Below are 56,059 nucleotides of genomic sequence, written 5' to 3' on the forward strand. Positions count from 1 at the left end.
CGGTGTGAAGACGGATGCAAAGCGCGTCGATTTCGATCCATTCCCGTGGCAGTCCTTTGCAGTGTGGATGCTGACGCAGATGAAGCGCTGGGGCCAGATCAAGGGCGATGTCGACTACAAGGCGGTCGCCGAGCAGGTCTATCTCGCCACCGATACTGCCAGGGTGATGACCGAGATGGGGCTGGCGCCGCCAGCCGCCTCGTACAAATCGTTTTCGGTGATGGGCAAGAGCTTCGATCCCGCCAAGCCCGATGACTACCTTGCGAGCTTCAAGATCAGGAAGTCATCGTGAGGGCGATTGCCGGTTTCTTTTTGCCTCGCCCCGCCTGCGGGGAGAGGCCGACGCACGAAGTGCGGCGGGTGAGGGGGACTCTCCGCGTTCTGCGCTCGTGGAGATTCCGCCTCATCCCGACCTTCTCCCCGCACGCGGGGAGAAGGAGATGAGCCTCCGTCTCCGCGCGGCGATCGTCTCGATCGCGCTGCTTGCCGCCTTCCTGGGCATCTGGCACCTCGCGACCCGCAGCACCGGCGCAACAGCCAATATGAGCCCGGAATACGCCAGGCTGATGGGGCTCACGGCAACGCAGGGCAAGTCGGCGATGCCAGGGCCGGCGGATGTCGGCGCGAAATTGTGGGAGCATTTGAAGCGGCCGTTCTATGACAATGGACCGAACGACAAGGGCCTCGGCATTCAGCTCGCCTATTCGATCGCCCGCGTCGGCACCGGCTATCTGATCGCGGTCATCGTCGCCATTCCGCTTGGCTTCTTGATTGGCATGTCGCCGCTGATCAGCCGGGCGATCGACCCGTTCATCCAGGTGCTGAAGCCGATCTCGCCGCTCGCCTGGATGCCGCTTGCGCTCTACACGATCAAGGACTCCTCGATCTCGGCGATCTTCGTCATCTTCATCTGCTCCGTGTGGCCAATGCTGCTCAACACGGCATTCGGCGTGGCGAGCGTGCGCAAGGAATGGATCAACGTCGCGCGCACGCTGGAGGTCGGCACCCTCAGGCGCGCCTTCACCGTGATCCTGCCCGCAGCGGCGCCGACCATTCTGACGGGCATGCGCATCTCGATCGGCATCGCCTGGCTCGTGATCGTTGCGGCCGAAATGCTGGTCGGCGGCACCGGCATTGGCTACTTCGTCTGGAATGAGTGGAATAACCTCTCGATCACCAATGTCATCATCGCGATCCTGCTGATCGGGATCGTCGGCATGCTGCTCGACCAGATCCTTGCGCGCGTCACGCGCATGGTGACGTTTCCGGAGTAGGGACGGTGACCGACAAGTTCATCTCGATCGAAGGCATCGCCCGCCGCTATCCCGGCGCCAACGGCGATGCCACGACGGTGTTCGAGAATCTCTGGCTGTCGATGGCGCGCGGCGAATTCGGCTGCGTGATCGGCCACTCCGGTTGCGGCAAGACCACCGTGCTGAACATCCTTGCCGGCCTCGACGAGCCGAGCGCGGGGACGGTGATCGTCGACGGGCAGGCGATCGAGGGCACGAGCCTCGACCGTGCCGTGATCTTCCAGAGCCACGCGCTGCTGCCATGGCGCACAGTGCTCGGCAATGTCGCCTACGCGGTGAGCTCGAAATGGCGCAAATGGGATCGCGCCCGGGTGAAGACGCACGCACAAAAATTCATCGATCTCGTCGGGCTTTCCGGGTCCGAGCACAAGCATCCGTCCGAGCTGTCCGGCGGCATGAAGCAGCGTGTCGGCATCGCCCGTGCGCTGTCGATCATGCCGAAGATCATGCTGATGGACGAGCCGTTTTCGGCGCTCGACGCGCTGACCCGCGGCACGCTGCAGGACGAAGTGCGGCGCATCTGCCTGGAAACCGGGCAAACGACCTTCATGATCACCCATGACGTCGACGAGGCGATCTTCCTTGCCGACAGGATCTTCCTGATGACCAATGGCCCGGGCGCGAGGCTGGCGGAGATCGTCGAAAATCCTCTGCCGAAGGACCGCGGCCGCATCGATCTGCATCGTCATCCCTACTACTATGCGCTGCGAAACCACATCGTCGATTTTCTGGTCAGCCGCAGCAAAAGCTTTGCGACGGACGTGCCCGATCACGATGCGCGCCATGTACCCACCGTGCGGCCGGGCGTCGGCGACCCCGTCATCGTCTCGCCGCCACGTGTCGTCGAACCCAATGCCGCGCAAAGCGCTGCGCGTTGAGAACCCAGCAGGAGGAAACCTCATGAAACGTGAAGATCTCACCGAGAAGCTGCTCGACATCAAGCGCGAGAAAGGCTGGAGCTGGAAGCACGTCTGCGAGAAGATCGGCGGCTATTCCGAAGTGCTGATCGTCGGTGCGATCCTCGGCCAGATGAAATTGACCAAACCGCAGGCTGCGAATGCCGGCGAGCTGTTCGGCCTATCGAAGGCCGAGGTCGCGATGCTGAACGAGGTGCCGATGCGCGGCACCGGCACGCCGATGCCGCCGACCGATCCCTTGATCTACCGCTTCTACGAGATGGTGATGGTCAACGGGCCGGCCTGGAAGGCGCTGATCGAGGAGGAATTCGGCGACGGCATTATGTCGGCGATCGACTTTGACATGGCGATTGATCGCGTCGCCAATCCCAAGGGCGACCGTGTCAAGATCACGATGTCCGGCAAGTTCCTGCCCTACAAATATTACGGCGCCAGCGGCAACGTGCCGGAATATGGATTCAAGGAGGAGTAGCCTTGGCGGTTGACGCCCGATGAAACGGCAGGTCGCCTCTGGCTTTCGGCGAATTGCCGGTCCGGCGTGAACTCAAGATTTTCGCGGCGAAGGCAAGGCGACCCGTCAGAGATCCTTCCACGAAGAGAACGTTGCCGCCTGGCCGCGCACGATTCCATCCGCGTCCATGAGCTGCCAGACGATGCCGTCTTCTATCCAGAAGCGACGTCCCGATTTTGCGATCCTCTGGCCGCGATAGCCCGCCATGAAGCCATTGCGCGTGACCTCGTCCAGCGCGCGCTGACGCTCTGTTCGGTCCGGAGCTTCCGCAGAGAGGCGCGAGGGCAGACAGGTGAATTCATCCCAGGTGTACTCGAAACAGGCCTGCGCTGCGTTGTTCGCATAGATAAAGTGCGGATCCGGGTCCGTGTTATGGGCCAAAACCACGAATGGCGCTGCATTGTAAAGCCACGCGGCTCCCTGTCCGTTGGAGACCAGCGGCCGTCCGACCAGACGAGCATAGTTGCCGGTGAGCAAATCGAAGAAAGCAGAATCCGTACGCAAATCGCCGGAATCGAAGGAGGTCATTGTTGCACCTTTCGTCGCGAAGCACGCCCCGCAGTTCATTTGCTTCCGCGGACGCAATTCCTCGGACACGAGTATCATCCGTCTTCGTGTGTCGTTGATCACAACTCAGAGATGCATGCTCGCAACCTGGGTCTTAGCGCAGCGCTGGTCGCGGCGTCCGCACTCAGCGCGGCGATCGATTGGCCATCAAAGGTTTTTCAAGCGTGGATTGGGGCCAAGGTCCTGCTCCGGATCGAGCGGCAGTTCGATCAACAGAGAGGGCGTGTCCGTCTGATAGCATCGCGTCATGATGTCATCGAGATTGTCGAGATCAGGCTGGACCTGCGCGTAATCCCATCCAAAGCCAGCCGCAATAGCCTCGTAATTGAGGCCCTCCAGGCCGTCATGATAGCGCTCGACCGGATATTCCTTCAGGATCTTGGTAAGTCCATTTCGTACGATTCCGTACATACGGTTGTTCAGGACGAACAGGTTCAAATGGAGATTCTTGGCTTCCGCCAGATAGCCGGCAAAAAGGCGGAAGCATCCGTCTCCGGAAAAGATGAAGACGGTCTTGTCCGGTGCTCCAAGCCTGGCTCCTACGCCAAGGCCGAAAGAACCACCCATAGCGGAGCCACGGTAGAGACTGAAAAAGGGGCAGTCCGGATTCGGGCGCTGCGTGATGTATTGACGATCCTTGTAAGACATACAGACATCGTCAAAACCGATGCTATTTTTGCGCCAGAGAGTGTCGATACGTCGGTAAAATGCCGCCAAATCCAGAAAGCCCGGACGGGCAGCGTCAATCGGCCGCGTGTTCAGATCGGCAGGAGCTGGGGGAAATCGCCGAGTTGCCGGAGGATGGCGTGAGATCGCCAAGGTTAGCTTGCCGAGCATTGCCTCAAGCGGACCGTTCACTTCAAAACAGGCGCCGTCGATCAGGTGCCGGCACGATCCTTCCAAAACGCCGTAATGGCTGTCGTCGTTGCTCAGAAGCCATGCTTCCCCGCAGAAGATCGGAGAGAGGCCCGTCGTGTACTCGTCAAAATCTGCGCCCAATCCGATCAGGACGGTCTGTTCGTCCAGCGCACTCCACACGGCATCCGCAGCGCCGTTGCCGCCAAATCCAAGATAGCCGTAGAGGTAGGGGTTCTCACGTTCGACGGCGTTTGCGCCGTTGATACTGTAGACGACGGCGGCACCAAGCGTAGTGGCCAGTTCTGTAACCAATTTCCTGCTTGTCGTGGTTGTTGGCATCGCGGAGCCCACCAGCATGACCACTTTCCGCCCTGACAATCGATCCAGCGGCCACGGGATGTCGACCTCAGGACGAGGAAAGGAGCGAGATGCTGGGACGATCCAGCGTGCCTCTCCTGGAATGCGGGCGAGAGACGGGTCCAGAACCAGGACTGCCGGGCGGCCCTGCGCAAGCTTGGCGATAGCGCGCTCTATCTGCGGCACCATGGTATCGAACTTATCCAGCACAAAGACGCCGTCCGGCAGTTCGGCCTCGAGTTGTGCAAGCGTATTCATCCCATGAGCGGTGCTGTCCTGAAGCGGAGCAAATCCGCCGGCGGACCCGGCAGAAAGCGGGACAATGTACAACGCGGGGATGTTGTGCAGTTTGGCGTCTGTCATTCCGCATCCCAGAAGCTTGGTTGCAGCTCCCGTCGTGGCTGCCGCAGCGGCGACTGCGCCAGTGGCCAGGTAATAGCCGAGCGGCAAAAAGCCGGCCGCGTATTCTCCGACATTGAAGAAAGAGAGAGCCGCTCCGTTGCGAAGCTTGTGATAAGGCTCCATTGCTTTCGTGAAGTGAATAATGCCGCCGCCCGTCACGCCTGCGCAGATTGAGATCCCATAGCCTCTTAATATTTCCGTGATGACGTCATACGGATCTGTCGAGATTTTGTTGATTGCGTTCATCACTAAAGATCCCAAGGCTGCGGATTGATGGATGGCATCGCGACGCAATCCACGACGCGTCGGACGGGCCCATAGATTCGTGTCGACGCGAAGTCCGACAGCCAGTCGTGTAATACCACTTATGTTACGTAATGATGTCGGATGAAACCGTGGATTGTTCTTGTTACTTCACATCTTTCTTCGAACTTTCCCGCCTGCTGGAGATTCTTTCGCAATCAAATCAGGATAGTCGAGGCCGCACGCCGCGCAGGCGTTGAGCGGCGAACCCGAAAAGCCGCCCGCTGGCGCGCTTGGATCCTGGAGCCTGCGGAGGGCGGCTAGATTCTCGGCGGGGGCCACGCGGCAGCGGGGCTCTCGTGCTGCTCACGCTGTTGCTGGATTCCGTTCTGACAGGTACAGACGCCTTCGTATCCTCGGCCTTGGCTGTCACATTGCTCGGCTAGCGTCGCCTGGACCGGCACGCTCCTTGCGAACAATTCGCATGGTGATGGAGCGGCTGCCGAACCCGAAGGGCGATCGCGTCGAGATCAGGATGTCGGGCACGTTCCTGCCCTACATTATTACAGCCCCACTGCAACGTGCCGGAATACGGATTCAACGAGAAATGTCTTGCCGGTTAACGCCCGATGAAGTGGCGGATCAGTTTTTCTCTTTGACGGTTTGCGTTTATGCAATCTGAAGTAGTTATGGATCGGCTCGTCAATTACTCAATATGGGTCTGTCATGACAATTTCCACGCGCCTTCTTTCGACAGCAACGGGTTTGCTGCTTCTCATGTCGTCCGCTTTCGCCCAACAGCGTATCATTGTCGAGCAGGCGAGCGGTTCTCCGCGTCAGGAAGGCTCGGTGCGCGTCCAAAGCACGGTCAATCTCTTCATGGCGGGAACAACCGGCGAAGGCGAAGAGGCGCAGAAGCTGCGTGATCGTGCGCGCCGCCTGGTCTACGACATGGCGGCGCGCGAATGCGATCTGCTGCGCGATGTTTTGGCCAAGGACTGCCGGCTAGAGTCCGTGAACAGCAACATTGGTCGGCAGTACGGTCAACAGCAACAGGAAGGCTTCACCGTCAACGGAACGATGAACCTTCAGGTTACGTTGAAGTAGGCGCGAAGGCTCACGGCCCCGCTTTCACCTGCGCTGCGGCTAGTGCCATCAGCTCTTCCATCTTGGCGCGGATATCGCGTTCCGTGACGGCCTGTCCCTTGGCCGTGAGATCCTTCAGCACCTTGTGCAGGACGTCGTTGCCGGCGGCTGCCTCAAAGTTGGCGGCCACCACCTCCTTGGCGTAGGCATTGGCGGCATCGCCGGTGAGTCCGAGCTTCTCCGCAGCCCACAGGCCAAGCAGCTTGTTTCGACGGGCTTCGGCCTTGAATTTCTGCTCCTCGTCGAGGGCGAACTTCTTCTCGAAACCTTCCTCGCGCTTGTCGAAAGTGGTCATGGTCTGAAGTTCCAGTGGTTTGCTGATGGACGTGCCGCCACGTTGCGACAGCCCTGATGCCCGCCTAAATAAGGGGGGTGAATCGGCAAGACAACGAGCCGTTAAGTCGCAGGCAAAACAGCCGGATTCGGGCTTAGAGCTTTGGCCGGTATAATTACGGCCAGACCGGCCGGATCGATTGTGCTGGATAGGCCAATCGGATAGGTTGCCTGCAGGCTCGGTTCTTGTTCTGTTTCCGATTGGCGTACGCAAGTTCCCGGCCTCCGCGGCAGCTCCGTCGTGGGTCGCAACCCAAGTCATCCGGAGCACACCAAATTCATGGATTTCAACAAAACACGGTACATCCCAATGAGCCGTCGACGCCGTATCTATGAGGGCAAGGCCAAGGTCCTGTACGAGGGCCCGGAGCCGGGAACCCTGATCCAGCACTTCAAGGACGACGCGACCGCGTTCAATGCCAAGAAACACCAGGTGATCGAGGGCAAGGGCGTCCTCAACAACCGGATTTCGGAGTACCTGTTTCAGCACCTCAACGACATCGGGGTGCCGACCCACTTCATCCGCCGTCTCAACATGCGCGAGCAACTGATTCGCGAGGTCGAGATTGTGCCGCTGGAGGTGGTGGTGCGGAACGTTGCCGCCGGCTCGCTGTCGCAGCGCCTCGGCATCGAGGAGGGCACCCAGCTGCCGCGCTCGATCATCGAATTCTACTACAAGAACGACCAGCTCAACGACCCCATGGTGTCGGAGGAGCACATCACGGCCTTCGGCTGGGCGACGCCGCAGGAGATCGACGACATCATGGCGCTCGCCATCCGTGTCAATGACTTCCTGACGGGCCTTTTCCTCGGCATCGGCATCCGCCTCGTCGATTTCAAGATGGAATGCGGCCGGCTGTTCGAGAACGAGATGATGCGAATCATCGTCGCCGACGAGATCTCGCCGGATTCCTGCCGGCTCTGGGACATCAAGTCGAACGAGAAGCTCGACAAGGACCGCTTCCGCCGGGACCTCGGCGGGTTGCTCGAGGCCTATACCGAGGTCGCCAAGCGTCTCGGCATTCTCATGGAAAACGAGCGGCCGGCCGGGACCGGCCCCGTGCTGGTGAAGAGCTAGAGCATGATCCCGACCCGAAGGGCCGCGTTAGCCCAAAGTGGGCACCGGTTTCGGGAACAGATCATACTCAAGCTTTAGGAGAGCAATTGTGAAGGCACGTGTGACCGTTACCTTGAAATCGGGCATTCTCGATCCGCAGGGCAAGGCAATCGAGGGAGCGCTGAAATCGCTCGGTGTCGATGGCGTCGCCAGCGTCCGCCAAGGCAAGGTGTTCGACATCGAGATGGCCGGCGCCGACAAGGCCAAGGCCGAGGCCGCGCTCAAGGCGGCGGCAGACAAGCTGCTCGCCAATACCGTGATCGAAAACTACCGGGTCGAACTCCTCTAGGCCGCCATCCATGAAATCAGCCGTCCTCGTCTTTCCCGGCATCAACCGCGAGCGCGACATGGCGCGCGCGCTCAGGCTCGCTTCGGGCAAGGACGCTGCAATGGTCTGGCACGCCGAGACCTCGCTGCCTGAGGGTACCGATCTCGTGGTTGTCCCCGGCGGCTTCTCCTACGGCGACTATCTGCGCTGCGGCGCGATCGCGGCGCGGGCGCCGGTGATGGATGCGGTGCGCGACTTCGCGGCGAAAGGCGGCCTCGTGCTCGGCGTCTGCAACGGCTTTCAGATCCTCTGCGAGTCCGGTCTTTTGCCGGGGGTGCTGATGCGAAATGCCCGGCTGAAATTCGTCTGCCGGGACGTGCATATGCGCGTCGAACGATCGGATACGCCGTTCACCCGCGGCTACAACGCCGGTCAGGTAATCCGCGTGCCGGTCGCGCATGGCGAGGGCAATTACGAGGCCGATGACGAGACGCTGAAGCGGCTCGAAGGCGAGGGACGCGTGCTCTATCGCTACTGCTCGCCGGAGGGCGTGGTCGACGAGGCCTCCAACGTCAACGGCGCCGCCAATTCGATCGCCGGCATCGTCAACGAGCGCGGCAATGTGCTCGGCATGATGCCGCACCCGGAAAACCACGTCGAAGAGATCATGGGCTGCACCGACGGTCGCGGCCTGTTTGCAGGACTCGCGCAGCACCTGGAAAAAGCGGCGTGATCACGATTGTTGCGAGGCTGTTGGCCGCGCTTGCGGCCCTGTCGCTCGCGTCTGTTGCCCACGCCCAGGATTTTCCGAAGCGTCCGATCACCATGATCGTGCCGTTCGCGGCGGGCGGCACGTCAGACGTGATCGCGCGGGCGGTCGCCGACCAGATGAGCCCGGCGCTCGGCCAGCCGATCGTGATCGAGAATGTGGCGGGCGCTGGCGGTTCGACCGCGCTGACGCGTGCCGCGCGCGCCGAGCCTGACGGTTACACGATCGCGATCGGCAATGCCGGCACCAGCGCGGCCGCCTACACGATCTACCCGAAGCTGCCGTTCACGCCCGACTCGTTCGCGCCGATCGCGATGGTCGCCAAGACCTTCGGTATCGTTGCCTTGCGCAAGGATTTTCCGGCCAAGGACCTCAAGGAATTCATCGACTATGCAAAGAAGAATCCCGGCAAGGTCAATCTCGGCCATGCCGGCGTCGGCTCCTCGAATTACCTGATCTGCAAGAGCTTCGTTCATGCCGCGGGCGTCGACGTAACGCTGGTCGGCTATCGTGGCGCGGCACCCGCGCTCACCGACGCGATCGGCGGTCAGATCGACGGCGTCTGCGATGCCGCAGCCTCGGTGTCTCAGGCGGTGAGCGACAAACTCGTGAAGGGGATTGTGGTCGGCTCGACGGTGCGGCTGTCGACACTGCCCGATTTGCCGACCTCGGCGGAGGCAGGCCTTCCCGATTTCGAGGCGCAGGGCTGGAACGGGCTGTTCGCGCCCAAGGGTACGCCGCCCGAGACCATCGCGAAGCTGAATGCGGCTGCGCGCAGCTCGGTTGCAAGCGACGTCGTGAAGAAGCGCTTCGTCGACCTGTCGACGGTTGCGCCCGACGCAGGCGAGATGACGCCCGAAGTGCTGCAGCAGCTCGTGACCCGCGACGTCGAGAAATACAAGAAGCTGCTCGCGGACGATCAGAAGTAGGGCGTATCAGCCTGAACACCGTCTTCGCGACCCGCAACGAATGAGGCCGGCCGCCTTACGCTCCTGTCTCCGCCGGGCCCTTCCGTTTCACCCGCTTGATGGTGCCGGAGAAGGTGAACAGCATGCGAGCGCCCGAGCGCAGCGTGCCGCGCAGGAAGATCAGCGAGCCGCCGCCGCGCGTCACCTCGCCGTCGCATTCCACCAGCTCGCCCTCGCGGGCCGCGTCGAGGAATTCGCAGGAGAATCCCACCGTGACGCCGGGGCCCTGCATCTCGGGCGCGGCGATCGCGAACAGGCAATAGTCCGCAAACGTCATGAAGCAGCCGCCATGGACGTTGCCGGAGCCGTTGAGGTGCTTCTTGCCGACCCGGAACGCACAGGTGATCCGGCCGTTCTCGTCCATCTGGTGATAGAACGGCCCGGCATGGGTCTCGAAATTGTCGCGGCTCCAGGTGCGCCAGCCGGCGAATTCGCCCTCGGTTTCAACATGAAGGTCAGGGCGGCGGTTGAATGCAGTTTTGGAAAGGTCGTTCACGAAATGGGGGGCCTTCAATCCGGGGTTTCGGTTCTTAAATCCGATCCATGCGCGCAGTGCAAATCCTGTTGCCCCATGCCTGCCGCCGCAAAGCTCTGGACAGCATAAAATACCGCCCTAAAAGGCCTTTTCGCCCCCGTTCGATCTACCTAATAAGGGACCCATGAACGAGCCCCAGATCACTCCCGAACTCGTCGCCGCCCACGGGCTGAAGCCGGACGAGTATGAGCGCATCCTCAAGCTGATCGGACGGGTGCCGACCTTCACGGAGCTCGGGATCTTCTCGGCGATGTGGAACGAGCATTGCTCGTACAAGTCCTCCCGCATCCATCTGCGCGGACTGCCGACCAAGGCGCCCTGGGTGATCCAGGGCCCGGGAGAAAACGCCGGCGTCATCGATATCGGCGACGGGCAGGCGGTGGTGTTCAAGATGGAGAGCCACAATCACCCGAGCTACATCGAACCCTATCAGGGCGCGACCACCGGCGTCGGCGGCATCCTGCGCGACGTCTTCACCATGGGTGCGCGGCCGATCGCCTGCCTCAATGCATTGAGTTTTGGCGCACCCGAGCATCCCAAGACCCGCCATCTCGTCTCCGGCGTGGTCGCGGGCGTGGGCGGCTATGGCAATTCGTTCGGCGTGCCGACAGTCGGCGGACAGGTCCGTTTCCACACCCGCTATGACGGCAACATCCTGGTCAATGCGATGGCGGTTGGCCTCGCCGACGCCGACAAGATTTTCTATGCGGCGGCCTCCGGCGTGAACATGCCGATCGTCTATCTCGGCTCCAAGACCGGCCGCGACGGCATCCACGGCGCCTCGATGGCCTCGGCCGAGTTCGACGATGCCTCGGAGGAGAAGCGCCCGACCGTGCAGGTCGGCGATCCCTTCGCCGAGAAGCTGCTGCTCGAAGCCTGCCTCGAGATCATGGAAGCTGATTGCGTGATCGCGATCCAGGACATGGGCGCGGCGGGGCTGACCTGCTCGGCGGTCGAGATGGGCGCCAAGGGCGATCTCGGCATCGAGCTCGACCTCAACGCAGTGCCGACCCGCGAGACCGGCATGAGCGCCTACGAGATGATGCTCTCGGAGAGCCAGGAGCGCATGCTCATGGTGCTCAAGCCCGAGAAGGAAAAGCAGGCCGAGGCGATCTTCCGCAAATGGGGGCTCGATTTCGCGATCGTGGGCTACACGACGCCGACCATGCGTTTCGTGGTCAAGCATGGCGGCGACGTGATGGCCGATCTGCCAATCAAGGAGCTCGGCGACGAGGCACCGGTCTATGACCGTCCGCATGTCGCATCCAACGGGCAGCCCGTGATCCACGCGCGCGACGTCACGGCGCCGATCGGCGTTTCGCAGGCGCTGGAGAAGCTGATCGGCACGCCCGAGCTTTGCTCCAAGCGCTGGGTCTGGGAGCAATACGACCACGTCATCCTCGGCAATACCGTGCAGCGCCCCGGAGGCGATGCCGCCGTGGTCCGCGTGCAGGATGGCCCGAAGGGACTTGCGCTCACCGTTGACGTCACGCCGCGCTATTGCGAGGCCGATCCGTTCGAGGGCGGCAAGCAGGCGGTAGTGGAGGCATGGCGCAACATCACCGCGGTCGGCGGCCGGCCGCTCGCGATCACCGACAATCTCAACTTCGGCAATCCGGAAAGACCGGAGATCATGGGCCAGTTCGTCGGCTGCCTGAAGGGCATTTCGGAAGCCTGCCGCGCGCTGGATTTCCCGGTCGTCTCCGGCAACGTCTCGCTCTACAACGAAACCAACGGTCGCGGCATCCTGCCGACACCGTCGATCGGCGGCGTCGGCGTGCTCGACGATTTCACCAGGTCGGCGACGCTGGCTTTCAAGGCCGCGGGCGAGGCGATCCTGCTGGTCGGCGACACCCATGGCTGGCTCGGTCAGTCGGTTTACCTGCGCGACGTCTGCGGCCGCGAGGAGGGCGCGCCGCCGCCGGTCGATCTCGCAGCCGAGAAGCGCAATGGCGACGTCGTCCGCGGCATGATCCACGCCGGCACAGCGACCGCAGTGCACGACGTCTCCGACGGCGGCCTTTTGATTGCACTTGCCGAGATGGCAATCGCGGGCGGCATCGGCGCGCAGCTTCTCGCGGCCCCAAGCTCGATCGTGCCGCATGCCTACTGGTTCGGCGAGGACCAGGCCCGCTACATCGTCACGGTGCCGGCGGCGGAAGCCGGCCTCGTGCTCGCCAAGATGAAGGGCGCGGGCGTGCCCTGCACCCGCATCGGCACCACGGGCGGTAACGCAATCGCGCTCGCGGGTGAGGAGCCGGTTTCGGTCACAACGCTCGAGGCGGCGTTCGAAGCCTGGCTGCCGGCCTATATGAGCGGCAAGGCGGCCTGAATTGCGCGGTCACGACGGGATCTAAAACAAAACATGATCCGGAAAAGCGTGTAGCGGCTGCCGCAGCCGGCCGCGCATTCGCGCGATCCGCCGGCTCGTCATGACGGTGTGCTACAGCACCCGCGTCGCCCCCGGAATTTTGCGCAATGCCGCCGTCGCGGCCCAGCTCAACAGCACCGTCGGCACGAACGCGATCATCGCCTTGGCGATCGCGGGCAGGTCGTCGTCAAACAGCCAGTATTGCAGCCACAGCACGATCGGATAGTGCACCAGGAACATGCCATAGGCATCCGCCTGCATCGGATCGAGCGGGCTCCAGCCTGACTGCCTGAATCTCAGGAAGTACGCCAGGATCAGAAACATGATGGCCATGCTGAAGAGAGCGAAGCAGAAGCCGTAAAGTCCTTCGTACCAGTCCGGCAGGTGCGGCGGATTCCCAAGTATTTCACGCTTGATGTAGATCAGCACCCACATCAGGCAGTACGGAATGACAGCCAGGATCAGCCAACCCAGGCCATTCTTTGCCAGCTGGCCGTCCACCGCCAACAGTCCGCGATCCAAACTCCTGGCGCCAATGCCGGCGCCGAAAAAGAAATAGCTGGCGTAGAGCAGCACGCGGCCGTGCTGGACCGAGAACGGCCCGAATTCGAACCAGCTGGCCGCTCCGAAGTGAATCCGGCCGGGAATGTAGAACGCGGCGGTGACAGCAAACATCACCGCAAAGAATTGGGCCGGTCGGTCGTGACCATGCAGCGACAGACGATTGATCGCATCGAGGAGGTCGGGCTTCAGCCGATAAAGCAGGCATGCGACGATGTCGAAGCCGAGCAAGACCCAAAGAAACCAGATCGGCCCGCTCGGCCAGGGCCCAACCGTGACGGTTTTCCACCAGAACTCGGCAAAGCTCAGATCTTGATCTTGGCGCAGCGAGATTGCGTAATAGGCGATCGGAATGATCGTGAGCGCGCAGATCACGAATGGAATGCCAAGCCGAATGAAGCGATCGCGCAGATAGTTCAGAGGTCCCTTCCGCGCAATGCCCGACCACGCGAACAGTCCCGACAGGAAGAAGAACATCGCCATGAAGAAGCTGTCGGTGGCGAGCACGATCATGTCAAAGCCGATCCATGACGTCGGATCGGTATGCCCGAAATAGGTGTAGGGGATTACGGCGTGGTGCAGCAGCACAATCAGAGTCAGGAACGTGCGCGCACGGTCGAGCGCAGCATTGCGTGCCTTGACCCTCGGCGCTGCATGAGCGTCTGGGGCCGCGACGGTGTGAGAAATCGATGACATTGGTTACCCCCGGCAGGGCGGTTGGCCCTGATGTTGCACCCGGAACCTGATTCAGCAAAGACCCAATCGGTATGTCCTTGTCGCAGCCTTGGAGTTTTTCTGGCCCTCAGGCTCGCGCGTCCGCTGTAGCGCCTTGGAACTGGCACCATGCCCGAATGTTATCGAGGCGTGGCGGGCGGCGGCGCTTTGGCGCGGCACTGAGGAGCAAGTAATGACGATTCTGAAATGGGCGCTGATCTTCCTTGTTGTCTCGATCATCGCGGGCTTGCTTGGCTTCACGGGGATATCGGCGGCGTCCGCCGACATCGCGCGCTTTCTGTTCTACGTCTTCGTCGTGATCTTCCTGGTGCTCCTGATCCTCGGGCTCACGTTATTCAGAGCATAGCGACCAAGTATCGTCATTCCGGGGCGTCAGCACAATCCCATTGCGCACGGTGGGGTCCTGACGTTCAGGTGCGCAAGCGCGCGCCACAACCGACGCGTCGCGCGGGCTTGACCTTCGACTACCCCACTTCCTCGATCTTCACCTTGTCCGGATAGAAGGCGAGGTGGCCGGTCAGTTCGGCCATGGCCGGGAAGGGCGTCTCGTAGGTCCAAATCGCGTTGTCCAACGTCTTGCCATTCGCCTTGACGCTGAAATAGTTCGCGTCCCCCTTATAGGGACAGTGTGTGGTTCGCTCGGTGCGGTCGAGCAGCGCCATGTTGGCGTCCTCGCGCGGGACATATTGCACCGGCGGATATTTCGCCTCCTTCAAGGTCAGCGCGCGGGTGGTTTCGGCGATCACGACGCCGTCGGCGGTGACGCGTACGCGCTTGGGGTTGGGCGTGATCGTCATCGGGTGGTCCGGGCCGGGTTGCTTCATGATTCTATGCCCTTTTTGGTCATTCGGTTGACGCGCCTGTGACCGTTCGATGCAGGTTTCAATCGACCGGAATGGGAATATAGTATGTCGCGGGATGGCCTAGAAGAGCGCAGCCGCTATTTTAGCGTCGCGGCCGCGCGAGTCGGCCTCGAGTCGATGACCTGATGGAGGTATACTGGGATGCCGATGGACGCCCGTGATATCGAATCGATGATCAAGGCGGCTATTCCGGACGCCGAGGTGACGATCCGCGATCTGGCCGGCGACGGCGACCACTACGCGGCGACCGTGATCTCGGAGTCTTTCCGCGGCAAGTCTCGCGTGCAGCAGCACCAGATCGTCTACCAATCGCTCAAGGGACAGATGGGCGGCCTCCTGCACGCTTTGGCCCTGCAGACCGGCGTGCCGGGGGGCTAGACGGAGGCCGGCGGGGCGCAGGGGCCGCATTGATGGTGGACAATCCGCACGGCGCGATGTTTCGCGTCATCGTGCCGAACCAGCACAGCCGTGTCACCAATGCCGAGCTGTTCTTCGATCTTGTCTTCGTCTTTGGGGTTACACAGCTTTCACACACGCTGCTCCACGATTTCACCCCACTCGGTGCGGTGCAGGTCACGCTGCTGTTTCTCGCGGTCTGGTGGGTGTGGGTCTATACGACCTGGGTCACCAACTGGCTCAACCCGGAACTGACTCCGGTCCGCATCCTGCTGTTCCTGCTCATGCTGGGCGGGCTCGTGCTGTCGACGTCGATCCCGACCGCTTTCGAGGGACGCGGGCTGTGGTTTGCCATCGCCTACGCGGCCATGCAGGTCGGCCGCACCCTGTTCTGGCTTTTGGCAACGCCGGCTCACCGAACGGCTGTGCGCCACAACGCAATCCGGATCCTGACGTGGTTGTCCAGCTCGGCAGTGTTCTGGATTTTGGGCGGCTTCGCCGAAGGGGAAACGCGGCTGTGGCTGTGGGTCGTGGCGCTGACGATCGAATATGTCGCGCCGGCAGCGCGGTTCTGGACGCCGAAGCTCGGGTTTTCCTCGATTGAAGCCTGGTCCGTCGAGGGCGGCCATATGGCCGAGCGTTGCTCCTTGTTCGTCATCATCGCGCTCGGTGAAGCCATTGTCGTGGACGGCGCGACTTTTGCCGAACTGACCTGGACAGGCGAGAACGTGGCCGCTTTTGTGTCGGCGTTGGCCGCCAGCATCGCGATGTGGTGGATTTATTTCCACAAGGGCGCCGAGGCCGGCGCGGAAATGATCTCGAGATCGGCCGAGTCAGGGCGCGTGGCGCGGCTGGCCTACACCTATCTCCACATGCCGATCGTGGGTGGCATCATCCTGACCGCTGTTGCCGACGAACTGGTCCTCAAGCACCCGACTGGCCATTCCGATATCAAGATAATTGTGAGCGCGGTTGGCGGTCCGTTGCTGTTCCTGATCGGAACGATCCTGTTCAAGTACGCGATCCGCAACTTCCTGCAGCTCTCGCATGGCGTCGGCATCATCGCGCTGGCGGTGGCAGCTTACTTCGCGCACGATATGTCGCCGCTCATGCTCTCGATTCTCACCAGCGCGATCATGATCGTGGTCGCGGCGTGGGAATCGATCTCGCTGCGCTCGCCGGCGGAAGAATAGTCCGGATCATCAGCCGGACGCCGCCAGCGCGTGCACGGAAAACATCCGTGCCGCATCGGTCCAGGATTCGCGCACGGCCCAGCCTGCGCTGCGGGCGAGCGTGGTGAAGCGCTCGAGGCTGTATTTGTAGCTGTTCTCGGTATGGATGCTCTCGCCGGGGCGGAACGAGAATGTGTTGTCGAGGATGCGCACGGTCTGGGCTTTGCGGCTGATCAGGTGCATCTCGACGCGGTGGCGATCGCGATTGTAGATCGAGCGGTGCTTGAAGGCGGACAGATCGAAATTGCCGCCGAGCTCGCGGTTGATGCGAACGAGCACGTTGAGATTGAAGCGCGCGGTGACTCCAGCCGCATCGTTATAGGCGTCGTAGAGAACGCGCTCGTCCTTCTCGAGATCGACACCGATGATCATCTGCGCACCGCGGCCGAGGATCCTGCGGGCGCTGCGCAGAAACGCACCCGCCTCCTGGGGCTCGAAATTGCCGAGCGTCGAACCGGGAAAGAATCCGACTTTCGGCATGCTGGCCACGGCCTCCGGAAGGGCAAACGGTGTGGTGAAGTCGGCCGCGACGGGATAGATGCCGAGCGCGGGGAAATCCTTGCGCAGAGCGGCCGCCTGCGCGTTGAGGAAATCGCCCGATATGTCGACCGGGACATAGGCGCCGAAGTCGCAATGCTCGAGCAACAAGCGCACCTTGGTGGTGGCGCCTGCGCCGAACTCGACCAGCGCCGCGCCGTCAGGGATGATTGAGGCGATCTCGCCGCCGCGGTCGCGCAGGATGCCGAGCTCGGTGCGCGTTGGGTAATATTCCGGCAGCACCGTGATCTGCTCGAACAGCTCGGAGCCCGCGGCATCGTAGAAATATTTCGGCGACAGCCGTTTCGGGTGGCGGGCGAGATCGCCGATCACGTCGTCGGCGAAGATCGAGGTTGCTTCGTCGAATGGATATGCTTTGGCCAAAGCGGCGGCATGCACATTCATGGTACTCTCCTGAACGCGCTTACCGGCGCGCTATAGATGTCAACAGGGATCGGTCAGGCGTAGTCTGCGAGGCGTAACCCCGTGAATTGCCAGCGATGGTGCGGGTAGAAGAAGTTGCGGTAGGTAACGCGGCTGTGACCTGCCGGCGTCGCCAGCGACGAGCCGCGCAGCACGAACTGGTTGACCATGAACTTGCCGTTGTATTCGCCGAGCGCGCCTTCGATCGCGCGATAGCCGGGATAGGGCGAATAGGAGCTGCGGGTCCATTGCCAGACAATGCCGTAGGCGTCGTTGAGCTGGCCCGCGCGGGCGGCGACCTCCCATTCCATTTCGGTCGGCAGGTGCTTGCCGGCCCAGCGGGCGAAGGCGTCCGCTTCGTAGTAGCTGACATGACAGACCGGCGCCGCCGGATCGATCGGCTGCAGGCCACCGAGCGTCATCATCATCCACTCGCCGTCGATCTCGCGCCAATGGCCGGGTGCCTGCCAGCCCTCGTTGCTCACAGTGGCGAAGCCATCCATCAGCCACAGCGTTGCGGTCGAATAGCCGCCGTCCGTCATGAAGGCGGACCACTCGGCGTTGGTGACGAGATTCCGGGCAAGCTTGACCGGGCCGACAAGGGCGCGGTGCGCGGGCCTCTCATTGTCGAAATGGAAGCCGTCGTCAGCATGACCCACGGTGTGGATGCCTTCGTTCAGCGTGAGCCATTCCGCAGGTCCGCGCTTCGAGGCCGGGAAACGCCAGGCAGGATCGTAGGCAGGCGGGATTGGATTCTGCGCGAACGCATGCAGGATATCGGTGAACATCAGCTCCTGATGCTGCTGCTCGTGATTGAGGCCGACCTCGATCAGCGGCACAAGTTGACGAAGCTTTGCCTCTCCGGCTGTCTCGAAAAACTTGACGACCTTTGTGTCGACGTGTCGGCGATAGGCGGTCACTTCATCGGCGCCTGGTCGGGTCAGATGGCCGCGCTGGTGGCGGGCGTGCCGCGGGCCGGCGCTGACGTAATAGGAATTGAAGAGATAGGCGTAGTCGGGATGAAATGGCTTATAGCCGTCGACATGCTCGCCAAGCAGAAACTGCTCGAAGAACCAGGTGGTGTGGGCGCGATGCCATTTGGCGGGGCTCGCATCGGGCATCGACTGAATCAACTGGTCTTCGGGCGACAACGGCGCGGTGCGCCGCTCGGTCTCGCCGCGGACGGCGAGATAGGCGTCAACCAGCCGCTGGGCCAGGGAGCCGGACTCGGAAAGCAGTGACGGGGAGGCGGCGGAAAGGGCAGCCGCGGCAGATGGTGGTGTCGTCACGATCATCTCCGGTTCTTCAAGGAAACGTTGCTTCAGCGGACTGGTTCCCGGCAGAGGGTTCGTCCTAGATAGGAGTTCCCTTTCAGGAAAAAAGCCCTCTCGGGAGCGGATCCTGGCGCCGTAAATGGGTAACCGGTCCGGCTGGCCGAGGCCGCTGTCCAGCATCCGCCGCATGCCAGATTTCCGCCATTTTGCTTTGGATGCACAATGGTTTCGGCTACATATATGTGGCGTCACGGGTTAAACGGGGCGGTCCGGCCCGTAAGCCTTGGTAGCACCGCCCACGAGGAAGAGAATATGAGCATTGAGCAATTCATCGACAACGAAGTGAAGTCGAACGACGTCGTGCTGTTCATGAAGGGCACGCCGCAGTTTCCGCAGTGTGGCTTTTCTGGTCAGGTCGTCCAGATCCTCGATCACATCGGTGTCGGCTATAAGGGCCTCAACGTTCTCGAATCGGCCGAACTGCGCAACGGCATCAAGGTCTATTCGAACTGGCCGACCATTCCGCAACTTTACGTGAAGGGCGAGTTTGTCGGCGGTTGCGACATCATCCGTGAGATGTTCCAGGCCGGCGAATTGCAGCAGCTGTTTTCCGACAAGGGCATCCCGGTCGACGCGGCGGTCTGATCTTGACGGCGCGCCAGCTCGGAAAGGCGCGGCTTGAAGCCATCGTTGCCGACATCACGACCATGCGCGTTGACGCGATCGTCAACGCCGCGAATTCGTCGCTCCTGGGTGGAGGCGGCGTCGATGGCGCGATCCATGAGGCGTCCGGACCGGAGCTCTTGGCCGAGTGTCGGGCCCTTGGCGGTTGTCAGACCGGCGACGCCAAGATCACGAGGGGATACCGGCTTCCGGCGGGACACGTAATCCATGCCGTCGGACCGGTCTGGTACGGTGGCGACCGCGGCGAGGACGAGCTGCTTGCGTCCTGCTATCGCCGCAGCCTCGAGCTTTGCACCGGCAACAATCTTGCCTCAATTGCATTTCCGGCCATCTCGACCGGCGTCTATCGGTTTCCGGCCGACCGGGCTGCCAAAATTGCCGTCAAGGCGGTGGTCGACGCACTTGCCCGGGCGCCTGGCGTGAGGCGCGTCATCTTCTGCTGCTTCTCGCCGGCCAGCGGCGAATTGCATCAGTCGGCTCTGGGCGACTTTGGCAGCCCTTGTGCGGAATGACGTGGCCGCTACACTCCCGCCCTGTTTTCCGGGAGAGGTTTGATGAATTTATCTCAATTGTCGCGCGCCATTGCGGTCGGCGCGGTATTGCTGGCGGCGCCGTCGGCGCGCGCCGAGGGCACCTACGAGATTCCGGCCGGCGCCCATTTCAACCAGCAGAAGCTCGCGAAGATCACCGAATTCTTCAAGAATGAGGTGGCGACCGGGAAAATCGCCGGCGCCGACGTCCTGATCCAGCAGCATGGCAAGCCGGTCTATCACGAAACTTTCGGCGTGCAGGACGTGGCGTCCAAGGCGCCAATCACGGATAACACCATCTTTCGCCTGTCTTCGCTGACCAAGGTGATCACCTCTGTCGTGGCGATGCAACTGATCCAGGACGGCAAGATCAAGCTCGACGATCCCGTCTCAAAGTACATTCCCTCCTTCGCAAACGTGAAGGTCGGCGTGGAGAAGAAAGCCGAGGACGGCACCAAGACACTCGAACTGGTGCCGCTGACCCGGCCAATCACCATTCTCGACCTGATGCGTCAGACCTCCGGCATCACCTACGGCTTCTACGGCGACAGTCTGGTGCGCAAGGCCTACAAGGACGCTAATATCTACGCCGGCGAATTCGATCTCGCCGAGTTCGCCGAGCGTATCGCCAAGCTGCCGCTGCACAACCAGCCGGGCGCGCTCTGGCAATACGGGCATTCCACCGACATTCTGGCGCGGATCATGGAGATCGTATCCGGAAAATCATTGCTCGAGATCGAACGGGAAAAGCTGCTCGATCCGCTCGGCATGACCGACACAGGCTTCTTCGTCACCGAACCGGAGAGACTGCAACGGCTCGCTCAGCCGGTGCCGAATGACAGTGATTTTCGTGTCGGCCGCCAATACAGGACCGAGGTTCGCCAGAAGTGGGAATCCGCCAGCGGCGGCATGGTTTCGACCATGAACGACTTCTCGCGCTTTGCGCAGATGCTGCTCAATGGCGGCTCGTTCGAGGGCAAGACCTATCTGACGCCCGAGACGTTCAAGCTGATGACGACCGACCATGTCGGACCGAACTCGGGGGTCGACCGCGACTATTTCTACTTCCCGGGTGACGGTTTCGGCTTCGGACTCGGGTTTGCCGTGCGCACCGATCCGGGCAATGCGAAGCCGCCGCCGCCGGGCGATCTCGGCGAATTGAAATGGGATGGCGCCAGCGGCTGCTATTTGGTGATCGACCGCAAGCAGGACATGTTCTTCATCCTCCTGGAACAGACGCCGAGCGAGCGTCAGCGGGTCCAGCGGACGCTGAAGCAGTTGATCTATGAAGCGATGGAGAATTGACCGGAGCGGGCGCCGCGCATTCGTCACGGCGTTCGTCCTCCTGCTCGGCGTGGTTGGCGCCAAAGCGGGCTCCGGGGAGCGCGCCGCGCGCACATTCTCGCCGGAAGGGCTCGAAAAAGTCTCCGCCTACATCCGGAGCGAGATCGCGGCCGGCAGCATTCCCGGCGCGATTCTCTTGCTGCAACAGCACGGCAAGCCGGTCTATTACGAGATTTTCGGCGTGTGCGACGTCGCGACCCAGTTCTCGATGAGCGCGGACACGATCTTCCGCCTCTACTCGATGTCAAAGCCGATCACCTCGGTCGCCGCGATGATGCTGGTCGAGGAGGGCAAGCTCGCTCTGAACGATCCTGTCTCGAAGTACATTCCGGCTTTTGCCGACATGAAGGTCGGCGTGGAGAAGCGCGGCGACGACGGCAAGGTGACGTTGGCGCTGGAGCCACTCAAGCGACCCGTCACGATCGAGGATCTGCTCCGCCATACCGCCGGGCTGCCTTATGGCTATTCCAGCGGGGGCGCGGTGAACCAACTGTACGCCGACGCTCGTCTCTTCAGCGGCGAACTCACGAATGCCGAATTCGTGGCCAAGATATCCACGCTGCCGCTCGCCGAGCAGCCGGGCACTTTATGGGACTATGGCCATTCCACCGATGTGCTCGGCCGGATTGTCGAGATGATATCGGGGAAATCCCTGCTGCAGTTCGAGAAGGAGCAACTGCTCGACCCGCTCGGGATGAAAGATACCGCGTTCTATGTCGCCGATCGGTCCAAATGGCCGCGCATTGCGGAGCCAATGCCGAAGGACCGCGCGATCAGCCCGGCCACGCAGGTCCGCGATCCGCGGCGGCCGCTGAAATGGGAATCGGGCGGGGGCGGAATGGTCGGCACCATCGGCGACTATGCGCGCTTCGCGCAGATGCTGCTCAACGGCGGCACCTATGAGGGCCGCCGCTATCTGAAGCCGGAAACCATCGCGCTCATGGCGTCGGATCATATCGGTCCCGAGACCGGCGTCGCGCGCGACAAGAACTACTATCCCGGACCAAATTCCGGCTTTGGCCTCGGCTTCGCGGTCCGCACTTCGGTGCCGCCGAACACGTCGTGGCCAACAGGCGAGTATCGCTGGGATGGCGTCGGCGGCACGTTCTTCTTCATCGATCCGAAGGATGATCTGTTCGGAATCTTCATGGTGCAGACGCCGTCGCAACGCGGCCGGATCCAGCTCGAACTGAAGGCGCTGATCTATCAGGCGATGGGGCGCTAGAGTTGCCGGCGCTGATCTCATGCAACGCATCGAGCGTGTCGTAAATGGATTGAGGACCGCTGTCATCGTCGACGGCGATACTCCGATGAAGCTCGCGGACCGGATGAACGAACTCCATGTTCCCGGCGTCAGCATCGCGGTGATTCATGGAGGCGCAATCGAATGGGCGCGGGGCTTTGGCAACGCCGTCATCGGTGGGCCGCCCGTTGGGCCCGAGACACTGTTTCAGGCCGGCTCGATCAGCAAGCCGGTGACGGCGGTTGCGGCGCTGGCCCTCGTTCAGGCCGGGAAGCTCGATCTGGATGCCGATGTCAATCTCGCGCTCAGAAGCTGGAGGATCCCTCGTCATCCATTCTCCCAGTCCAAGGTTACATTGCGAAGACTGCTGAGCCATTCCGCCGGGACGACCGTGTCCGGCTTTGCGGGCTACCAGGCCGGCCAGCCGATCCCGTCGCTAGCCGAGATTCTCGATGGTACACCGCCCGCCAACAGCGCGCCTGTTAGGGTCGAGCACGAGCCCGGCAAGCAAACTCAAAGCTCCGGCGGCGGTTACGCGATCGTCCAGCAACTGCTCATCGACGTGACGGGCCGGCCGTTTCCGGCGCTGCTCGATGACACCGTCCTCGCACCGATCGGAATGACGCGTTCAAGCTTCGCGCAGCCGCTGCCTGCGGATCGGTTGCGGATGGCCGCGATGCCCTACCAGGCGAACGGTGTGCCGGTGCCGGGTGGCCCGCACATCTATCCTGAACTGGCGGCTGCTGGACTGTGGTCGACGCCCACCGACCTCGCTCATCTCTTGCTCGTCGTGTTGGATGCGCTGGCCGGCCGCGCCAATTGCCTTCTGTCCCAATCGATGGCGGCCGGGATGTTCTCCCCCGTTCTGGGAAACGTTGACGTGCTTCCTCCTGGTCTTGGACTGTATGGATTGGGCTGGCTCGTTCGCGGATCGACGCCCAATCGGCAGTTCTGGCACAACGGGGTGAACGACGGCTTCGTCAATACGATGGTGCTTTTCGAGAACGGCGAGGGCGCCGTTGTGATGACGAATGGCTGGGGCGGTCAGGTTCTCGTGGGCGAGATCTTGCGCAGCATTGCGGCCGAGTACTGCTGGCCCGATCGCCAACCCAGGGTCAGGAAGCTCGCCGCCGTAAGTCCGCAGGCGCTGGATCGCCTGCTCGGGACGTATCAGTTCACACCTACATTTTCGATCTGCATCACACGAGAGGGGGATCGCGTGTTCAGCCAGGCGACCGGGCAGGCGCGCAACGAAGTTTTTCCCGAGAGTGATCGCGATTTCTTCTTCAAGGTCGTCGATGCCGTGCTGTCGTTCGACGCCGATAGTCCGACAGCGGCAATGCAATTGAACTTTCGCCAGGATGGGAAGGACCATGTGGCGAAACGGGCTTCGTAGCCTGGCCGAGGTTATGCCGCGCGCAAGATGTCTCTGATATGGCCGATCGCCTCCTCGATCATGTCAGCCGACACGTCGAGATGGGTGCAGGCTCTGATCCGGCCGTCCATCATCGCGAGCATGATGCCGCGCTTGCGCAGTTGGGCGACCATTTTGTCTCCGGGGACGCCGGCGCTATCAGGCTTGAAGAAGACGAGGTTGGTTTCGGGCGACTGCACCTCGACGCCATTGATCTGCGACAGTCCGCGCGCGAGGGCCCGCGCATTGGCGTGATCGTCGGCGAGGCGGTCGACGTGATGATCGAGCGCGTGGATGCAGGCGGCTGCGCAAACTCCGGACTGGCGCATCGAGCCACCAAGCCGCTGCTTCCAGCGCCAGACGTCGTCGATGAAGGCGCGGGTGCCGGCGATCACGCCGCCGATCGGCGCGCCGAGCCCCTTTGAGAAATCGATCCAGGCCGAATCCCACCCTGTTGCCATGGCGCGCGCGGAAGTATTTGACGCGACCGTGGCGTTGAACAGCCGCGCGCCGTCCATGTGGGTGGCGAGGCCGTGGTCCCTGGCGATGGTCACGATCTCGTCGAGATCAGCCTTTTTCCAGATCGTGCCACCGCCGATATTGGCGGTCTGCTCGACGCTCACCAGGACCTGCGGCGGCTGATAGCGCGTGCGTGGATGCAGCGCGGCGCGGAAGGTCGCCGGCGTGAACTGGCCGTCGTCGCCCGGCAGCGGCATGATCTGGAAGCCGCCGAGCGCCGCATGCGCGCCGCCCTCGCGGGCGATGATGTGCGCGGTCGCATGCGCGAGGATCTCGTCACCCGGCCGGCAATAGACCAGCGTCGCGGCGACGTTGCACATCGTGCCCGACGGCATGAACACGGCCGCTTCCTTGCCGAGCAGGTCGGCGACACGGTCGCAGAGCAGGTTGACGGTCGGGTCGTCGCCGACCTGCTCGTCGCCGACCTCCGCTCGCGCCATCGCCTCGCGCATCGCAGGCGTCGGCCGTGTCTGCGTGTCTGATAACAGGTTGATGCGGACGGGCGGGGCGTTGGGATCGGGCCGGGCAGGGGTGTAGTGCATGTGTGTTCTCTCGGTCTGTGCGGCGCGACTTTAGCCAAACAAAAAGGCCCCGGCAAAAGCGGGGCCTTTCGTATTGCGCAACGCTGAAGTGATCAGCGCGAATAGAATTCGACGATCAGGTGCGGCTCCATCTGCACCGGGAACGGCACGTCGCCGAGACCGGGAATGCGCGCGAATTTCGCGGTCATCTTGGAGTGATCGACCTCGAGGAAGTCGGGCACGTCGCGCTCGGCAAGCTGGGCGGCTTCCAGCACCGGCGTCAGCTGCTTGGAGGCTTCCTTGATCTCGATCGTGTCGCCGACCTTGAGGCGGTAGCTGCCGATGTTGACGCGGCGGCCGTTCACCTTGATGTGGCCGTGGTTGATGAACTGACGCGCGGCAAACATCGTGGAAACGAACTTGGCGCGATAGATGACGGTGTCGAGACGGCGCTCCAGCAGGCCGATCAGGTTTTCGCCGGTGTCGCCCTTCATGCGGCCCGCCTCGACATAGATGCCGTGGAACTGGCGCTCGGAAATGTTGGCGTAGTAACCCTTCAGCTTCTGCTTGGCGCGGAGCTGCACGCCGAAGTCGGAGAGCTTGCCCTTGCGGCGCTGGCCGTGCTGGCCGGGACCGTATTCCCTGCGGTTCACGGGACTCTTCGGGCGGCCCCAGATATTCTGGCCCATACGGCGATCGATCTTGTATTTCGCCTCACTGCGCTTTGTCATCGCGGTCCTCTGTAAGAGAGTTGAAGTTTTGAGGAGACGCGCCCTCCTGTGCACCGGCCCATAGGGCTTGTGCCGACAGGTCCGCCACGAAAGCTCGGGACGTACCACGGGTCGCGAAACGCATCGCGGGCCGAAACCGGCCCGCGAGCAAGCGGGTTTCTAAGGAGAAAGTGCTGTTCTGTCAAACAAAACGGCGGGCTTTCTGGTGCCAATTCGTCAAAAACCGGCCGTTTCGGGCCCTTTTGCGGCTTTGCCGTCAAAACCGGGGCTCCGACGTCACCTTCCGGGGGACCCGGGTGCTATGGCGCCGGTTTCGCCAATGGCTCGCCGGCCTTGACCACGTAGACACCGAGCACCTTGAGCGGCTTGTCGCCGGACGCCTTGGCGTCATGCACCGCGCCTTCGGGGATCTGGTAGGATTCGCCCGCCTTCAGCTTCTGAGGCGGCTTGCCTTCGATCAGGAGTTCGAGCTCGCCTTCGAGCACGTATCCGGTCTCGGCGCCGGGATGGATGTGACGGCCCGCCGCTCCGCCCACGGGCACCTCGGCAATCGCGGTGACGGTGTTGTAGCCCGCCGGAAAATCAACCTTCTGCAGCGGAGTCCGCTTGATGCCGCTCTGTTGCGCAAAGGCGATGCCGGCGCCGGCAAACGCAACCAACGTCAGTCCGAGTATGAATTTCTTGAGCATATGTTTTTCTCCCTGTCGCAAAACCCTAGCAGCGCCGCCCCGACCGGAAAAGCTGCAAACGCCGGTTTGTCACTGTCGCCCGCAAGACGCGTTTCCCGCAAACTTGACGCCACGCGGCCTGGCTCGGGGCGTCGGAGGTGCGGCGAACGCGCGACCCAATTGTCGAGGATACTAGCCGCGAGAAAGTCCGAGGTTGCAGTCGCGAGCGACGAGGCGTGTCGCGCGCAATATCCGCCATGTCCCCACAGATCAGCCGCAGACCCGCACCCGGCGGACCCGCCAGCTATGGCCGTCCCAGAAACGCTGTGTCACCCATTCACAACTGCCAAAATCGTCATATGGCCCGGGACCCGCTCCGTAAGGGGCGGGCCAATAGCGGTCCGGCGCAGCGCCTGGGGCGACGCCACGCTGTGCGCTTGCGGGCGTAGCAGTGAGCGAACCGGCAATCGTTGTGACCACGACGATGGCAGCAAATGTCTCATTCATTCTGGGCGCTCCTGTGAGTGCATTGCCTGCAGCTTACACGGGGCATTTCGGTCATCCTGGTCCCAAGCCAGCACAAGCGTATCGGGTGCAATCTTGGTAAACACCCCAACACTCAAACGATGGCAACTGGTTTAGACGACGACAGTCGCGATAACGTGCACGACAGGAGTTTGTGCATTGCTGTTTGGTGCTCTGAGCGCGCGCCAAGGTATCAGAGCCGCGACTTGTTTTCAGCGGCTCTTGTTGCGGCGTCGTGGTCTGGGCCAGCGCCGGTGCCACCCCGCATAGCAGGAGGGCGATGATGATGCAGCCAGTTCGGTTCTTCATGGTCCTCGGTTCTTCATGGTCATGAGTAATTCCACTTCACCACCTAGCCGGATGATTCTATCGTGTTGGGTTCCGGCGCATCATTGGCCTTTGGGGCAATTCGGCATCGTCTTTCTCATCGAGCTTGTCCGGCCGTTTTGCGCTCTTATCCGTTATGGCGTCGCGATGTTGAACCAGAAATACTGGTTGAGATTGACGAGATAGCTCATGAACTCGGCGAACCTGGCCTGGTTGCCCGCGAACTTGACTTGCCCGGTCTTGACCGCGTCCTCGAACGACACCTGCTTGGTCAAGACCTTGGTCAAGGTGGTCCGATCCACGGTTACAGTGACATCGGCCTTGAGGTCGGTGTAGTCGGGCCAATGGTTAAGCACGGAGTTCTCGAGGAAGAGAGCGTGCTTCTCGTTGATGTCGGGGAAGATCCAGTTGATGATAAGCGTTTTGCCGTCTGCCTTTTTGGCGTCCAGCTGCACGCCCATGTAGCCAAACAATAACTCCGGCGACATGCTGGCGACAATGTCAACATTCGCGGCATTGGGTGTTGGCGGCTTTTTGACACCGTGCCGAAGTTCACCGGCGCCGGTCAGGTAGAAGTTGCGCCAGGGGCCGGATTCGGCCTGATACCCCATCTGCTCCAGAATATCCGCCTGGAGATTCTTCGCTTCCTGATTATCGGGCTGGGCAAACACCAGATGATTCACCAGCTCGGCGCCCCATCGGTAATCGCCTTTCTCGAATGCCTCGCGTCCGAGCCTCATCACGGCATCGGGACCGCCCATGGCCGCGACATACCTGGCTCCGGCTTGAGCGGGTGGCAAAGGATTCAGGGTTGCCGGGTTACCGTCAAAATATCCCAGATAGAAATTGTAGACCGCGCGCACGTTGTGGCTCTGGATGCCGTAGTAACCTCGGCCCGCCCACTGGTTTGCAAGCGATTGGGGAAGCGTCACGAGCTCCGGCAGCTCGTTCATGGTGTAACCCATGTTGGCGTAGTGCAGGGTCTGGTCGTGCATGAACTTGTAGGTGTCGCGCTGTACCTTGATCAGTTGGGTAATCTCGGCATTCCCCCAAGTCGGCCAATGGTGCATCGTGATCTGCACTTCATAGCGATCGCCCCACATTTGGAGGGCCTGGTTCAGATACATCGGCCATAGCCGCGCGTCCCGCGTCTTGGCGCCACGCAGCGTATAGAGGTTGTGCATCGTGTGCGTGGCATCCTCGGCCGTGTTGATGAGTTTGAACTTCGGCAGAAACCACATCATCTCCGAGGGAGCCTCCGATCCCGGCGCCATCAGGAATTCGTATTCGATGCCGTCGATAACGCGCTTCTCGCCCGTTTTGGCGATGAGGTCGGTCGGCGAAATCAGCGTGACCGTACCGCTCGGTGTCGTGATGCCCAGGCCGGTCGTCACCGTGCCCTGCGGCCCCGGGGGAACCAGATTGCCGTACATGTAGGACGCTCGTCGCGACATGGCGGTGCCTGCGAAGAGATTCTCGGCGACGAAGTCGTCGAGAAAACCTTCAGGCGCAAAAATCTTGACCTTGCCTGACTTCACGTCGGCTTCGTCCACAATGCCCCGGACACCGCCCGCGTGATCAACGTGAGAGTGCGAATAGATCACGGCCACCACCGGCCTTCTGGGCCGGTTCTGGTAGTAAAGGTCGAGCGCGGCGCGCGCGGTTTCCGCTGCTATCAGCGGGTCGTAGATCGTGATCCCTTGTTCGCCCTCCACGATAGTCAGGTTCGAGAGATCAGCCCCACGCACCTGGTAGACGCCGGGAACCACTTCATAGAGGCCAGCGTCCATCAGCAGCTGCGACATGCGCCAAAGACTCGGATTGACGGTGTCGGGGGGCGCCGCTCCGTCCTTGATGAAACCGGTAAATTTCGAGACGTCCCAAACGACCCTGCCATTCGCGTCCCTGATGATGCCGCCGTCCGGCAATCGCGCGATCAGGCCGCGTTTGGCGTTGGCGAAGTCGGTCTTGTCGGACCACGGCAGCGAGGCCGTCGAGTTCTTGTTGAATTCCAACGTGGATGGTGACGCCGGCTTTGAATCGCCGGCGGTCTGCGCCTGCGCCATGGTGGCGGCGAGCGTCAAGGTGAATCCTGCGGCCGCGAGGCGGAGCAAACACCGGGGCAGGGCGTCCAGCAGCGGCGGTCGGCTTGAAGGGGTGGTGCCTGTCAACGTGCTCTCCCATGTTACGCAATGACTCGCAATTATCAGCGGCAGAGGCGGATTCGATTGACCAAGGCGTTACTCGCAACTGGCGGCGACGCCATTTCGGGCAAATCAGCGATCGAGATCAGGCCGCTGCACGGCCTTCCTCCCAGAGGGCGAGCACCTGTTCGCGCGCAATGCCCCGGGTAATGAACACGATGCGCGAGCGGCGGTCGGCGTCCGGCCATTCGGAAAGCGCCACCGGCGGATGGAAGACATGGTGGACGCCGTGGATCGCGACCGGTGTCGGCTCGCCGCAAAGATTGAGAATTCCCTTGACCCGCAACAGGTCCTCGCCGCGCGCGTTGCGCAGATAAGCGAGCCAGTGCGATACGGCCATCCAGTCGAGCGGTTCGTCGAAGGCGAGCACGAAGCTGGTGATCGATGCGTCGTGGCTGTGATTGATGTGGTGGCCGTGATGGTCGTGATCGTGGTGCTCGTGCGCCGCCTCGCAGTTTCCTGCGAATGCCTGCTCGTTGAGCCAGCGCGCGACGTCGACCCGCTTCCGCTCGGGATCGACCAGGCCGGCACCAAACAGCCCCGCCGGATCGACCTCGCCATGCATCACGCTTTCGACCCTGGCTCCGGGGTTGATCCGATGCAGTCGCGATTGCAATGCGTCAATGTCGCTGACCAAATCGCGTTTGGTGATCAGCAGCCGGTCGGCCAGCGCCACCTGCTTCACCGCTTCAAATTGACGTTCGAGCTGATGAACCGCGTTGACGGCGTCGACCGTTGTCACGACGGTGTCGAGCCGCAGGAAATGCGAGACCAATGGATTGTTCAACAGGAGCTGGACGATCGGGGCGGGATCGGCCAGACCCGTTGTCTCCACCAGGATACGGCGGAATGGGGGTACCTCGCCGCGGTCGCGTCGCACCAAAAGCGCGCGCAGGGTCTCCTCGAGGTCGCTGCGAATTGTGCAGCAAATACAACCGCTCGCGAGCACTGCGACCTCGCCATCGACGCGCTCGACCAGCAGGTGGTCGAGACCGACTTCACCATATTCGTTGATGATGACGGCACTGTCTCTCATCGCATCGTGGCGCAGCAGGCAATTGAGCAGGGTGGTCTTGCCGCTGCCGAGAAAACCGGTGATCAATGACACCGGCAGCCGCTCGGCCGACTTGTCGTTTTCGAACAGGCTCATCGGCGCGCCCTCATCCCGACCGTCTCGTTTTTGTAGCTGGACAACAGCCTAGCGGAGGAGGAGCATGCCGAAAATAATTTTTTAAGCCCAGACTATGGGCGCAACCTGGGAGGGTAACGATGGACGACGGCGTCAGCGGCCAAGACCAGAGCAAGCAGGAGCAGAGCAGTGGGATGACGACCGATCGGCGGACCTTGCTCCGCACGGCCGGTCTCGCGGGCGCCGCGGGAGCAACGCTCGCGGGCGCGATGCATGGCAAGTTCGCGCTCGCGCCGATCAGCGAAGCCCAGGCCCAAACTGCTCCGGCATCGATGCCCAAGGGAGTCGACAAGCCATGGTGGCCCTCGAAATGGGGCAAGGATGACGAGTCCGGTGCATCCAACCACATCACGCCGGCGAAGGTGCTCGACACGGTGAAATGGATCAAGGACGGCAAGATCTACAGGATCGGCCGGGTCTACGAGCAGGGCATGCCGCTGTTCGGCGCGCGGGCATTCTCGCTGCGCATTCCCGGTGGTCCGACCGGCGGTCCGTTCGGCGACAACAAGCTTGTGTATCACGACGAGTTTCTCGCCACCGAGATCGGCCAGACCGGCACGCAGTTCGACGGTCTCGGCCACATCGGCATCCAGATGGGCAAGGACGGCGACAGGAGCGAGATGCGGTTCTACAACGGCTTCACGGCGCAGGAGATCAGCGACGCATACGGTCTCAAGAAGCTCGGCGTCGAGAGGCTGAAGCCGCTCTTCACCCGCGCTCACCTGATCGACATGGTCGCGCTCAAGGGCGGGATGATGGACGCCGGCCAGGAGATCACCACGGCCGACATCAAGGCGGCGTTGCAGAAGCAGAACATCGCCGAAAGCGACATCAAGCCGGGCGACGCAATCATGTTCCACACCGGCTGGGGCTCGCTGTGGATGAAGAACAATGACCGCTTCAACAGCGGCGAGCCGGGCATCGGCCTCGACGCCGCAAAATGGGTGGTCGAAAAGGACCTCGCGCTCACCGGGGCCGACACCTGGGCGGTCGAGGTGGTGCCAAATCCCGACAAGTCGCTCGCCTTCGTGGTTCATGCCGAACTGCAGACCAAGCACGGCATCCACAACCACGAGAACCTGATCTTCGACGACCTTATCGCCGACAAGAAGTATCAGTTCGTCTATTGCTTCGCGCCGGCTCCCATCAAGGGCGCCACCGGCAGCAATGGCTGCCCGATCGCGATCACCTGACGCGCGTCGGCGTGGGCGGATGCGCCGCCCACGCCGGTTTTCCTTCGAAGGTTTGTTTCCCGGCGTTGCAATCGACGCGAGCCGACCGGCGAGCATTGCCTGGAAGCAGGCCCATTATTCTCGCTTTGAATATTGTCGTTCATGGTCCAAGGCGGATGTGGGTAAGGCGGACCCGAATCCAGGCCTCCCCACTGCAAATACGCTTCTTGGCTTTTCTCGCGAACTTCCCTGGTCTCTGCCAAGACGGAGATAGAGCGCGGGCAGCACCGCAAGCGTCAGGAGCGTTGCGGTAATCAAGCCGCCGATCACCACGGTCGCAAGCGGCTTCTGAACCTCGGCGCCAGTTCCCGTGGCGAGCGCCATCGGCAGGAAGCCGAGCGAGGCGACCAGCGCGGTGATGATGATGGGGCGGAAACGCGCCAGCGCGCCTTCCTCAATTGCTGCCGCAAGGTCCCGGCCTCTATCGCGCAACTGGCGAATGAAGCTCAGCAGAACCAGCCCGTTGAGCACGGCGACGCCGGACAGCGCTATGAAGCCGACGGCAGCGGAGATCGAGAACGGCATCCCGCGCAGCCACAGCGCAAACACGCCGCCGGTCAGCGCGAGCGGCACTGCACTGAATACGAGCAGTGCGTCCCGTGCTGAGCCCATCGCGCTCAAAAGCAGCAGGAAGATCATGACGAAGCACGCCGGTACGACGACCGCGAGACGCTGACGCGCGGCGGCCAGATTTTCCGACTGGCCGCCCCAGGTGATCCAGTAACCGGGCGGCAGTTTGACGCTGCGCGCGACACGCTGCTGAGCCTCCTCCACGACGGAGCCGAGATCGCGGCCGCGTACATTCGCAGTGACGACGATACGGCGCTTGCCGTTCTCGCGGCTGATCTGGTTCGGCCCCTCGGCAAAGGAGAACTTTGCGACGCGGCTCAACGGTACGCTCTGCACCGGTGCGGTCGGCGTCGCTCTGGGCAATGCGACCGGCAGATTGCTCAGCGCCTCCAGGTCGGCGCGCACGCTTTCCGGCAGCCGTATGATGATCTCGAAGCTGCGATCACCTTCGAAGATCACGCCGGCCTCCTCGCCGCCGACCGCGGCGCCGATCACGTCCTGCACCGCTGCCACGCTGAGGCCCCGACGCGCGATGGCAGCCTTGTCGACTTTGATCTCCAGCACCGGCAGGCCACCGGCCTGTTCGACCTTGACGTCGACTGCGCCGCGCACGCCACGCAGAATAGACGCGACGTCGTTTGCGGCGCGCAGCATCGGCTCGAACTCGTCGCCGAAAATCTTTACCGCGATGTCGCCGCGAACGCCGGCCAAGAGCTCGTTGAAACGCATCTGGATCGGCTGGGTGAATTCGTAGGCATTGCCCGGCAGGCTGTTGACGGCCTTCGCGATCTCCTCGATCAGCGCCTCCTTGGTCATCGAACGGTCCGGCCATGCCTCATGCGGTTTCAGGATGATGAAAGTGTCGGAGGCGTTCGGCGGCATCGGGTCGCTCGCGATCTCCGCGGTGCCGGTCTTGGAAAACACGAAGGCGACCTGCGGAAAGCGGCTGACTGCCTTCTCGACGGCGAGCTGCATCGCCTGCGATTGCGTCAGCCCGGTCGAGGGAATGCGCAGCGCATGCATGGCGATGTTCTTCTCGTCCAGCGAAGGAATGAACTCCTGGCCGAGCCGGGTGAATCCGAAAAGGGCGATGGCGAACAGCACGACCGCGCTGGCGATGACGGGAAGAGGCGAGGCCATGGCGTAATGCAGCAGCGGAGCGTAAGCGCGCTTCAGCGCGGCCACGAAACGGTTCTCGCTCTCCTGAACCTGGCCGGTCAGGCTGATCGCGATCAGCGCGGGCACCAGCGTCAGCGACAACACGAAAGCGGCGGCGAGCGCGAGAATGACGGTGAGCGCCATCGGCTCGAACATTTTGCCTTCGACGCCGGTAAAGGTGAGGAGCGGCACGTATACCAGGAGGATGGTGGCCTGCCCGTAGACGCTGGGCTTGACCATCTCGACCGTGGACGCCCGCACGGTGGCGAGGCGCTCCTCGCGCGTGAGCAGGCGGCCGAGGTCGCGCTGTTTTTCGGCGAGATGGCGCAGGCAGTTCTCGGTGATGATGACGGCACCGTCTACGATCAGGCCGAAGTCGAGGGCGCCGAGGCTCATCAGGTTGGCGCTGATGCGGCCCTGCCACATGCCGATTGCGGTCATCAGCATCGAGAGCGGGATGACCAGCGCGGTGATCAGCGCGGCGCGTAAATTGCCGAGCAGGAAAAAGAGCACGGCGATCACGAGCAGTGCGCCCTCGGTCAGGTTCTTGGCGACCGTGCCGATGGTCGCGTCCACAAGCTGCGTGCGGTTGAGCACGGTGGTGACCTCGACGCCCGGCGGCAAGGTCGGCGCGATGGCGCGCAGTTTGGCATCGACGGCGGACGAGACTGTGCGGCTGTTGGCGCCGATCAGCATCAAGGCGGTGCCAACGACGACCTCGCGGCCGTTCTCGCTGGCGCTGCCGGTGCGGGTCTCGCCGCCGATCGAGACGGTGGCGAGATCGCGCACGCGTACCGGCACGCCACCGCGGGTGCTGACGACCACCGAGCCGAGTTCCTCGATATTTTCCAGCCGCCCGCCGGAGCGCACCACGATACCCTCGCCGTTGCGCTCGATGTAGCGCGCGCCTCGACTGACATTGTTGGCCTCGACGGCTTTGGCGACGTCGGCAAAGGTGAGGCCCAGCGCGATCAGCTTCGCGGCATCAGGATTGACCTGGTATTGCTTGAGATAGCCGCCGATCGAATCGATGCCGGCGACGCCGGCCACCATCTTGATCTGCGGCTTGACGATCCAGTCCTGTACCGCGCGCAGATAAGCGTTCAGTTCGATCTCGCTTTCGAGCATTTGCCCGTCGGGCGTGAGAAAGCGGCCGTCGCGCTGCAGGCCGGACATGCCGTCGCGCTCAGCCGGCTTGTCGGAAAAATGTACCGTCCACATGTAGATTTCGCCGAGGCCGGTGGAGATCGGGCCGATGCGGGGCTCGATGCCCTGCGGCATACGGGCGCGGATTTCGGTCAGGCGCTCGCCGACCTGCTGGCGCGCAAAATAGATGTCGGTGCGCTCGGTAAAGGTGGCCGTGACCTGCGAAAAGCCGTTGCGCGACAGCGAGCGTGTGCTTTCCAGGCCCGGCACGCCGGCCAGCGCTGTCTCGATCGGAAAGGTGATCTGCTTCTCGATCTCGGCCGGAGACAGCGCCGGCGCAACGGTGTTGATCTGCACCTGCTTGTTGGTGATGTCGGGCACCGCGTCGATTGGCAGTTTCGTCAGCGCATAGGCGCCGATCGCGGCAGCGATGGCGCCGAGGGTGACGACGACCCAGCGACGGCGGATTGCGAAATCGATGATGGCTTCAACCATGTCAGTGCCCGTGCTCCGCCTCGCCCTTTTCGAGCTCGGCTCTCAGCGTGAAAGTGTTGGCGACCGCATAGATCTCGCCCGGTGCCAGGCCGCTCACGATCTCGACGTCGTCGTCATCCTGGCGGCCGGTTCGCACCTGCCTGGCTTCAAAGCCTTCGGCTTCCCGCACGAACAGGGTCGGCGCGCCCGTGACTGTTTGCAGTGCCTTGCGCGGCACGATCACCTTTGAAGGCTGGTCACCGAGCGGAACCTCCGCGGTGACGAACGTGCCGGGCTTCCAGCGATGCTCTGGATTGGGAAGACTGGCGATAACGCGCGCGTTGCGGGTTTCGCGGTCGAGCAGGGGGCTGACGAAAATGATGTTGGCGACTGCCTCGCCCTCGATGCCGATGCCGCGGATGGAGATCGGAACCCCCTCGCGCACCGAGGCGATGTCCTCGGGCGAGACGGCGAGATCGACCCAGATGTTGTCGAGATTGACGATAACGAAGAGCTCGCTCTCCTGTCCTTCGCGTCCGATCAGGCCGCCGAGATCGACGCGCCGCTCCGAAACGCGCCCCGAGATCGGCGAGCGCAGGAATTGCTTGCGCAGGCTTTCCGGCGGTTGGTTCGGCAGGTCGGTAATTTCGCTTTCCGAGAGCCCGAGCGCGAACAGTTTTTGCCGTGCGCCGTCGAGCTTGATCTGAGCCTCATTGGCGGTGAGCTGGGTCCGCAAAAATTCATTCTCGGAGACGGTACGGCTCTCAACCAGCGCTTTGGCGCGGTTGAACAGTGTCTGCCGTAGTTCGTTGGTGACGCGGGCGGCGAGATATTCGCTCTTGGCTTCCGCCACATCGCGGCTCTCGATCACGGCGACGATCTCGCCCTGTTCGACGGTGTCGCCGAGTTTCTTGCGAAGCTCAGCGACGGTGGCGAGTACGCGAACCGAGACGCGAGCGATGTGATCGGCATCGGGAATCAGCGAGCCCGGCGCAAGAAAGTGGCGTCGCAGCGCACCGCCTTTGGCTTGCGCGAGCGTGATGCCTGCGTCACGGATCTGCCGGTCCGTGAGCACGATGCGCCGCGGGCCGTCATCATGGCCGTGCGTGTTGCCTGGGTTGTGCGCCGTCTCGGCGTGGTCACTGCCGGCATCGAACGATACGGGCCAGCCGGTCGTTGCCGCGACCGCGACAATGGCGGCGATGCCGGCAGCCATGCCGGCAACAAAGAGAAGAATACGTTTCATCTGCGCGTTCCCGCTGCGCAGCCGTGCTGGCATGCGCGTGCTTGACCGATCAATGCGAAGGATGCCCGCCGCGAAAGTTGCGGCGTGGCTCGGCGGCCGTGAGGGCCGGATCAGACGCGGGGTGGCTTAAAGGGGGAGGTGAGATCGGCCGTCGCAGGCGCGAGCATTGCGGCAAGGCGATGCGGGCGCGAGACGTAATCGATTGCGACCGCGCTGTCCTGCGGGGCGACGGTCGTGACATGGGAGAGGCAATGGTCGCCGTGCAGCGTGGCGGCAGGATCGCCGGGCGCCTTGCCGGAAATGTCGCAGCTCGTTGATGCGGTCGCGACGGTTACGAAGCCGCCGTCGCCCTCATAGCTCCAGCCGTGGAAGAACGACAGCACCAACGCGAGCGAGATCAGCGCCGCAAGCACGCTGCGCCAGGCGCTCTTCGCGGGTCGAGCTGAAGCCGTTGTTGCCATTTGGACTTAGTAGCGCCAATTCGGTGGAGCTACAAGGCGAAGAACCCGAGCGAACAATGTAACACTGGGGTCACCAGGTTGCGGCAAGATGCCATAGATATGAAACGAGCTATTTCTCGAAGTGACAGATACTGGCGACCGACGACGACAGGTCCTTCCCGGCGTCGTCGCTGAGATCAATGCGTGGATATTGAGGGATCATGTGCAGCATGTTGGTGTTGAGCACGATGATGATCCATCTGTTTTTGTGATCGTAAAGACCCGTATTCGCCTCGGTGTATTTCGCCACGCTGATGAAGCCATCCTGCGTGCCGCCCCTGGAGGCCTGGTGCGCACGAATACACTCATCCAGATCCTGATCGAAGGGCCCCTTTGAGCGGAGTTTCGCAAGGGCGTCCTTTTCTCTCTGGTTCAAGAACGTTTGCGCCTTTGGGTCCTTCCTCATCGAGAAATAACCGAGGCGCACAAGCTCGACGTCGTCCGCGTTGTTGCGCTTTCCCTGGCCGACCTCACTGCTCAAATTCCACATGATCGATCCGGAGACTCGACCTCGCACGAATAGCGCAGCGACCATAGCGGCCTCTCCTTGGTTTGACCCTCTCCCAAGGCCCATGATCGCACTGATCCCATGAGCGCGGAAGCCGCTCAAGGGACGGTCAAGATGGCGCTTCGCGACGACGCACGAGCTTCGGCGAAACGTAAGCTGTGAGCAGATCGGCGCGCTTGCCTAATTGCCCGGTATGCCACCGTTCGGAGCCCCAGGCCTCGGCGGCGGCGCGCTGCCGCCAACGCCGCCTGACGAGGTACTAAACCGGGACCCGGGCTTGGATGGCGCTGCGCTACCGCCCACGCCTCCCGAAGCAACAGACGGGTCTCCTGGCCGGGGCGGCAGCGGACTGCCGCCCGCGCCCTGCGCAAAGGCCTGAATTGGCCCGAGTATGAGACCCACGGCGATCAACGTGGCGAGCTTGGTTTTGGTCATTCGCTTCTCCCAATGATGTCTCTTCGACAATCCCTGGGCCCGGCGTAAAGTTCACGGACGGCTGGGGCGATAACTCGCACTTGAATTTTGTTCTTGTTTCGTTCACTATGGGCACTTTCCATAATGGCTCGCCATGGATGCCCAGAAAGAACGAGAAATCATCCGTCTCTGGAATCTCCTCCGTCGTCTCCAACGGGAGGGACGGCCGACGACGGCCATTCGGCTGAAAATCGAACAGGCGCTGGCGGAAACGGATCATGCAGCTTGACCACATCAGGGGCGAGATCGAACGCATGCGCGCCCAGGTGGGCCGCCAGCGGAGGGAGATCCTCGCGCTCCAACATGCCGGCATTTCCACGACGTCAGCCGAGGTTTTGCTCCAGCGGATGCTCGACAAGATCGACAATCTTTGTATCGAGCGCGACCGCCTCAAGAAGGAGTTGCCGAAGCTGAAATCCAAAGTCCTCGGGGGGCGGAACTGGTGACGAAGGATTGCAAATACTTCACCGACAGTCCCGACCAGCCGCCGTTTCTCAAAGCCCTCGCTGAAGTCAGGCGTATCGGTGTGCATGAGGGGTGGTGCTACCACCATGTCCGCGCGATCCTTCTCGCGATCGATCAGTATGCCGAAGCGGCCACGGGTAACCGGGAGTTCTTCTGGAACAGGCCGCACTCGATTGGTGGCTCAAGGAGAGGAGACGTGCCGTAGAGCTGTTCAGCGCTTGATCCCCGCGAACGCCGCCGCAATTCCGCGCTGGAACAGCGACCAGTCGAAACCGAGTGCGATCGCCAGGTAGCCGCGGTCGATCAGGGCGTTGGCCTGCTCGGCGGTGCGCGCGACGCCGCCGATCGGAACGCCGCTTTTCAACATGACTTCCTCGGCGCGCCGCATCAGCGCGACCACTTCCGGGTCGTCAGGCAGGCCACGCTTGTTGATCGAGGTGGCGAGGTCGCCAGGGCCGATCACGGCAAGGTCAATGCCCGGCGTTGCCATGATCTCGTCGATACGGTTCACCGCCTCGACATGCTCGATCGTGATCAGGCAGATCATGTCGTCATCGGCGGTCGCCATGTAGTCGGCCATCGAGACGCCCCAGCGGAACGGGGCGTGGAACGGGCCCCAGAGCCGGTCTCCCTTCGGCGGATAGCGCACGCTGCGCACAGCCTTTTCCGCTTCGGCCGCGTTGCAGATCATCGGAAAGTTGATGCCGAGCGCACCAAGATCCATTGGCGCCTTCGCAAGCCACGGCTCGTTGGAGGCGATCCGCGCCATCGGCACGCAGGGCGTGCCCGATGTGGCCACGATCATCGCATGCGCTGTGGTGAGATCGATCGGGCCGTGCTCGAGGTCGATGATGATCCAGTCCAGCGACTGCGCCATGATCTGCACGGTCTGGACGCTCGGGATGGTGGCGATCGCGCCGAAGGTCGGGCACTTCTCGCGCCATTGCTGGCGGAGGCGGTTGAGCGGCGTAAGCGGTGCGGACGTCAAATCCAATCCTCCCTCGCTGGGGCGTGTACTTCATGGATGGTACAGCGATAATCTACATTGCAGATTATCTGGCCCCCAGTCTTGCCGCCGCTGCTGTTCATAGGCCACGAAGACTGGTTCTAGCCACGGAAGCCGGGGGCGTGAGCTATATCGGCGTCGGCCGATTTCGCCACCCCAGTGTGTTGGCGCGCGACATATGGGTGAACGCGCGACGGATTCATCTTTTTGTTGGACCGGCCAACTCGAGAAGTTGCAGGATCTGATGCGAATTCCGAACCCAGGCCGTGCAAGATCATGAAGTTACTCAAGCGCCTTGTGCAACGTTTGCTGATCTTCGGATTGGGAATCTTCTGCGTCTGGTTGATTGTCTTTGTCGTCTTTGAAACCGCGGACCGTAGACTATCCTGGATCCTGGCCGTCGCTGTCACTTACGGCATTGCCGCGTATATTGTCCTGCCGCGCGCCATTCGGATGGGGCTCAAGATTCTCCAAAGCAAGCGTGTACCGAGTTACACGATCACCGGTGACGGGTTACCTGGAGACCCCGTGAACGTCGTGCTCGTCGGTACGCTCCAGCAGCTTCGCGACGCCTTTGCGGCGCTCGGCTGGTCGGAGGCAGATCGTCTCAGTCTGGCCAGCTCATGGGGCATGGCCCGAGCCTTCGTGTTCAACGTTCCATATCCCAGCGCCCCATTTAGCACCCTTTATCTTTTCGGACGTGGCCAGGACATCGGCTTTCAAAAGGCGATCGACAACAGCCCGCGGAAGCGCCATCACATACGGTTCTGGGCTTTGAGCCAAAAACGTGCCCAGGCCACCTGGGGAACCGCGGGTTTTTGGCTGAACACCGAACGCCCTCCGGAAGATGAGAGCGTTCTCTGGATAGGAGCCGGCACCAGGGATACGGGCCTTTCCTTCACTCGCCTTTCATTTCAGATCACCCACGCCACGGATTCTGACACGAATGCAGAGCGCGACTATATTGTCGGCGAGTTGAGAAAAAATCGATCTATCGAGGCAGTGCAAGTGTATAGAGCGGGCGAGAATCTCGTCACCGAACGGATCAACCACTACATTACTGACGGCGAAATCACGCTGGCGATCCTCGCAAATTGCGATTGATGCATTGCCGTTGCTAATCTACCGGCGCCCCACGGCGCCGGAAAAGCGCAGGATCAGGCCGGAACGCGGCCGCCGAAGAATGGCGTCAAGGCTTGCGCCAGCGTGTGCCTGCGTTTGGAAGTGAAGAGCATCTCCGCGCCGAGTTCATCATGCTCCCGGCCCGGCGGGCCAAGCAGGTCGGAGACGCGGCGGGCAATCGCCGGGGCCGGATCGATCCAGTCAACCGGCCACGGCGCGAGCTTCGTGAGCCGGTCCAGCAGCAACGGATAATGCGTGCAGGCGAGCACGATGGTGTCGGTGCGGGCGGGGTCGTCGGCGCCGGTACCGACAAAACAGGGCGCAAGCTCGGCGGCGATCTCCACGTCACGCACCGTATGCCCGTTCAGCGCGGCCTCCGCGAGCGAGGCGAGCTCCCCGGAGCCGACCAGGGTCACCTCGCAGCCTTGTGCGAAATCATGGATCAGCTTGCGGGTATATTCCCGCTTCACGGTGCCGCTGGTGCCGAGCACGGAGACGCGCTTGGTCGTCGACGAGGCGCAGGCCGGCTTGATCGCGGGCACGGTCCCGACAAAGGGCAAGGTGTAGGCTGCGCGCAAATGCGACATCACGAGCGTGGACGCGGTGTTGCAGGCGATCACGACGAGGTCAGGGGCGTGGGCCTTGATCAGCTCGCCGACCAGCGGCACCACCCGGGCGATGATCTCATCCTCGCCATGGTGGCCATAGGGGAAGAAGGCGTCGTCGGCGACGTAGACATAATGTGCGTCAGGCCGCGCGCGCACGATTTCGCGGAGCACCGTGAGGCCACCGAGGCCGGAATCGAAGACGAGGATCGTCGGGGGAGCTGACACGGCCGCGAGCCTACTCGATCCAGGGTTACGATTCAGTTGTTTTTGGCTATCCATGCCCCAAGGCCACACAAGGCGGTGACCTTTGAACGATTCAAATCGCCTTGACCGCCGCCGGCGGTTATCAGGTTAAGCCGTTGCCGTCACGGTCAAAATTCGGGTAGGGCGCAGGGGACAAGCCGCATATGATCGGAAATACCTCGTCGCGCTGGGGAACGCTCGCGCGTGCGTTCCATTGGGTCCTCGGCATCGCGATCATCGGCATGATCGCCTATGGCTGGTGGATGAACCACATCCCGGCGCGTCCGGACCGCTTCTTTTACCGCTCGATTCACGCCGATATCGGCTATCTGATCCTGCTGTTGACCGCACTCCGGCTGCTCTGGCGCGGCGTCAATCCGACGCCGGCGCTGCCGGATGACGTGCCGGGCTGGCAGCGTATCGCGGCGCGCGTCAGCCATGGCGCGCTCTATGCCGTCACGATCCTGGTGATCATGCTGGGCTGGGCGCATTCGGGCGCGAGCTCGCGGGACTATTCCAGTTTCTTCGGGCTGTTTCACGTCCCGCAGTTTACGTCACCGGATAGGGAAGCGGCGCGGGCGTATGAACACCGCCACATCTTCTTCGCCTATGTGCTGCTTGCGCTGATCGCGCTCCACGTCGTCGCCGCGGCGTTCCACCATTTCGTCAGGCGCGATCGCATCGCGTCGCGCATGGTGGGGGCGGAAGCGGCCGACCGCACGATCTAGCCGCCCAGGCCAAGCTGCACTGGGCTGCCGACGAAGCGTCGGGGCAGAACGTCGCTTCCTGTCCCGCGACGATTTGCACGATTCTCGCTTTGATTGTGCTTGTCTGGAAAGCAATTTCAGGCAAACATACTGCTTTTGCCGATTTTTAGTGCGGAAGCATTCATGCCAAAGAACATTGTCCTCCTATCCGACGGAACAGGAAATAGTGCGGCGAAGGTCTTGAAGACCAACGTCTGGCGGCTGTTCCAGGTCCTCGATTTGCGCGACCCGACCAGCCAGATCGCCTTCTATGACGACGGAGTGGGGACGTCGTCATTCAAGCTGTTCGCGGCGCTCGGCGGCATCTTCGGCTTCGGGCTGAAGCGCAACGTGATTGCGATCTACTCTTTCTGCTGCCGCAACTACCAGCCCGGCGATCAGATTTATTGCTTCGGCTTCAGCCGCGGCGCCTTCACCATCCGCATCGTGGCCGGAATGATCGCCTCGCAGGGGATCGTCTCCTATAACAACAATGAAGCAGACCTTGCCCGTTTCGCGGCTGACGCCTATCGCGCTTACCGGCGGCGCTTCACCGGTGGAGTTCTCAAGGCGCTCGGCCAGGCTGGCATCGATCTGCGGAGTGTGCGGGATGCGGCGATCCGCGCCTGGCGCCGGATGTGGCATCAGCCCGAAGCGGCGCCGCCGGCGACGCAGGTCGAGAGCGTTCGATTTGTCGGGATCTGGGATACGGTAGATGCCTATGGCGGGCCGATCCAGGAGATGACGCGCGCCATCGACTACTGGGTTTGGCCGCTCTCAATGCCCGATCACTTCATGAGCGCCAAGATCCATCGCGCCTGCCATGCGCTGGCGCTGGAGGACGAGCGCGACGCCTTTCATCCCGTAATCTGGGACGAGCGCTACGTCCGCAGCACCGATGTCATCCCGGGCAACCCAAAAAGCTCGTGGCTATTCGACGTCAACCACGACCCTCGGGACGAGGCGACAAGACTGGCCGATCCGTTGCCGCCCTTCCGCACCGATCTGCCGCTGGCCGATCGCGAACGCATCAGTCAGGTCTGGTTCACCGGGGTCCACGCCGACATTGGCGGCGGATACCCGCAGAATGGCCTGTCCTACGTCACGCTGGACTGGATGCTGGACCGCGCGAAGGCCTACGGTCTGCGCTATCTCGACCGCCAGCGTGAGATATTGGTCGATCCGCAAATCGACCCAACAGACAAGCTGAACGACTCGCGCAAGGGACTTGCCGGCTATTATCGTTACAAGCCGCGCAACGTGCTCGATATCTACCGTGAGCCGTCCTATAAACTGTCGGTGCGCGACGATGCGCGTCGCATCTGGCGGCTGTTGCGTCATTTACCGGACCCGCAAACCGAAATTCTCAGCGATCTGCATCCGAGCATGCCGCGGCCGGTATTGCCGGTGCCCGATCCAACAATCCATCACTCGGTTTTTCAACGCATTGTCGATGGCACTGATCGATATGCTCCGGTGGTCCTCCCGGCGCAGTACAGGTACCTCGATGACGCGGGCACGACGGTCGACGGGGCCTATCAGCCGCCCGACCAGGGCGAAATGCGGTCGCATGTCCAGGACGATGTCTGGAATTGGGTCTGGCTGCGACGTGTCGTCTATTTCCTGACGGTGTTCGCCACCACCTTCGTCGCCTTCATTCCCTATTTCGTCATCTACGCCCCGGGCTTCGGGCTAAAGTCGGTCGGCGGCTTCGTCAATCCGATCGTCGACGCTGGCGCGTCGTTCCTGCCGGGATTCCTCAATCCGTGGTTCATCGCCTTCCGCAGCGGGCCGGGATTTGTGTTGATCGGCGTCGTTGCGATCTTCCTGCTGATGTATTTCGGCAGCAAGCTCCAGCAGAAAGTCCGCGATGTCGCGCGCATCGCGTGGCACTCGCCGCAGGATTATCCGGCACTGACCGGCTGGCGTGCCTCTGTCTACTGGTTGCGCCGACGCGGCGAGTACAGGGCGGCGTTCTACGTTTTGACGCATTGGATTCTGCCGACGCTGATCATGTGGTGGTTGTTCTGGTGGCTCCTGTTTGGCGCTGCCAACACCCTGGGCCTGGTGTGCCGGGGAACGGGCGGCATTCCCGTCGAGGGAACGAGTGTTGCGCGTGCGACGATGCAGACCGCAATGGCCTGCAATGCGACTGGCCTGGGCGTCGCGCAGGGCGAGACCTACCGCATTACGCTAAGGATCGGAGAGGCGTGGAAAGACGGCGCGACCGCGACCGGTCCCAACGGCTTTGACAATGGGCGCGCGTCTCTGGTTCAGCTTCTGGGATGGCCGTACAAGCGGCTGATCTGGTCGAACTGGTTCGCGACCATTCTCCGGGTCGGCGGCCCCGGCCTCGAGGAGCATCTGCTGCGGCTTGAAGAGAAGGACGGCGCGTGGACGACGACCTTCGTTCCGCGGGCCAACGGCGAGGTGTTTCTCTACGTCAATGACACCGTGCTCAGCCTGCCGTGGATCTATGACTACTTTTACCGGTCGAACAATCAAGGCACGGCTGACGTGACGATCGAGAAGCTCCCGACGCCACCCGAAACCTGACGCTGGCGGCCGGATCGTCAGCGAGCAAGCCGTGCCGGTCCCTATCCCGCCGGCATCGTCTTCTCGACCAGGCGCACCCAGTATGACGCGCCATGGCCAAGGATGTTGTCGTTGAAGATGTAGGCCGGGTGGTGGCATTCGTTGCCGTCGCCCATGCCGAGGAACACGAACGCGCCGGGGCGCGCCTCCAGCATGAAGGCGAAGTCCTCGGCGCCCATCAGCGGCACCGCGCGCTCATCGACGCGGTCGGCGCCGACCACGTCGCGCGCCACCTCGGCGGCGACGCCGGCCTCGCGCGCATGATTTATCGTCACTGGATACATGCGCGTATAGTTGGTCTCGGCGGATCCACCATAGGCGCGGGCGACGCTGTCGGCCACTTCTCCTATTCGGCGCTCGACGAGGTCGCGGATATCAGGATCGAGCGTGCGCACCGTTCCTGCGAGTCTGGCGGTTTCCGGGATGATGTTGAATGCCGTGCCGGCGTTGAACATCGTGATCGAGATGACGGCCGATTTGAGCGGGTCGACATTGCGCGCGACGATCGACTGCAGCGCGTTGACGATCTGCGAGCCGATCAGGACGCTGTCGACCGCGCGATGCGGGCCGGCGCCGGCATGGCCGCCCTTGCCGTGGACCGTGATCTCGATCGAATCTGAGGATGCGAGCATTGCTCCCGGCGTGGTGGCGAAATGGCCTTCGGGCAGGCCCGGCATGTTGTGCAGGCCGTAGACTTCCTGGATGCCCCAGCGCGTCATCAGGCCGTCGTCGACCATCGCCTTGCCGCCGGCGCCGCCTTCCTCGGCCGGCTGGAAGATGACGACGGCCGTGCCGTCGAAATTGCGGGTCTCGGCAAGATATTTCGCGGCCCCCAGCAGCATGGCGGTGTGTCCGTCATGGCCGCAGGCGTGCATCTTGCCGGCGACCTTCGAGGCGTAGGCCACGCCCGAGGTCTCCTCGATCGGCAACGCGTCCATATCGGCGCGCAAGCCGATGGTCTTGCCCGATGTGCTCTTGCGGCCGCGGATCACGCCGACCACACCGGTGCGTCCGATGCCGGTCACTACCTCGTCGCAGCCGAATTCGCGCAGGCGATCCGCGACGATGCCGGCGGTGCGATGCACCTCGTAGAGCAGCTCCGGATTCTCGTGGAAGTCATGGCGCCAGGCGGCCATTTCGTCCGAGAGTGCGGCGATGCGGTTGACGATGGGCATGGGAGTGTCCGTTCCTTATGGCGAATTGTAGGGTTGATCAGCGTAGCTTGACCCGCCGCATTGTCACCGGAAAAGGCGGGTTACGCCGCTATGATGCTCACGTTTCTCCGAACACTCGCTTGAAGATCGTATCGACGTGCTTGAGGTGATAGCCGAGGTCGAACTGCTCCTCGATCTCGGCGTCGGTCATGTATTTCTTCACGTCGGCGTCCTGCTTCAGCAGCGTCTGGAAGTCGCCTTCGCCGCGCCAGACCGGCATCGCGTTGCGCTGCACGAATTTGTAGGCGTCCTCGCGGCTGGCGCCCTTCTGGGTCAGCGCGATCAGCAGGCGCTGCGAATGCACGAGACCGCCGAGGCGGTCGAGGTTCTTCTGCATGTTCTCCGGGTAGACCAGCAGCTTCTCGATCAGGCCGGCGAGGCGGACCAGCGCGAAGTCGAGCGTCACGGTGGCGTCGGGGCCGATCATGCGCTCGGCCGAGGAGTGCGAGATGTCGCGCTCGTGCCAGAGCACGATATTCTCCATCGCCGGCAGCGCGTAGGCGCGCACCATGCGCGACAGGCCGGAGAGGTTTTCCGACAGCACCGGGTTGCGCTTGTGCGGCATCGCGGAGGAGCCCTTCTGGCCCTCCGAGAAGTACTCCTCGGCCTCCAGCACCTCGGTGCGCTGCAAATGACGGATCTCGACCGCGAGCCGCTCGACCGAGGAGGCGATCACGCCGAGGGTGGCAAAATACATCGCGTGGCGATCGCGCGGGATCACTTGCGTGGAGATCGGCTCCGGCCTCAGTCCCATCGCCTTGGCGACATGTTCTTCGACTCGCGGGTCGATCTGGGCGAAGGTGCCGACCGCGCCCGAGATCGCGCAGGTCGAGATTTCGTCGCGCGCGGCGACCAGGCGCTCGCGGGCGCGGCTGAATTCGGCATAGGCATAGGCGAGCTTGAGACCGAAGGTGACGGGTTCGGCATGGATGCCGTGGGAGCGACCGATGGTCGGCGTCATCTTGTACTCGAAGGCCCGCGTCTTCAGCGCCGCCAGCACACGATCGAGATCGGCAAGCAAGAGGTCGGCGGCGCGCTTCAGCTGCACGTTGAGGCAGGTGTCGAGCACATCAGATGACGTCATGCCCTGGTGCACGAACCGTGCCTCGGGACCGACGATTTCGGCCAAATGGGTGAGGAATGCGATCACGTCATGCTTGGTCTCGCGCTCGATCTCGTCGATCCGCGCGACGTCGAAGGTCGCATCCTTGGCCTTGGCCCAGATCGTCCTCGCGGCGTCCTCGGGGATCACGCCGAGTTCGGCCAGCGCGTCGGCGGCATGTGCCTCGATCTCGAACCAGATCTTGAAGCGCGTCTGCGGCTCCCAGATCGAGGCCATTTCCGGGCGGGTATAGCGGGGGATCATCGAAAACTCCGGACGGGCAGGGCGGGGCGCCAAGCGCACCCCGGCTGATTTGTTTTTACGCCGCGCTTTAGCAAATCGAGCCGAGGCAGGCCACCCAAACGGGGCCATGGAAGAGGGAAACAGGCGCCTTTTCAACGGCCAGCAGTCCGGTTCGCGGTAGCGGCTACAGATTGGCCAGCCCGCACTCGACGGCCAGGCGGACCAGCTGTGCGTCCGTCCGCAAGCCGGTCTTGGCCTTGATCAGGTAGTGGTAGTTCTGGACGGTTTTGGTGCTGAGGTTGAGGCTGGTAGCGATCTGCTCCTTGGTCGCGCCGGCCGCGAGTTGGCGCAGGATCTCGATCTCGCGTTCACCCAGCTGGTCGAGCGCCGATTTGCTCGGAGCCAGGCTCTCCAACGCCAGCACGCGGGCGATGTCGTCGCTCATGGCGTGTTCGCCGCGTGCTACCGAGCGGATTGCCTGGATCAGCGCGGTGGGTTCGCTGCCCTTGGTGACGTAGCCGCCGGCGCCGGCGCCGAACGCCGCCTTCACCAGCGCCGCCTCGCTGTGCATGCTGAATACCAGGATGCGGGCATCGGCGCTGCGCGCGCGGATGTTCCTGATCGCCTCCAGGCCGCTCGCGCCCGGCATCGAGATGTCCATCACCACGACGTCGGGGCTGTGCATCTTGAAGGCGCGCTAGGCGTTGGTGGCGTTATCGGCCTCGGCGACCACCCGGAAATCATCCTGGTGCTCCAGCACGCGCCGGTAGCCCTGGCGGACGACGGGATGGTCGTCGACCAGCAGGATCGAGATGCCTCTCGCCTGCGCGGTCATCCGAGTCAGGCGGCGAGCGGGATCGTCGCAGCGACGCTGAGGCCACGTCGCGCGGGCACGATCGACAGCGAGCCGCCCAGCGCCGCCACACGCTCGCTCACCCCGGTCAGGCCAAAGCCGGCGGACTGCGCCACCTTGGCCGCATCGCCGCCGGCATCATCCTCGACATGGACCAGCAGCGAGTTTTCCGGTCCAGACCGACGCTCGATCCGCAGCACGATCTCGCGCGCGGCGCTATGGCGCAGCGCGTTTGTCAGGCATTCCTGCGCAACGCGGTAGGCCGTGGCGGCGACCGTTCCACGCACGTCGGCAAGATCGCCCTGCAGGTCGAGCTGGATCATCGGCTGGGTCGCCGCTTGCGACCGCCAGCTGTCCACGAGGTCGACCAGGCTTGCCTCGAGCCCGAGTTCCTCGGCCGGCGGATGGCGCAGTCGGTTCAGCGTATCGCGCAGGCAGGCGATGATGCGGCGCGTCGCCTGCGAAATCATCCGCGCGTCCTGCGCGACCTCGCCTTTTTTGCCCGTGCTCGTGGTCTCGATCGTGTTGGCGAAGGCGAGGATCGCCGTGAGGTTCTGGCCGAACTCGTCGTGCAATTCGCGGGCGAGCGCGCGCCGCTCGTCGTTGCGGATTTCCAGCAGGCGGCGGGTCAACACGGTGCGCTCTTCCTCGGCCTGCGCAAGGCGGTCGCCGAGATCGCCTACGGCTTGCCCGATCATGGCAAGTTCCATCGACCGGAAGCGCGGCAATAATGTCCGATACTGGCCGCGCGCCATGCGCTGTAGCGCCGAGACGATCTGCTGCGCCGGCGCCAGCGTATGCGCGATCGCAAGCGAGGCGAGGAGCGCGATCGCCACCGCCATCAGCAAAGCGACGTGGATGTTGTCCAGGATGTGCTGCCAGGCCAGTGCGATCGCCGCGTCCGGATCGAGAGTGGCCACGACGGCTCCCGCTGACGCCGTGCGGGCGCTGATCGGCCGCGACACCGCCGCATGGTTGCCAAGGAGGGTCTGCACCGCAGTTGCGAACCAGGCCGGCGGCGTCTTGCCGATGCCCTTGCTCTGGCCGCAGAGGGGTTTCTCGAACGCGCCCCTGGGTTCGAACTGGACGCAGATTCCCGGTGAAATCAGGCCCATTGTCCCGATCGTCCGCCATTCAGGCGTCGGCAGAAGTTGTTCGCGCATCCGGTTGGAACGCAACAGCAATTCACGCCAGTACAGTGCTTCCAAAGCGAGCGAGACCCGTTCGGCGGAGGCGGCTGTGGCGCGGTCGACGCTGCGATAGGCCTCGATCGTGGCCCAGACCGTCGCCGCACCCAGGCACAGCGCGACGATGACGAGCAGGCGGGCGACCAGTTGGAGCACGAGGCGCATGCGATGACTCCACAGCTTGTGGCTCAAGCGTAACAGCAGCCCTGTTCCCGGCCAATTGCAAGCTGATATGCAGGTCGGGAAATTTGCCCAACGAAGTTCGGGCAGATGCCTTTGGACGACGCGCGCCGTCTCTGATCTAACGAGGTCCAGCCTTCGGACCAGCCGCAGGAGCTAATGAATCATGGGCGTCAGGACCGGCACCGCAACCACATCCGACGGCCCGGACAGCCGGGAGCGCAGCGTCCTGCTGCTCTGGATGATTTTCACCGGCCTTTCGATCTTCGCCGCCTTCCTGCTCTGGCGCTACGGGCTGATCCATCTCATGGTCAGCTCCGATCGCACCTACATTTCCAGCATCATTGCCGTTCTCTATATCGTCACCTGCGTCCACTGTTTCTGGCGGACGCGCGCCATCGCGCGCGAAGGCGAGGTCGCCAGGGGCTGCCGCGCCATCCTGGCGGCGCCAGATGGCGCCAGGGCGCTCGAAGCCGATGCTCGCGGCTTGCCGCGCGGGTTGGTCACGGATCACATTCGCAGCCTGGTGCAGAAGGCGAGGGCACAGGCCGCCGGCCGCATCGACCAGACGCTCTTGCTGCGCACGCTGGCCGACCGCCTGCGCGGCTCCAACGGCTTCGGCGCGTTCGTGTCTGATACGCTGATGAAACTCGGGCTGCTCGGCACCATCGTCGGCTTCATTATCATGCTGGCTCCGATCGCAACCCTCGATGCGGCCGACAAAGTCGCCATGAAATCTTCCATGGGCCTGATGAGCGATGGCATGGCGGTTGCCATGTACACGACGCTGGCCGGCCTGGTCGGATCGATCCTCGTCAGGATCCAGTATTACATGCTCGATGCCGCCACCCAGCGGGTGTTTTCCGATGCCGTCATGCTGACCGAGACGCATGTCACCCCGGCCCTGGAACGCCGCCATGCTGGATGAGTTCGGCCTCTATCCGCGAGAGGAGCAATTCGACCCGCTCGGCGTGATGTTGTTCAAGGCGCTACAGGTCATCGCCTTCCTGTTCTTCCTGGCGTTGCTCGCGGTGTCCCCCGACTCCAAGGAAGGCAAGATCGACTCCAAGGCCGAGTTCATCATCACGATGGACTGGCCCGACAACCACCCCGACGATCTCGACCTGTTCGTCCAGGACCCCGCCGGCAACATCGCCTGGTATCGGCATCGCGAGGCCGGTTTCCTGACGCTTGACCGCGACGATCGCGGCGGCGCCAATGACTTCATCGTGGTCAACGGCAAGAAGATCCCGTCACCGATCCGCGAGGAGATCGTCACGGTGCGCGGCATCGTGGCTGGCGAATACACCGTCAACGTCTCTCACTTCCAGGCGATGACCGGCGAACCCGTCTTAGCGAATGTGAAGGTGCAGAAGCTCAATCCGACCGCGCAGGTGATCTTTGACAACAAGCTGACCCTCAATCACACCGGCGACGAGAAGACCGCGGTTCGGTTTCGCCTCGATGCCGAGGGCCGGGTGATCAATGTAGATCAGCGGCCGAAATCGCTGCTGGAGACCTTCCGCAACGTCCGTTCCAACGGCGCCGATCTCGACCCGAAAACAAGGGTGAGGATACGCCGTGAGTAACCTGCAATGGGTCATCGTCACTCTGTCGATCGCCTACGCGGTGATCGGCGCGCTCCTGCTCATCGTGCTGGTCTATGCCCGCCTGCACTGGTCGCTGAAGGCGGCGGTCGTGATCGTGACCAGCGCTTTCTATGTCATCAGTTTCGGTGGAATGCGCGGGCTGCTCGGCTGGGCCACGACAGACAGGCTGCCCGCATCCTTCAAGCTGCTGCAGGCGCGGATCGTGGAGCCGCATTCGCTGGAGGGCGATCCCGGCTCGATCTACCTGTGGGTCGAGGAACTCGACCAGGACAACCGGCCAAGTGCGATACCCCGAGCCTTCCGTGTTCCCTACACCGACGCGCTGGCCGAGAAGACCCACACCGCGGAGAACGAGATCAAGGCCGGGCATCCGCAGGGTGGCCGTGCCGCGGATTTTGGCGGTGGTGACGGAACCATCATGGACCTCGTCAGGGAATACGTCACGCCGAAGACGATCCTGGAGACGAGTGGCGGGGATTCGACGACGGGCGAGTTCCGGCCCCCACCGGCGGCCGCTCAAGGGGTGGTCTTCACGCCATTACCGCCGCCCCGAATGCCGCCCAAGGATGAGGTGCAATAGGCGCCGGCAGGTCGAGTTCCCAATCCAAAGGCATCCGGGAGAAAATCAATCACAGAATATTGAATAACAGATATTGAAATCTGTCAGCGCGATGGTCTATAACTCAATTGACGCTGGGGCAGGGCGTCATGTGGCTTTGCCGGTGTTTGGCTGGCGGGCTGGCCGAACCAAGAAGACTACCTCTAAGGACTACCTCAATGACTATCGAAATCCTGCATTTGACCGCCCAGATTCAACAGTGGCTCAATCATCGTGTCGCCCGCCATTTGGCCGCCCAGGCCGCCAAATTCACCCGCGGGCAGGACAGCGATAACCAGACGGTGAAAGCATGAACGAGGCGGTGGTTTTGACACCCGAGCGGATCCTCGAAGCAACTGAGGACGTGTTGAGACGCTTCGGGCTCGCCAAGGCCACCGTTGTCGACGTTGCCCGAGCGCTGGATGTCAGCCATGGCAGCGTCTATCGGCATTTCCCGAGCAAGGCGTCGCTTCGTGACGCGGTGGCCAAGCGCTGGCTCGATCGCGCCAACGAGCCTTTGTGCAAGATCGCGCAGGCTTCCGGTCCAGCGCCGGAGCGGCTGGAGAAATGGCTGCGGAGCATGTTTGCGATCAAGCAGAAGAAGGTCTGCGACGATCCCGAGATGTTCGCGACCTATCTGGCGCTGGCGCAAGGGGCGCGCGAGGTGGTGAAGGCCTACAAGGACAAGCAGGTCGACCTGATCGCGAAGATCCTGGCTGACGGCGTGGGGCAGGGCACGTTTCAGATCGATGACGTCAAGGCGTCGGCACGCGCCGTGTTCGACGCGACTTGCCGCTACCATCACCCGGCTCATGCCGAGGAGTGGAGCGAGTCCGAGTGTCCGGTGCGGATCGACGCGCTGATCGGCCTGCTGCTCAAGGGGCTCGGGGCACCGCGCAAGCACTAGCTCGCGCCAATGGTCCATTAGAAGCGGTCCTAACCGCGTATCCGATTCACCCGCCCCATCGGGGAGAGGTTGTGCGCTACCCGATTGCGGGCCGGACGCTGCGCGTGTTTGATGTCGGCCAACGTCTGGTTCAACCGCTGCGGACCACAATGCGGCTCGCGCTTTTTTCCGATATTCACGCCAACCGGCAGGCCTTTTCTGCCTGCCTCGAGGCCGCGCGCGCGCGTGGCGCCGAACGGCTGATCTGCCTTGGCGATATCGTCGGCTATGGCGCTGATCCCGAATGGGCCGTCGATACCCTGATGGACCTGGTCGGCAAGGGCGCGATCGCGGTACGCGGCAACCACGACGATGCGATCGGCGCGCCGAGCGACGGCATGAATGCCGAAGCGCAGGCCGCCATCGACTGGACGCGAGGCCGCCTCAGCGCGGAGCAGCGGCGCTTCCTCGCCGAACTGCCGATCATGCGGCAGGAGGACGATCGGCTTTACGTGCATTCGGAGGCGTCCGACCCGGCAAATTGGCGCTACATTCGCGACACTTCCGATGCCGCGCGCAGCATGATGGCGACCGAGCTGCAGATCACGTTCTGCGGCCACATCCACCGCCCGGCGCTCTATTCGATGTCGTCGGCCGCCAAGATGACGAGTTTCGTTCCGACCCCCGGCATCAAGGTGCAACTGCTGACGGGTAGGCGCTGGCTCACGGTGCTTGGCTCGGTCGGCCAGCCACGCGACGGCGATCCCGCGGCATCATTTGCGATGTTGGATACGACGACCCGCGAGATCACCTACCTGCGCGTGCCCTACGATGTCGCGACCGCGGCGGCGCGGATCAGGGCGGGTGGCCTGCCGGGCTGGCTGGCCGATCGCCTGTTCCTTGGCAGGTGACGCGTGGCGAGCGGCGTGATGCAGCCCGGCGCGGAGATCGATGGCTTCACCATCGGCGAATGCGTCCATCGCGGCGGCATGGCGACGCTGTGGAGCGTCACCCATCCCGGCATCAAGGCGCCGCTGCTGATGAAGGTGCCGCTCACCTCCGAAGGCGAGGATCCGGCCGCGATCGTCAGTTTCGAGATGGAACAGATGATCATGCCGCGGCTGACGGGGCCGCATGTGCCGGCCTGCTTCGGCACCGGCGACTTCGAACGGCAGGCCTATGTCGTGATGGAGCGCATTCCCGGTCAGACGCTTTACAAACGCATCGGCGATCTGCCGATGCCGTATGACGAGGCGAGGGGCATTGCCGGCAGGATCGCCTCCGCGCTCGCGAGCCTGCACCGGCAGAACGTCATCCATCACGACATCAAGCCGAGCAGCATCATGTTCCGCCCGCACGGCGGAGCGGTGCTGATCGATTTCGGCCTGTCGCATCACAGTCAACTGCCCGACCTGCTGCAGGAAGAATTCCGGCTGCCTTACGGAACTGCGCCTTACATGGCGCCCGAACGCCTGCTCGGCGTGCGCGACGATCCGCGCAGCGACCTGTTCTCGCTCGGCGTGCTGCTCTATTTCTTCACGACAGGGGTGCGGCCATTCGGCGAAACCGAGAGCCTGCGCGGCATGCGTCGTCGGCTGTGGCGCGATCCCCATCCGCCGCGCAAGCTTAGGCGCGACTATCCGCCCTGGCTGCAGGAGATCGTGCTACGCTGCTTGGAGATCGAGCCGGCCGCGCGCTATCCCACGGCAGCTCAGCTCGCCTTCGACCTCGCTCATCCCGAGCTGGTCAAACTGACCGCGCCATCGCAGCGGCAGACGCGCGATTCCTTCGGCACGGTCTGGCGCCGGCGGTTCAATCGCGGCGCGATGCAGCCGCATGCCAAGTCCAACGTCGCGGCGCAGCTCGCATCGAGCCCGATCGTCGTAGTTGCGCTCGATATCGCCGAGGGCCCGGACGCACCGAATGAAGCTATTCGCGTCACCGCCGAGCGGGTGCTGTCGACATCACCATCGGCTCGGCTTGCCTGTCTCAACGTGTTGAAGCTGAACCGCGTGTCGATCGACCGGACGCTCGACGAGCAGGGCCAGAACAAGCATGTCGACCGCCTGGTCGCGCTCCAGCATTGGGCGCGGCCGTTCGGGCTCGACGAGAGCCGGCTGACCGTGCACGTGCTGGAGGCGATCGATCCCGCCGCGGCCATCCTGGAATTCGCCGCGGTCAATCATGTCGACCACATCATCATGGGCGCGCGACAGAGCTCGATGATGAGGTCGCTGCTCGGCAGCGTCTCCGGCAAGGTCGCATCGGAAGCGCCTTGCACCGTGACCGTGGTACGGCCATCCCGGTCAACAGCGCAAACGGACGGCAGCGACGGCACGCCGGATCACGCGGGCGATACGTCAGCAATCACACCGCCCGGATTGTTCTGATCAAGCTCTGCGTTCCGTTACGACCGCCGCAGATGAAAGAAAACGACGCGCGGTCTGGCGGATCGATCAGGCGTTGTCACATAGGCGCGCCGGGCAACAAAGGCTCCGTTGAGGCCAAGCCACATGGCTAGGCCGGTCCAGACAATGATCATTGTCATGATGCGCGCCTCCCTATGTTTGTTGAGAGGAGTGTGCATCCATTTGGATGAGTCTGTGAAGACCGGATGACTGCGATGCCAGCACGAATATTATGCATGTGGCATTGCGGCACCACGACGCGTGCCCCGCGCGCAGGCATCGGCGCGGCAAGATGGTTCGCGCAAAAAAAGCTCGAGCCCCGGTCTAGATGGCCTCTCCGCGGGCTTGTGCCGCCGCATTGCGGATCGCGGAGATGTTCGTCGTGTAGGCGTCCATGGTTCCGCCCTTGAACACCGCCGAGCCGGCGACGAACGCATTGGCGCCGGCGGCGGCGAGTTCGCCCGCAACCTCAGGCCCGACGCCGCCATCGACCTCGATGTCGATCGGCCGGCCCGCGGTCATCGCCCTGATATCGCTGATCTTGCCGAGCGCCGAGCGGATGAAGGCTTGACCGCCGAAGCCCGGGTTGACCGACATCACGAGCACGAGGTCGATCAGGTCGAGCACATACTCGATCGCGCTGGCAGGCGTTGCCGGATTGATGGAGACACCGGCCTTCTTGCCGAGCGCGCGGATTGCCTGCAGCGAGCGGTGCAGATGCGGCCCGGCCTCGGCATGCACCGTGATGTGGTCGCAGCCGGCCCTGGCGAAGGCTTCGAGATAGGGATCGCATGGCGCGATCATGAGATGGGCGTCGAAGACCTTCGTGGTGTGCGGGCGCATCGCCTTGATGACATCAGGACCGTAGGAAATGTTCGGCACGAAATGGCCGTCCATCACGTCGAGATGGATCCAGTCGGCGCCGGCCTGATCGACGGCGCGGACTTCCTCGCCGAGCCTGGAGAAATCCGACGCCAGGATCGACGGTGCGATAACAAGAGGACGCGGGGTGAAGGGCTGAGTCATATGCGCTCTTCCGGAACTTCGGGGGCGTACGGGCGAACCCGCCTAACATGCAGAGAGGTGGTGG

Annotated in this window: 56 protein-coding genes and 1 pseudogene (1 of these 57 running past the window's edge); 32 read left to right on the plus strand and 25 right to left on the minus strand. The window is 62.8% G+C overall.

What is annotated here, in order from left to right; all coding sequences use genetic code 11:
- The 4 genes from JQ553_RS24395 to cynS all read left to right on the plus strand — a co-directional run.
- Positions 1 to 292, plus strand: the final stretch of a protein-coding gene (locus tag JQ553_RS24395; protein ID WP_212502571.1) for a CmpA/NrtA family ABC transporter substrate-binding protein. Its footprint begins 1,103 nt before the window's first position; the window shows 292 of its 1,395 coding nt (coding positions 1,104-1,395); its start codon lies beyond the left edge, outside the window; its stop codon occupies positions 290 to 292.
- Between the two features lie 148 nt (positions 293 to 440).
- Positions 441 to 1,274: a nitrate ABC transporter permease gene (ntrB, locus tag JQ553_RS24400; protein WP_212502572.1), complete on the plus strand. Its 834-nt coding sequence runs from the start codon at positions 441 to 443 to the stop codon at positions 1,272 to 1,274.
- A gap of 5 nt (positions 1,275 to 1,279) precedes the next feature.
- Positions 1,280 to 2,191 carry an ABC transporter ATP-binding protein gene (locus JQ553_RS24405; RefSeq protein WP_212502573.1) on the plus strand — a complete coding sequence of 304 codons (912 nt, stop codon included), beginning with the start codon at positions 1,280 to 1,282 and terminating at the stop codon, positions 2,189 to 2,191.
- 22 nt (positions 2,192 to 2,213) lie between these two features.
- Positions 2,214 to 2,702, plus strand: a complete 489-nt coding sequence (gene cynS / locus JQ553_RS24410) for a cyanase (RefSeq protein ID WP_212502574.1) — start codon at positions 2,214 to 2,216, stop codon at positions 2,700 to 2,702.
- Positions 2,703 to 2,807: 105 nt separating this feature from the next.
- Here the strand turns inward: cynS and JQ553_RS24415 are convergent, their stop codons facing one another.
- Positions 2,808 to 3,269, minus strand: a complete 462-nt coding sequence (locus JQ553_RS24415) for an MEKHLA domain-containing protein (protein ID WP_212502575.1) — start codon at positions 3,267 to 3,269, stop codon at positions 2,808 to 2,810.
- A 186-nt stretch (positions 3,270 to 3,455) separates the two neighbouring features.
- The gene (locus JQ553_RS24420; RefSeq protein WP_212502576.1) at positions 3,456 to 5,171 is read right to left on the minus strand and encodes a thiamine pyrophosphate-dependent enzyme; all 1,716 of its coding nucleotides are present in this window, start codon (positions 5,169 to 5,171) and stop codon (positions 3,456 to 3,458) included.
- A 723-nt stretch (positions 5,172 to 5,894) separates the two neighbouring features.
- Between JQ553_RS24420 and JQ553_RS24425 the strand changes: the two genes are divergently transcribed.
- A complete protein-coding gene (locus tag JQ553_RS24425; RefSeq protein WP_212502577.1) occupies positions 5,895 to 6,275 on the plus strand; it encodes a hypothetical protein in 381 nt (126 codons plus the stop codon).
- 10 nt (positions 6,276 to 6,285) lie between these two features.
- Here JQ553_RS24425 and JQ553_RS24430 read toward each other — a convergent pair whose 3' ends face one another.
- On the minus strand, positions 6,286 to 6,609 hold the full coding sequence (locus JQ553_RS24430) for a DUF1476 domain-containing protein (RefSeq protein ID WP_212502578.1): 324 nt from the start codon (positions 6,607 to 6,609) through the stop codon (positions 6,286 to 6,288).
- Between the two features lie 348 nt (positions 6,610 to 6,957).
- Between JQ553_RS24430 and purC the strand changes: the two genes are divergently transcribed.
- The 4 genes from purC to JQ553_RS24450 all read left to right on the plus strand — a co-directional run bounded on the left by purC (position 6,958) and on the right by JQ553_RS24450 (position 9,730).
- Positions 6,958 to 7,725, plus strand: coding sequence for a phosphoribosylaminoimidazolesuccinocarboxamide synthase (gene purC / locus JQ553_RS24435; RefSeq protein ID WP_171708996.1), 768 nt, complete (start codon positions 6,958 to 6,960; stop codon positions 7,723 to 7,725).
- Between the two features lie 88 nt (positions 7,726 to 7,813).
- Entirely contained in the window at positions 7,814 to 8,053 is a 240-nt protein-coding gene (gene purS / locus JQ553_RS24440; RefSeq protein WP_212502579.1) for a phosphoribosylformylglycinamidine synthase subunit PurS, read from the plus strand.
- 10 nt (positions 8,054 to 8,063) lie between these two features.
- A complete protein-coding gene (gene purQ, locus JQ553_RS24445; protein WP_212502580.1) occupies positions 8,064 to 8,765 on the plus strand; it encodes a phosphoribosylformylglycinamidine synthase subunit PurQ in 702 nt (233 codons plus the stop codon).
- Positions 8,762 to 9,730, plus strand: coding sequence for a tripartite tricarboxylate transporter substrate binding protein BugD (locus JQ553_RS24450; RefSeq protein WP_212502581.1), 969 nt, complete (start codon positions 8,762 to 8,764; stop codon positions 9,728 to 9,730). The genes purQ and JQ553_RS24450 overlap by 4 nt, the downstream gene beginning before the upstream one ends.
- Positions 9,731 to 9,785: 55 nt before the next feature.
- On the opposite strand, the gene JQ553_RS24455 is transcribed toward JQ553_RS24450, so the two are convergent.
- Positions 9,786 to 10,265, minus strand: a complete 480-nt coding sequence (locus JQ553_RS24455; protein WP_212502582.1) for a PaaI family thioesterase — start codon at positions 10,263 to 10,265, stop codon at positions 9,786 to 9,788.
- Positions 10,266 to 10,428: 163 nt separating this feature from the next.
- Between JQ553_RS24455 and purL the strand changes: the two genes are divergently transcribed.
- Positions 10,429 to 12,636 (plus strand): phosphoribosylformylglycinamidine synthase subunit PurL, encoded by a 2,208-nt coding sequence (purL, locus tag JQ553_RS24460; protein ID WP_212502583.1) that lies wholly within the window; start codon positions 10,429 to 10,431, stop codon positions 12,634 to 12,636.
- 111 nt (positions 12,637 to 12,747) lie between these two features.
- Here purL and JQ553_RS24465 read toward each other — a convergent pair whose 3' ends face one another.
- Complete coding sequence (locus JQ553_RS24465; protein WP_212502584.1) at positions 12,748 to 13,932, minus strand: acyltransferase; 1,185 nt, start codon at positions 13,930 to 13,932, stop codon at positions 12,748 to 12,750.
- Between the two features lie 211 nt (positions 13,933 to 14,143).
- Here JQ553_RS24465 and JQ553_RS24470 point away from each other — a divergent pair, with 211 nt between their 5' ends.
- A complete protein-coding gene (locus JQ553_RS24470; RefSeq protein ID WP_212502585.1) occupies positions 14,144 to 14,317 on the plus strand; it encodes a DUF1328 domain-containing protein in 174 nt (57 codons plus the stop codon).
- A 118-nt stretch (positions 14,318 to 14,435) separates the two neighbouring features.
- Here the strand turns inward: JQ553_RS24470 and JQ553_RS24475 are convergent, their stop codons facing one another.
- A complete protein-coding gene (locus JQ553_RS24475; protein WP_212502586.1) occupies positions 14,436 to 14,795 on the minus strand; it encodes a DUF427 domain-containing protein in 360 nt (119 codons plus the stop codon).
- A gap of 180 nt (positions 14,796 to 14,975) precedes the next feature.
- On the opposite strand from JQ553_RS24475, the gene JQ553_RS24480 reads away from it, so the two are divergent.
- A complete protein-coding gene (locus JQ553_RS24480; protein ID WP_212502587.1) occupies positions 14,976 to 15,212 on the plus strand; it encodes a BolA family protein in 237 nt (78 codons plus the stop codon).
- A 29-nt stretch (positions 15,213 to 15,241) separates the two neighbouring features.
- Entirely contained in the window at positions 15,242 to 16,423 is a 1,182-nt protein-coding gene (locus JQ553_RS24485; protein WP_212502588.1) for a low temperature requirement protein A, read from the plus strand.
- Between the two features lie 9 nt (positions 16,424 to 16,432).
- On the opposite strand, the gene egtD is transcribed toward JQ553_RS24485, so the two are convergent.
- Entirely contained in the window at positions 16,433 to 17,404 is a 972-nt protein-coding gene (gene egtD, locus JQ553_RS24490) for an L-histidine N(alpha)-methyltransferase (protein WP_212502589.1), read from the minus strand.
- A 53-nt stretch (positions 17,405 to 17,457) separates the two neighbouring features.
- Complete coding sequence (egtB, locus tag JQ553_RS24495; RefSeq protein ID WP_212502590.1) at positions 17,458 to 18,717, minus strand: ergothioneine biosynthesis protein EgtB; 1,260 nt, start codon at positions 18,715 to 18,717, stop codon at positions 17,458 to 17,460.
- A gap of 291 nt (positions 18,718 to 19,008) precedes the next feature.
- On the opposite strand from egtB, the gene grxD reads away from it, so the two are divergent.
- From grxD to JQ553_RS24520, 5 genes are read left to right on the plus strand one after another with little or no spacing between them, the layout of a single operon-like run.
- Positions 19,009 to 19,341 carry a Grx4 family monothiol glutaredoxin gene (gene grxD / locus JQ553_RS24500; RefSeq protein ID WP_066500002.1) on the plus strand — a complete coding sequence of 111 codons (333 nt, stop codon included), beginning with the start codon at positions 19,009 to 19,011 and terminating at the stop codon, positions 19,339 to 19,341.
- A 2-nt stretch (positions 19,342 to 19,343) separates the two neighbouring features.
- Positions 19,344 to 19,892 carry an O-acetyl-ADP-ribose deacetylase gene (locus tag JQ553_RS24505; protein ID WP_212502591.1) on the plus strand — a complete coding sequence of 183 codons (549 nt, stop codon included), beginning with the start codon at positions 19,344 to 19,346 and terminating at the stop codon, positions 19,890 to 19,892.
- Between the two features lie 42 nt (positions 19,893 to 19,934).
- Positions 19,935 to 21,215, plus strand: a complete 1,281-nt coding sequence (locus JQ553_RS24510) for a serine hydrolase (RefSeq protein WP_212502592.1) — start codon at positions 19,935 to 19,937, stop codon at positions 21,213 to 21,215.
- Positions 21,196 to 22,479, plus strand: coding sequence for a serine hydrolase (locus JQ553_RS24515; RefSeq protein ID WP_212502593.1), 1,284 nt, complete (start codon positions 21,196 to 21,198; stop codon positions 22,477 to 22,479). Before JQ553_RS24510 ends, JQ553_RS24515 begins: the two co-directional genes overlap by 20 nt.
- Positions 22,480 to 22,498: 19 nt before the next feature.
- Positions 22,499 to 23,893 carry a serine hydrolase gene (locus JQ553_RS24520; RefSeq protein ID WP_212502594.1) on the plus strand — a complete coding sequence of 465 codons (1,395 nt, stop codon included), beginning with the start codon at positions 22,499 to 22,501 and terminating at the stop codon, positions 23,891 to 23,893.
- Between the two features lie 11 nt (positions 23,894 to 23,904).
- Here JQ553_RS24520 and JQ553_RS24525 read toward each other — a convergent pair whose 3' ends face one another.
- The 5 genes from JQ553_RS24525 to JQ553_RS24545 all read right to left on the minus strand — a co-directional run bounded on the left by JQ553_RS24525 (position 23,905) and on the right by JQ553_RS24545 (position 29,007).
- Positions 23,905 to 24,972, minus strand: coding sequence for a low specificity L-threonine aldolase (locus JQ553_RS24525; RefSeq protein WP_212502595.1), 1,068 nt, complete (start codon positions 24,970 to 24,972; stop codon positions 23,905 to 23,907).
- A gap of 92 nt (positions 24,973 to 25,064) precedes the next feature.
- Entirely contained in the window at positions 25,065 to 25,682 is a 618-nt protein-coding gene (rpsD, locus tag JQ553_RS24530) for a 30S ribosomal protein S4 (protein WP_212502596.1), read from the minus strand.
- 299 nt (positions 25,683 to 25,981) lie between these two features.
- Positions 25,982 to 26,371, minus strand: a complete 390-nt coding sequence (locus tag JQ553_RS24535; protein WP_212502597.1) for a cupin domain-containing protein — start codon at positions 26,369 to 26,371, stop codon at positions 25,982 to 25,984.
- A 249-nt stretch (positions 26,372 to 26,620) separates the two neighbouring features.
- On the minus strand, positions 26,621 to 26,857 hold the full coding sequence (locus JQ553_RS24540; protein WP_212502598.1) for a hypothetical protein: 237 nt from the start codon (positions 26,855 to 26,857) through the stop codon (positions 26,621 to 26,623).
- Positions 26,858 to 27,336: 479 nt separating this feature from the next.
- Positions 27,337 to 29,007: an alkyl/aryl-sulfatase gene (locus JQ553_RS24545; RefSeq protein ID WP_249144548.1), complete on the minus strand. Its 1,671-nt coding sequence runs from the start codon at positions 29,005 to 29,007 to the stop codon at positions 27,337 to 27,339.
- A gap of 103 nt (positions 29,008 to 29,110) precedes the next feature.
- On the opposite strand from JQ553_RS24545, the gene JQ553_RS34640 reads away from it, so the two are divergent.
- Positions 29,111 to 29,398: a hypothetical protein gene (locus JQ553_RS34640; RefSeq protein WP_249144549.1), complete on the plus strand. Its 288-nt coding sequence runs from the start codon at positions 29,111 to 29,113 to the stop codon at positions 29,396 to 29,398.
- Positions 29,399 to 29,491: 93 nt separating this feature from the next.
- Here the strand turns inward: JQ553_RS34640 and JQ553_RS24550 are convergent, their stop codons facing one another.
- Entirely contained in the window at positions 29,492 to 30,556 is a 1,065-nt protein-coding gene (locus JQ553_RS24550; RefSeq protein ID WP_212502599.1) for a GTP-binding protein, read from the minus strand.
- A gap of 119 nt (positions 30,557 to 30,675) precedes the next feature.
- On the opposite strand from JQ553_RS24550, the gene JQ553_RS24555 reads away from it, so the two are divergent.
- Entirely contained in the window at positions 30,676 to 31,788 is a 1,113-nt protein-coding gene (locus tag JQ553_RS24555; RefSeq protein WP_212502600.1) for a cyclase family protein, read from the plus strand.
- Between the two features lie 114 nt (positions 31,789 to 31,902).
- Here the strand turns inward: JQ553_RS24555 and JQ553_RS24560 are convergent, their stop codons facing one another.
- The 4 genes from JQ553_RS24560 to JQ553_RS24575 all read right to left on the minus strand — a co-directional run bounded on the left by JQ553_RS24560 (position 31,903) and on the right by JQ553_RS24575 (position 37,456).
- Complete coding sequence (locus JQ553_RS24560; RefSeq protein WP_212502601.1) at positions 31,903 to 35,196, minus strand: efflux RND transporter permease subunit; 3,294 nt, start codon at positions 35,194 to 35,196, stop codon at positions 31,903 to 31,905.
- A gap of 1 nt (position 35,197) precedes the next feature.
- Positions 35,198 to 36,421, minus strand: a complete 1,224-nt coding sequence (locus JQ553_RS24565) for an efflux RND transporter periplasmic adaptor subunit (RefSeq protein ID WP_212502602.1) — start codon at positions 36,419 to 36,421, stop codon at positions 35,198 to 35,200.
- 110 nt (positions 36,422 to 36,531) lie between these two features.
- Positions 36,532 to 36,882 carry a hypothetical protein gene (locus JQ553_RS24570; protein ID WP_212502603.1) on the minus strand — a complete coding sequence of 117 codons (351 nt, stop codon included), beginning with the start codon at positions 36,880 to 36,882 and terminating at the stop codon, positions 36,532 to 36,534.
- Positions 36,883 to 36,991: 109 nt separating this feature from the next.
- The gene (locus tag JQ553_RS24575) at positions 36,992 to 37,456 is read right to left on the minus strand and encodes a hypothetical protein (RefSeq protein ID WP_212502604.1); all 465 of its coding nucleotides are present in this window, start codon (positions 37,454 to 37,456) and stop codon (positions 36,992 to 36,994) included.
- Between the two features lie 665 nt (positions 37,457 to 38,121).
- On the opposite strand from JQ553_RS24575, the gene JQ553_RS24580 reads away from it, so the two are divergent.
- Both JQ553_RS24580 and JQ553_RS24585 read left to right on the plus strand, forming a co-directional pair.
- Complete coding sequence (locus tag JQ553_RS24580) at positions 38,122 to 38,349, plus strand: hypothetical protein (RefSeq protein WP_212502605.1); 228 nt, start codon at positions 38,122 to 38,124, stop codon at positions 38,347 to 38,349.
- The gene (locus tag JQ553_RS24585) at positions 38,346 to 38,573 is read left to right on the plus strand and encodes a hypothetical protein (protein WP_212502606.1); all 228 of its coding nucleotides are present in this window, start codon (positions 38,346 to 38,348) and stop codon (positions 38,571 to 38,573) included. Before JQ553_RS24580 ends, JQ553_RS24585 begins: the two co-directional genes overlap by 4 nt.
- Positions 38,574 to 38,579: 6 nt before the next feature.
- Here JQ553_RS24585 and JQ553_RS24590 read toward each other — a convergent pair whose 3' ends face one another.
- Positions 38,580 to 39,356 carry an HpcH/HpaI aldolase/citrate lyase family protein gene (locus JQ553_RS24590; protein ID WP_212502607.1) on the minus strand — a complete coding sequence of 259 codons (777 nt, stop codon included), beginning with the start codon at positions 39,354 to 39,356 and terminating at the stop codon, positions 38,580 to 38,582.
- A 294-nt stretch (positions 39,357 to 39,650) separates the two neighbouring features.
- On the opposite strand from JQ553_RS24590, the gene JQ553_RS24595 reads away from it, so the two are divergent.
- Positions 39,651 to 40,478: an LssY C-terminal domain-containing protein gene (locus JQ553_RS24595; protein ID WP_212502608.1), complete on the plus strand. Its 828-nt coding sequence runs from the start codon at positions 39,651 to 39,653 to the stop codon at positions 40,476 to 40,478.
- A 53-nt stretch (positions 40,479 to 40,531) separates the two neighbouring features.
- Here JQ553_RS24595 and murI read toward each other — a convergent pair whose 3' ends face one another.
- Positions 40,532 to 41,329 (minus strand): glutamate racemase, encoded by a 798-nt coding sequence (gene murI / locus JQ553_RS24600; protein WP_212502609.1) that lies wholly within the window; start codon positions 41,327 to 41,329, stop codon positions 40,532 to 40,534.
- Positions 41,330 to 41,511: 182 nt separating this feature from the next.
- On the opposite strand from murI, the gene JQ553_RS24605 reads away from it, so the two are divergent.
- Both JQ553_RS24605 and JQ553_RS24610 read left to right on the plus strand, forming a co-directional pair.
- A complete protein-coding gene (locus tag JQ553_RS24605) occupies positions 41,512 to 42,075 on the plus strand; it encodes a cytochrome b (RefSeq protein WP_212502610.1) in 564 nt (187 codons plus the stop codon).
- Between the two features lie 162 nt (positions 42,076 to 42,237).
- Positions 42,238 to 44,649 (plus strand): DUF2235 domain-containing protein, encoded by a 2,412-nt coding sequence (locus tag JQ553_RS24610; RefSeq protein ID WP_212502611.1) that lies wholly within the window; start codon positions 42,238 to 42,240, stop codon positions 44,647 to 44,649.
- A 41-nt stretch (positions 44,650 to 44,690) separates the two neighbouring features.
- Here the strand turns inward: JQ553_RS24610 and JQ553_RS24615 are convergent, their stop codons facing one another.
- The 4 genes and pseudogenes from JQ553_RS24615 to JQ553_RS24630 all read right to left on the minus strand — a co-directional run bounded on the left by JQ553_RS24615 (position 44,691) and on the right by JQ553_RS24630 (position 49,452).
- Positions 44,691 to 45,863: a M20 aminoacylase family protein gene (locus JQ553_RS24615; protein ID WP_212502612.1), complete on the minus strand. Its 1,173-nt coding sequence runs from the start codon at positions 45,861 to 45,863 to the stop codon at positions 44,691 to 44,693.
- A gap of 97 nt (positions 45,864 to 45,960) precedes the next feature.
- On the minus strand, positions 45,961 to 47,268 hold the full coding sequence (purB, locus tag JQ553_RS24620; protein WP_212502613.1) for an adenylosuccinate lyase: 1,308 nt from the start codon (positions 47,266 to 47,268) through the stop codon (positions 45,961 to 45,963).
- 163 nt (positions 47,269 to 47,431) lie between these two features.
- Positions 47,432 to 48,082, minus strand: a pseudogene (locus tag JQ553_RS24625) (response regulator).
- A gap of 5 nt (positions 48,083 to 48,087) precedes the next feature.
- Positions 48,088 to 49,452 (minus strand): sensor histidine kinase, encoded by a 1,365-nt coding sequence (locus tag JQ553_RS24630; protein ID WP_212502614.1) that lies wholly within the window; start codon positions 49,450 to 49,452, stop codon positions 48,088 to 48,090.
- Positions 49,453 to 49,633: 181 nt separating this feature from the next.
- Here JQ553_RS24630 and JQ553_RS24635 point away from each other — a divergent pair, with 181 nt between their 5' ends.
- From JQ553_RS24635 to JQ553_RS24660, 7 genes are all read left to right on the plus strand, one after another.
- Positions 49,634 to 50,395: a MotA/TolQ/ExbB proton channel family protein gene (locus JQ553_RS24635; protein WP_212502615.1), complete on the plus strand. Its 762-nt coding sequence runs from the start codon at positions 49,634 to 49,636 to the stop codon at positions 50,393 to 50,395.
- Positions 50,385 to 51,056: a hypothetical protein gene (locus JQ553_RS24640; protein WP_212502616.1), complete on the plus strand. Its 672-nt coding sequence runs from the start codon at positions 50,385 to 50,387 to the stop codon at positions 51,054 to 51,056. Before JQ553_RS24635 ends, JQ553_RS24640 begins: the two co-directional genes overlap by 11 nt.
- The gene (locus tag JQ553_RS24645; RefSeq protein WP_212502617.1) at positions 51,049 to 51,657 is read left to right on the plus strand and encodes a hypothetical protein; all 609 of its coding nucleotides are present in this window, start codon (positions 51,049 to 51,051) and stop codon (positions 51,655 to 51,657) included. The genes JQ553_RS24640 and JQ553_RS24645 overlap by 8 nt, the downstream gene beginning before the upstream one ends.
- A 197-nt stretch (positions 51,658 to 51,854) precedes the next feature.
- Positions 51,855 to 51,989, plus strand: coding sequence for a hypothetical protein (locus tag JQ553_RS34970; protein WP_283817285.1), 135 nt, complete (start codon positions 51,855 to 51,857; stop codon positions 51,987 to 51,989).
- Positions 51,986 to 52,582, plus strand: a complete 597-nt coding sequence (locus tag JQ553_RS24650) for a TetR family transcriptional regulator (protein WP_212502618.1) — start codon at positions 51,986 to 51,988, stop codon at positions 52,580 to 52,582. Before JQ553_RS34970 ends, JQ553_RS24650 begins: the two co-directional genes overlap by 4 nt.
- 149 nt (positions 52,583 to 52,731) lie before the next feature.
- Entirely contained in the window at positions 52,732 to 53,472 is a 741-nt protein-coding gene (locus JQ553_RS24655) for a metallophosphoesterase (protein ID WP_212502704.1), read from the plus strand.
- Positions 53,473 to 53,475: 3 nt separating this feature from the next.
- Positions 53,476 to 54,951 carry a bifunctional serine/threonine-protein kinase/universal stress protein gene (locus JQ553_RS24660; protein WP_212502619.1) on the plus strand — a complete coding sequence of 492 codons (1,476 nt, stop codon included), beginning with the start codon at positions 53,476 to 53,478 and terminating at the stop codon, positions 54,949 to 54,951.
- Between the two features lie 342 nt (positions 54,952 to 55,293).
- Here JQ553_RS24660 and rpe read toward each other — a convergent pair whose 3' ends face one another.
- Positions 55,294 to 55,995 carry a ribulose-phosphate 3-epimerase gene (gene rpe, locus JQ553_RS24665; RefSeq protein ID WP_212502620.1) on the minus strand — a complete coding sequence of 234 codons (702 nt, stop codon included), beginning with the start codon at positions 55,993 to 55,995 and terminating at the stop codon, positions 55,294 to 55,296.
- Positions 55,996 to 56,059: the final 64 nt, after the last annotated feature.

This window comes from Bradyrhizobium lablabi, from assembly GCF_018131005.1.
GTDB lineage: Bacteria > Pseudomonadota > Alphaproteobacteria > Rhizobiales > Xanthobacteraceae > Bradyrhizobium > Bradyrhizobium lablabi_D.

Coding starts and splice junctions, on each gene's coding strand:
- ntrB (WP_212502572.1), top strand. CDS start 441: ATGAGCCTCCGTCTCCGCGCGGCGATCGTCTCGATCGCGCTGCTTGCC.
- cynS (WP_212502574.1), top strand. CDS start 2,214: ATGAAACGTGAAGATCTCACCGAGAAGCTGCTCGACATCAAGCGCGAG.
- JQ553_RS24415 (WP_212502575.1), bottom strand. CDS start 3,269: ATGACCTCCTTCGATTCCGGCGATTTGCGTACGGATTCTGCTTTCTTC.
- JQ553_RS24420 (WP_212502576.1), bottom strand. CDS start 5,171: ATGAACGCAATCAACAAAATCTCGACAGATCCGTATGACGTCATCACG.
- JQ553_RS24425 (WP_212502577.1), top strand. CDS start 5,895: ATGACAATTTCCACGCGCCTTCTTTCGACAGCAACGGGTTTGCTGCTT.
- JQ553_RS24430 (WP_212502578.1), bottom strand. CDS start 6,609: ATGACCACTTTCGACAAGCGCGAGGAAGGTTTCGAGAAGAAGTTCGCC.
- purC (WP_171708996.1), top strand. CDS start 6,958: ATGAGCCGTCGACGCCGTATCTATGAGGGCAAGGCCAAGGTCCTGTAC.
- purQ (WP_212502580.1), top strand. CDS start 8,064: ATGAAATCAGCCGTCCTCGTCTTTCCCGGCATCAACCGCGAGCGCGAC.
- purL (WP_212502583.1), top strand. CDS start 10,429: ATGAACGAGCCCCAGATCACTCCCGAACTCGTCGCCGCCCACGGGCTG.
- JQ553_RS24465 (WP_212502584.1), bottom strand. CDS start 13,932: ATGTCATCGATTTCTCACACCGTCGCGGCCCCAGACGCTCATGCAGCG.
- JQ553_RS24470 (WP_212502585.1), top strand. CDS start 14,144: ATGACGATTCTGAAATGGGCGCTGATCTTCCTTGTTGTCTCGATCATC.
- JQ553_RS24475 (WP_212502586.1), bottom strand. CDS start 14,795: ATGAAGCAACCCGGCCCGGACCACCCGATGACGATCACGCCCAACCCC.
- JQ553_RS24480 (WP_212502587.1), top strand. CDS start 14,976: ATGCCGATGGACGCCCGTGATATCGAATCGATGATCAAGGCGGCTATT.
- egtD (WP_212502589.1), bottom strand. CDS start 17,404: ATGAATGTGCATGCCGCCGCTTTGGCCAAAGCATATCCATTCGACGAA.
- egtB (WP_212502590.1), bottom strand. CDS start 18,717: ATGATCGTGACGACACCACCATCTGCCGCGGCTGCCCTTTCCGCCGCC.
- grxD (WP_066500002.1), top strand. CDS start 19,009: ATGAGCATTGAGCAATTCATCGACAACGAAGTGAAGTCGAACGACGTC.
- JQ553_RS24510 (WP_212502592.1), top strand. CDS start 19,935: ATGAATTTATCTCAATTGTCGCGCGCCATTGCGGTCGGCGCGGTATTG.
- JQ553_RS24515 (WP_212502593.1), top strand. CDS start 21,196: ATGAAGCGATGGAGAATTGACCGGAGCGGGCGCCGCGCATTCGTCACG.
- JQ553_RS24520 (WP_212502594.1), top strand. CDS start 22,499: ATGCAACGCATCGAGCGTGTCGTAAATGGATTGAGGACCGCTGTCATC.
- JQ553_RS24525 (WP_212502595.1), bottom strand. CDS start 24,972: ATGCACTACACCCCTGCCCGGCCCGATCCCAACGCCCCGCCCGTCCGC.
- rpsD (WP_212502596.1), bottom strand. CDS start 25,682: ATGACAAAGCGCAGTGAGGCGAAATACAAGATCGATCGCCGTATGGGC.
- JQ553_RS24535 (WP_212502597.1), bottom strand. CDS start 26,371: ATGCTCAAGAAATTCATACTCGGACTGACGTTGGTTGCGTTTGCCGGC.
- JQ553_RS24540 (WP_212502598.1), bottom strand. CDS start 26,857: ATGAATGAGACATTTGCTGCCATCGTCGTGGTCACAACGATTGCCGGT.
- JQ553_RS24545 (WP_249144548.1), bottom strand. CDS start 29,007: ATGTCGCAGCTGCTGATGGACGCTGGCCTCTATGAAGTGGTTCCCGGC.
- JQ553_RS34640 (WP_249144549.1), top strand. CDS start 29,111: ATGATGCCGCCGTCCGGCAATCGCGCGATCAGGCCGCGTTTGGCGTTG.
- JQ553_RS24550 (WP_212502599.1), bottom strand. CDS start 30,556: ATGAGCCTGTTCGAAAACGACAAGTCGGCCGAGCGGCTGCCGGTGTCA.
- JQ553_RS24555 (WP_212502600.1), top strand. CDS start 30,676: ATGGACGACGGCGTCAGCGGCCAAGACCAGAGCAAGCAGGAGCAGAGC.
- JQ553_RS24560 (WP_212502601.1), bottom strand. CDS start 35,196: ATGGTTGAAGCCATCATCGATTTCGCAATCCGCCGTCGCTGGGTCGTC.
- JQ553_RS24565 (WP_212502602.1), bottom strand. CDS start 36,421: ATGAAACGTATTCTTCTCTTTGTTGCCGGCATGGCTGCCGGCATCGCC.
- JQ553_RS24570 (WP_212502603.1), bottom strand. CDS start 36,882: ATGGCAACAACGGCTTCAGCTCGACCCGCGAAGAGCGCCTGGCGCAGC.
- JQ553_RS24575 (WP_212502604.1), bottom strand. CDS start 37,456: ATGGTCGCTGCGCTATTCGTGCGAGGTCGAGTCTCCGGATCGATCATG.
- JQ553_RS24580 (WP_212502605.1), top strand. CDS start 38,122: ATGCAGCTTGACCACATCAGGGGCGAGATCGAACGCATGCGCGCCCAG.
- JQ553_RS24595 (WP_212502608.1), top strand. CDS start 39,651: ATGAAGTTACTCAAGCGCCTTGTGCAACGTTTGCTGATCTTCGGATTG.
- JQ553_RS24605 (WP_212502610.1), top strand. CDS start 41,512: ATGATCGGAAATACCTCGTCGCGCTGGGGAACGCTCGCGCGTGCGTTC.
- JQ553_RS24610 (WP_212502611.1), top strand. CDS start 42,238: ATGCCAAAGAACATTGTCCTCCTATCCGACGGAACAGGAAATAGTGCG.
- JQ553_RS24615 (WP_212502612.1), bottom strand. CDS start 45,863: ATGCCCATCGTCAACCGCATCGCCGCACTCTCGGACGAAATGGCCGCC.
- purB (WP_212502613.1), bottom strand. CDS start 47,268: ATGATCCCCCGCTATACCCGCCCGGAAATGGCCTCGATCTGGGAGCCG.
- JQ553_RS24630 (WP_212502614.1), bottom strand. CDS start 49,452: ATGCGCCTCGTGCTCCAACTGGTCGCCCGCCTGCTCGTCATCGTCGCG.
- JQ553_RS24635 (WP_212502615.1), top strand. CDS start 49,634: ATGGGCGTCAGGACCGGCACCGCAACCACATCCGACGGCCCGGACAGC.
- JQ553_RS24640 (WP_212502616.1), top strand. CDS start 50,385: ATGCTGGATGAGTTCGGCCTCTATCCGCGAGAGGAGCAATTCGACCCG.
- JQ553_RS34970 (WP_283817285.1), top strand. CDS start 51,855: ATGACTATCGAAATCCTGCATTTGACCGCCCAGATTCAACAGTGGCTC.
- JQ553_RS24650 (WP_212502618.1), top strand. CDS start 51,986: ATGAACGAGGCGGTGGTTTTGACACCCGAGCGGATCCTCGAAGCAACT.
- JQ553_RS24655 (WP_212502704.1), top strand. CDS start 52,732: ATGCGGCTCGCGCTTTTTTCCGATATTCACGCCAACCGGCAGGCCTTT.
- rpe (WP_212502620.1), bottom strand. CDS start 55,995: ATGACTCAGCCCTTCACCCCGCGTCCTCTTGTTATCGCACCGTCGATC.